The sequence below is a fragment of the Eubacterium coprostanoligenes genome (assembly GCF_900167205.1).
Classification (GTDB): Bacteria; Bacillota; Clostridia; order Oscillospirales; family Acutalibacteraceae; genus Eubacterium_R; species Eubacterium_R coprostanoligenes.
Window position 1 is genome coordinate 1 of sequence record NZ_FUWW01000003.1, and the last position, 57,671, is coordinate 57,671.

A 57,671-nucleotide genomic window follows, 5' to 3' on the forward strand; every position below is an offset into this window, starting at 1 on the left:
AGCAGATGTTATTGTTATGAGCGAGCCCATTCCGCCTTTTGGCGGAACAGAGGCAACAACGCCGTCTTTAACTTCTGTTATTTTTATATCACCAAGAATGATATTCTCTTTTTTTATTGACACTATCACGCAAATTGACTAAACAAACTAAATATGATATATTACCAATGTAGCCACTTTGTTGGAAGCCAATGGGCAGACCCTTTTTAGGGTCAACGAAGCCTATCTGTCTTACCAATTTTGTGGCTATTTTTATTTTTTAATAACAAGCTACTCCCCTTTGATATTGAAATCATAAGAGAAACATTCTATAATTTAAGCAGAAATAAATTTGAAAGCGATGATGAAAATGCAGACATACACCTATGTTTCACAAGGAAAATTTGAATTGACCGAAAAACCGAAGCCTGTGCTTATGCACGAGAGAGATGCCATTGTTAAGGTGACGCTTGCAAGCATTTGTTCAAGCGACCTGCACATCAAACACGGAAGCGTTCCTCGTGCCGTTCCCGGCATAACTGTTGGGCATGAAATGGTCGGAATCGTTGAGGAAGTCGGCAGTGCGGTGAGTACCGTTAAGCCGGGTGACCGTGTGACCGTGAATGTTGAAACCTTTTGCGGAGAGTGCTTTTTCTGCAAAAAAGGATATGTGAACAACTGCACGGACAAAAACGGCGGTTGGGCACTCGGTTGCAGAATAGACGGCGGGCAGGCTGAATATGTGCGTGTTCCGTTTGCCGACCGGGGCTTAAACAAAATCCCCGACAGCGTCACGGACAGGCAGGCTTTGTTTGTTGGTGATGTGCTTGCAACGGGATTTTGGGCAACACGAATTTCTGAAATCACAGGAGATGACACGGTGCTTATTATCGGCGCGGGACCAACGGGAATTTGTACATTGCTTTGCGTAATGTTGAAAAATCCGAAGCGTATCATCATTTGCGAAAAAGACGAAATCCGAATTAAATTCATCAACGAAAATTATCCTGATGTGCTCACGGTTTTGCCGAGCGAATGCCTGAATTTTGTTCAGGCAAACAGCGAACACGGCGGTGCGGATGTTGTGCTTGAGGTTGCAGGTGCGGACTCCACATTCCGCTTGGCGTGGGAATGTGCTCGACCAAACGCAATTGTGACAGTTGTTGCGTTATATGACAAGACACAAGCTCTCCCCCTCCCTGATATGTACGGCAAAAACCTGACCTTCAAAATCGGCGGAGTTGACGGTTGCGACTGTGAGGAAACTCTTAAACTTATCGCACAAGGGAAAATCAACACAGAGCCTCTTATCACCCACACATATCCGTTGAGCAAAATTGACGAAGCATACGACCTTTTTGAAAACAAAAAAGACGGTGTTATCAAGGTTGCCGTTGATTGCCAAAAATAATTTGCGAAAGACACACTAATTTTGTGTTAAAACAACAAAAAAGACATTAAAAAATCTATTTGTGTATAAACTGTTTATATGCTATAATATACATCTGTTCTGTTGAAACATTTTTATGAACATTTTTGGAGGACATAAAAATGAAAAGGGTACATAAAAAGAGATGAAAAAACAAACGATGAAATCATCAACATTATGGTGAATAACTGCTAATAATCAAAAAATATGTGTAAGATGAAAAAAATAATGTTCGTTTGCCACGGCAACATTTGTCGCTCGCCTATGGCAGAATTTATACTAAAGGATATGGTAAAACAAAAAGGATTGCAAAATGATTTTGTCATCTGTTCAAGTGCCACAAGCACGGAAGAGATTTGGAACGGAATCGGCAATCCTGTATATCCGCCGGCAAAAGCCGTGCTCAACAGTCACGGAATCAACCCTGACGGCAAGCGTGCCGTGCAGTTAACCAAAAGCGACTACGACAAATACGATTTGTTCATCGGTATGGACAGTGCAAATATTCGAAATATGAAGCGTATTTTAGACGGCGACCCTCAATTCAAAATCCACAAGCTTATGGAATACACCGACAGCACCGCCGATGTGTCCGACCCTTGGTACACACGAGATTTTAACAGATGCTACAATGATATCCACAAAGGTTGCGAAGCACTGCTGAATTCTTTAATATAAAACGAACTCAAAGGGAAGTATCAAAATGATAAACAAATTGCATTTGGCAATGATAGATTTATATAACGGTGACGCAAAGAGAATTCAACATTTTTGCAAAGTTCACAGCTATGCAAAACTCATTGCAGAAGCATAAATTTTGAGGTTTTTGATATATTTATCTTGAAAAAAGAAGGCATATAAAAATATGCCTCGAAGTTATTCTTATTTATCTTTATCTGAATTTCCGGAATAACCTATTTCTGATAATATCTTTCCTAATTCACCCATATAATCTTCATCACAATAAGCATATAGAGCGGTATTTCCAACTCGAATTGTTATATAATATACTCCTTTTGACTTCAAGGAATACATGGAATAGTTATTATAACCCTCATCTCGTTCAATCATATCACCACTTTGATAAGTGTGCATTTGAGAACAAGCATGGTTATATACATTAATTGCACTATTGTCATTATCAAATTCAAAGAAATCAAAACGGATTTTTTTGTTGTCGATTGTTACACTCTTTTGCAAATTTGAATCATCTTCAATATATAATGATGTCGTATCAATTGGTTCATATCCTAAATTTATAATCTCTTCATAAACTCGTTGACTTTCTACAGGTGTTTTCTCTCCAGTGTTAATTGACAATATTCCCCAAATTATTGCGAACAATATTATAATGAATGCTATGCTAAGATAAATTCCTTTGTTTCCGAGTTTTCTAAACTTTTCAAACATATATTTACCCTCATTTAAATTAATATAGACTCAGTATAGCAAATGTCAATATTTTAATCAAGTTAATAAAACATCATATTTTTCGCAAAAGTAAGAAAGACTAACTATTAAAAGTCAAGTCCAAAAAAGAAAAATATTGCGAATTGATTGACAGTAAAAAAGGCATAACGAACGCTTTTATTTCTACAATTGACAATAAATTTTAAGTAATATACAATAATGTAAAGATTGAAAATTTACACTATCGAAATGTTACTGTTGAGGCGTGTTGTAACGGTATCAGGTTTCACGCAAAGAAAAGTGAAATCGTCGAGTGATTTTTCATTAAATTTACTTTTTTGTAAGCATTTATGTACTGAATAATACTTATTTTATATTGCTTTCTTTCCATAACATACCTCGTGTTTTTTATCGAAAAACGGTGGATTTTTAGTACGATTTATAGTACAATGAGTTCACTAAATTATGAAAGGAAGATACCTATGATTAGAAAAATCATTAAGATAGATAAAGAAAAATGTAACGGTTGCGGTGCCTGTGCATCTGCCTGCCACGAGGGTGCAATAGAAATGGTAAACGGCAAAGCCGTTCTCACAAGAGAGAACTATTGCGACGGCTTGGGAGATTGCCTGCCCGCCTGTCCTGTTGACGCAATTTCGTTTGAAATGCGAGAGGCTCCGGCTTATGATGAGGCGGCGGTTAAAGCAAGTCAAAAAACAAAGCAACACGCACATTCAGGTTGTCCCGGTTCACGCTCAATGAGTATAAATCACGAAAAGAAAACGGATAATGCCGATGTCTCGATATCAAGTCAGCTTTCACAATGGCCTGTGCAGATTAAGCTTGTGCCTGTTAACGCTCCTTATTTTGACGGTGCAAATCTCCTTGTTGCCGCTGATTGCTCGGCTTATGCCTATGGCAATTTCCACAACGATTTCATCAAAAACAAGATTACCTTAATAGGTTGCCCGAAGCTTGATGATGTTGATTATGCAGATAAATTAACTGCAATTCTTGCAAATAATAATATTAAGAGCGTAACGGTTGTTAGAATGGAGGTGCCTTGCTGCGGAGGTATCGAGCACGCAGTTAAAACAGCACTTCAAAGCAGCGGAAAATTCATTCCGTGGCAGGTCGTAACAATCTCATCAGACGGAAAAATATTATCATAGGGTAACGGTAATAAGGAGGATAAATCAATGGCATTTATAAAAAATGTAAATCACGAGGAAGTATTTGCCTTGGCAAATCAAGTGACTGTTCAGCCCGGACAGGTAGTAAGCAAAACCTTGGCGCAAAACAGTGCAGTCAGCGTAACACTGTTTGCCTTTTCGCAGGGCGAGGAAATCGGCACACACGACTCAACAGGTGATGCAATGGTTACTGTTTTAGAGGGAACAGGACAGTTTACTGTTGACGGAAATGTGTATCTCTGCAACGCAGGTGAAGCTATTGTTATGCCCGCTAAAAAGCCACACGCAGTCTATGCTCCAACTGATTTCAAAATGCTTTTAACAGTAGTTTTCCCACTTGAATAGGCAATAAAATAACCGAGAGTGATTAAATCGCTCTCGGTTTTGTTGTTGTGGTATTTACGGTAAAATTTCAAGCCGATAGCCGTCGGGATCTTAGATGAAATAAATGCCCATTTCGTGATTTTCACATTGGTTTTATTATTTGTGAAAAATGCCTAAAAAACCTTTATTTTTAATGATGATTATAGTATAATCGTAATATAGATTGTACGGAGGTTTTAGCTATGGCAAATTGTATATCTGAAAAAAATGCCGAAAAAAAGTATGTTTCTAAAAAAGAGCTTGTAAATTTTCTTGCAGGTCTTTCGGGTCAAAATCTTGTTTATTCGCTGATTGGCGGCTCCTTCTTTACATATTTTATGACGGATATTGCTCTGTTTCCTGCAATAACCGTATCGGTATTGCTTATTGTTATGAAGGTGTGGGACGGTATTAACGACCCTGTTGTAGGCTCATTTATTGACCGCCATACCTTTAAAAGCGGTGAAAAGCTGCGACCGTTTTTGAAATATACGCCGCTTCCCGTCGGTGTGTTTACCGTTTTGCTGTTTCTTGTGTTCAGCACAAACGAGAATTTGCTTTGGCTTCGGGTATCGTATTTCATCATAATGTATATCTGTTGGGATTTGGCATATACCGTTCAGGATGTCAGTGTGTGGGGAATTACCGCTGCAGTATCGCCTAATTCCTCCGAGAGAGACAGATTTGTTCAGTGGTCAAGAACTATCGGCAGTATGGTTTACAGCGCCTTCAGTACCGTTATTCCTATGGCACTTGAAATGATTGCCAATGCAAAGGGAATGAGTATGTCGCTTGTTACCTTGGTGTTTGCGATTATATTCGGCTTAGGCGGCTCAATGCTCAGCTACCGCTGCTCATATGCCCGGGAAAGAATTGCCGTCAACAAGGATGAGCAGCAGGAAACTCTGCGTGAAAGCTTTCTGCTTTTGTTCAAAAACAAAATGCTTTTGCTTGTAACGCTTTCAAATCTTTTCGGCTCTTTCGGCTTCGGAATAAGCCTTGTTACATATTTCTTTAAATATGAAATTCCGTCGGATTTTCTCGGAAACGGAATTATCGGCGCGCTGGGACTTACAACTATTTACTTTATCATTACAGGCTTGCCGGGCTTTATCGGAATGTTGTTTGCCGATTGGATGAAAAAAAGACTTGGCGGATATGTTAATGTTCTTATACTTATTCAGGTGTTTAATATCGTTGCAAGAGCAATTGCATTTTTCGTTGGCTTTGAGGGAAAAAGGCTGTGGATTTCAATGATAATAATCGGCATAGGCAGTATTCCGTCGGGTGCGTCGTCAATAGCGCAAACATCAATCTTTTGCGACAGTATTGACTATATGGAGTGGAAAACAGGCAAGAGAACAGAGGGCATTACCTTTTCTATGCAAACCTCCTTTACAAAGATTTCAAGCGGCATAACATCGGGACTTGCAACCCTTGCACTTCATCTTCTCGGATATAAGGCTATTGATAATGCGACAAATTATTTAGGCACTCAAACAGCCGCCTTTGATAGCTGGATTTGGCCTCTTGTAGTTCTTACTCCTGCTGTTGCAAGCGTTTTGTTTATAATTCCGCTTCTGTTTGTTAACTATACAAAGGAAAAAAGAGCACTTGTGGAAAGTGACCTTAACGCTCGCAGAAACGGCTTGGCAGAGTCAGGGGAATCACCCTATGCTGAAAACAGGCAAAAAGACTGAAAGGATATATAATTTATTATGAAAGATTGGTACAAGGAATTAGTTGTTTATCAAATTTGGCCTCGCTCCTTCTGCGACGGAAACGGCGATGGCATAGGCGATTTGCAGGGCGTTCTCTCAAAGCTTGACTACATAAAGGATTTAGGCTGTAACTGTATATGGTTTTCTCCTCTTTATCCCTCGCCCAATGCCGACTACGGCTACGATATTGCCGACTATAAAAATATAAATCCCGAATACGGCGACCTCGACCTTTTCAAAAGAGTTTTAGACGAAGCTCACAAGAGAGAAATTAAGGTTATTATGGACCTTGTTGTTAATCATACCTCCGACGAGCATCAGTGGTTTATTAATTCAAAGGATCCAAAATCTCCGTATCACAATTATTATATTTGGCGCAAGGGAAAGAAAAACGGCAAGCGTCCGCCGAATAACTGGCTTTCTTGCTTTGAGGGCGGTGCATGGGAGCAGGACGAAAAATCGGGCGAATACTATCTTCATGTGTTTGCCAAGAAGCAGCCGGACCTTAACCACGATAACCCAAAGGTAAGGGAGGAGGTTAAGGATATTATGCGCTTTTGGCTTGATATGGGTGTTGACGGCTTCCGTGAGGATGTTATAACCTTTATATCAAAGCGACCGGGTCTGCCAAACGGCTTTCCTATTCCTGCTGCCTGCGGAATTGAGCACTATATGGATGGACCTAATATTCATCAGTATCTTCAGGAATACCGCAAGGTAACTGATATGTACGACTGCTTTACCGTTGGTGAAGCTCCTATGATGACTCCTGCAAAGGCTCTCAATTATATTGACGAACGCCATAAGGAGCTTGACTTAATGTTTCATTTTCAGCATATCGAGGCAGATTGCTTTATGGTTGATTATATTCAAACGAAGTTCGATTTGCGAAAAATGAAAAGAGCCTTTTCCGATTGGCAAAGAAAAATCAACGGCAGAGCGTGGAATACCCTTTATATCGAAAATCATGACCACCCACGCATTATATCGCGCTACGGCAGTGAAAAATACAGAACAGAGTCAGGCAAAATGCTTGCCAATATGTATATGCTTCAGCAGGGAACAGCCTTTGTTTATCAGGGGCAGGAAATAGGTATGCTCAATACCGAGCTTGATTCTCTCGACGAATACGAGGATTGCTTCGTAAAGAATAATTACAATGTTGCACGAAACAAGGTGCATCTTAACGAGGAAAAATGCTGGCAGTGGGCAGTTAAGTCAACAAGAGATAACTCAAGAACACCTGTTCAGTGGAATGCCGAGGAAAACGCAGGCTTTACAACAGGCAAGCCCTGGTTTCCCGTAAACAAAAACTATACCGAAATTAACGCCGAAAATGAAGAGAAAAATCCAAACTCAATCTTAAATCACTATAAGAAGTTAATCAGATTTAAGCGTGAAAATGAGGTGGCAATTTACGGAGATTACAAGGAGCATTACAAAAGCTCCTCAAAGCTATATGTTTATGAAAGGAATTATAAGGGCAAGCGATTGCTTGTAATTAATTCCTTTAGTGATGAACGGGTACCATTTGAAGCACCTAAGGGCTTTGATTTGGAAAAGGGAACACCTATGCTTTGTAATTACGATAATCCCACTGTTCAGGGCAACGGCTTTATGCTCCGCCCATATGAAACAAGAGTGTATTACTTTGAATAACAATAATTGAGCAATAAAAAATAGGCTTGTTCATTGTGAACAAGTCCGTAAAAAATGGACAATAGAAAAAACAGACCTCCTATGGTAGAATAAAAGGAACTACCATAGGAGGATATTTTATGCCCAGAAGTTACAGACAAATAAGTCAATATGAGAAAGAAATCATAGAGTTGTATAATCAAGGAATAACCAAATCGTTTATTATGATAAAATATCTGGACATTAAAACTCCTTTGTGGTATGTTGTGGTTCTGCAAGGGAGTGATTTTATGTCAACACTACAAGAACTATGGTATGGAAATATCAGACCTAACGAAGATAAGATTATTAGCGATGAGGAGAAAAGGTTGATTGAACTTATCGCTCGACATCACGAAACATTATCCTCTTCCCTCAAAAAATAATGACTTGAAAGTGTTTGAAAAGTATGTTGATTGCTTTACCGAATACTCTTCGCTGATTGAATGCCAGGCATTTGAAATCGGTTTCAAATTAGCAGTAAAACTGTTGAAGGAAATAGAATAGACTCACTCATTTAATTTTAGAGAGCCTAAAAAATGACAACCAAAAACAGTTATTTACAAATTCAAAATTCACTGTCAATAAAGGCTCTACAACACTCAAAAAGGCTTCACCTTACAAACGTTGGGTGAAGCCTTTGCTTTCATACAATATCACTTTATATATCAAACAGAAAACAAAAAGTTCATTCCTAATTGATGTTTTTTAATATATAATCAAAAAACTTTTACTTTCCAAAAGTATTGCTCTTAACAGCTGCTGCCTTTCCGGCCATACTGCTTGTAGAATCATACAATGATTTTGTTGGAGCAACAGGACACATCAAAACTTTACCGGTGCCACGATATACATTAACGAAGCCTTCGCCGCTAATTGCAGAACCTGTTAATGTTTTTGTAGTTCTCTCCACTGTGAAGTCAAGATTAGAAGACCAACAAACTACAAGATTTCCATCAACTTTAAGAGTATCGTTATCAAGTTCAATCTCGATTAATTCTTCCATAGGAACATTGCTTTCAAGGGCTGCTACACCTGTTCCTTGAAGACTTAGGTTGAACAATCCTTCTCCACCCATAACAGCAGAAGAAATACTTGAACGAACAACAATTTTCTGCTGTACGCTTTGATCACACGCAAGAAACATTCCGTCTTCAATAGTAACGCCTCGTCCCCATTCGCCAACATTCAAAAGAAGAATGTACTTATATGTAGGCTCTAACATTAATAGTCCTGATCCACTATACATCGGTTTAACAGTTGATTCTTTGGTAACCGAACTCTTTAGCTTTTTCAACACCAAATCGCCAACGCCTTTTACACCGCTACCGGCTTGAATAGGTCCTGCCATCCATTGCATTGAACCTGCTTGTACGGTAACTGCACTATTGTTTAGATTAACCAACACTTGACGCCTTCTTACGCCCATTTTTCCCATGAAATACTCGACTTGTGCATTTCCGATATTTACAGAAGAGTCTTTTTCATACTCAATTACGCTGAAAGCACCAAGTTGATTCACAACCTTGCGATTTGAGTTGCTCAAGTTGTTAACTTTAATTCCCATATTCTTTTACCTCTTTTTAGTATTTTCAAATTGTCATAGACTTGATAATTATTATAGTGATATAATATAATTACTCCAATAGCTCTAAATTATAATCGCTTAACAATTCATTGACTTCTATTAGATTTGAACCCTTGTTAAGACAATAGATAAATACACTGTCTCGTGGATTACGGGCATATAAGTCGGAAGAATTTGCGATTTTTAAAAGCTTTCTTGTTTCTAATACATTCAATCCCATTCCAAAAGCGAGCATAATCATTTTATCTCTGGATGGGTTATCTTTATTGCCATTAAAGATTTGATATGCGTAATTCTTATCAATATTGCTCTTTTTGATTACTTCGCTCTTTTTGAGCTTCTTATCATTTAACAGTAGCTCCAAATATTCTGCAAGTGATGAAAATACAAGCTCATCTATTTCTTCCTTGAAGTAATCGCGTATTGATTTTTTGTTCTTTAGAATTTCCAATAATTCTTCTGTTGTCTTTTTCATAAGGGCTTCCTTTATTGTGCCGGGAGACTACCACATAGCACTATAATTATGATATAATATATTTATTGTAAAATCAAGGAGTTTAGTGCGAAAAATCATATTAAGCCGATTGTTCTACATTTGGGGCACACAAAATTCCTGATAGAAATTTTTTAAAAACCTATTTGCAGTCGGAAAGGCTATGGGAAATAAAATGAATTATGAAATAATCAAAAATCTAAATGACCAAACAAAAATAGCAAAGTACGGTGAAGAGCTTTTTGTACTTAAAGAAATTCCTTTATCCGATACTGACATGTACAAGAAATTGATTAACCTTAATTGCAGCAATATAGTTAAATTCTATGATACTGTTACAATTGACGGCTGTTTCTTTGTAGTTGAAGAGTATGTAAACGGAATCACTTTAAAAGACCATATTGATACAATAGGCTGTCTTGATGATGAGCAAACAAAGTATATTGCTCTGCAAATCTGTAATGGGCTGAAAGAAATTCACAAGCTTGGTATAATACATAGGGATATTAATCCAAATAATATTATGATTACTTCTGATGGATCTGTAAAGATTATTGATTTCGGAATAAGCAGAACCGTTAAACGAAATCAAAGCTTTGATACAGAAATATTAGGAACACAAGGCTTCACAGCGCCTGAACAATTTGGGTTTCATCAAACCACGGCTAAATCAGATATTTACTCTATTGGTGTGCTAATAAACTATATGAAGACTAAACAGCTTCCGGGTGTTAAACTTACGAACGGCTGGCTAAGTGAAATTGTGTTAAAATGCACTCAAATAGATGAAATAAACAGATATGATGATATTGATGATTTAATCAAATCAATAGAGAAGAAAAATAAAGCTAACCACTTTTTTAAATCCATTCCCAGATTTAGGAAAGGGGTATGGTGGCACTATATCATTTCCATTGTGTATTACATAACATTATTTGTTTTTTTACTCTTTTCTTTATTTACCGGCATATCGGCTAAAGATAGTATCCTTACTTTCGGTTTCTTTTTCTTTGCCTTTGCTTTACCCGTACCAATACTAACGAATTACTATAATTGGACAAGTAGATTTGAGTTTATCAAAAACAAAACAAGGTTTAAAAAAATCCTAATTCAAATTGCTTTTGCCTGTTTATCTGTTGTCGTTTCTTTTATCTGTATTATAGCAGATGCAAATCCTTAAATGTTGTGCTGTGAGCACACCAAATCTCTTTTTTATTGTTGTATAATAAAATCATCAAATAAAAAGGAGGTTTGCAAATGGCAAACGAAGCTGAAGTTCAAATGGCTGTTGATCAGGCATTGAAAGACCAAAAGAAAAAGAAGAAAAAAAGAAATTAATTATCTTCGGTGTAATTATCGCTATCATCATTATTGCTGTTGCTATTGGCAGCAAGCCAAAAGATTATGATTTTGATAATCCCGTAGCACAAGTAACGGTTGATACTATTCTCAACGACTTCAACAATGACCCTGCTACTGCTTCTGAAAAATATTCAGACCAAGTAATCGCTATAACAGGTCAAGTAGGCTCAATCCAAGATAGTTATGCTTGTATCCGTTCATATGACGATGATAATTGGCTCTACAATGCTAATGTCTATATGGAAAACAATGAAGACTTGAAGAATTTTAAGGTTGGCGACACTATTACAATCGAGGGTGTATGCGACAAAACAACTATTTTCGGAGATGTTGATGTTCGCAAGTGTATAATTACTGACAAATTCGCTGTTATTCCTGATTATGACAATGCAGAAAAGGTTAATATCAATGATTTTGTAAAGGCATATAAGGATAATCAAGTTAGTGCCGATGATAAGTACAAGGGTAAGACAGTAGAGTTTACAGCTGAAGTCACTTATATAGCTGATGATTATGTTGTTGTCCAGCCATCAAACGCAGATGCATTCGACTGGGATTGCGATGTGCAGATCTGCTTTGAAGATATGGATGATTTGAAGAAGGTTTCTGAAGGAAATAAATTCACAATTGTTGGCGAATGCTGTGGTAAGGCTGATATGTATACATCAAAGATTTGTCGTGCTATTGTAATATAATAGATTATAAGCCAATCGTTTTGCTTGAATTAAACGCAACGAGCTTTATCTTAAAATAAATTTCTATAATGCAATATGTGCAATGTCTTTGCCTGAAAAATGTTAGGTGAAGCCGAGATCGGGTTCAAGTTTACCGTAAAATTCTCAAAGAAAAAATTAAAATTTTGAAATTTGACATTGCCAAATATTTTCATTAGTATTTTTGTTTGCGATACACAAACTATTTTTGCAAGCGGTTAACAAAATGATTTGCAGGGGCGCAATACGTTCGTGTACATCATTTTCGCCCTTGTAAATTAAGATAAAGAGAGGTGTATACACAATGGCAAAGAACACAGTTCCAGAGGCTAAGGACGCTCTCAACCGCTTCAAGATGGAAGCTGCTAACGAGGTTGGTGTTAACCTTAAGCAGGGCTACAACGGCGACCTTACTTCAAAGCAAGCCGGTTCTGTCGGCGGTCAGATGGTCAAGAAAATGATCAAGGCTTATGAAGAATCAATGAGATAATTGTTGATGAAGAAAAAGGCTATGAATCAAAACGGTTCATAGCCTTTTGTTTTATAATCATTTGAAATTTTACTGTTCATCTGTTGTGGAGCTATCGGCAGTTGTTGCGCCGGAAACCTCGTAATATCCACCGTGATTGGATGAACCGTAGCCGATGTATGACTTGCCCGGATTGAGTTTTACCTCATTGCCCTGTGCGTCCTTCATCCAAAGTTTGCCGTCCTTAACGCCCCATGTGATTTCAACACAAGTGCCCTCGGAGCAAACAATTCCCTTTCCGCCTGACAAGTTATAGTTACAATAAGTTTCGCTGTTGCCTGCGTGCTTATAGTTGTGCTTAACAATATACTCGGTTTCGTCAAGCAAAAAAATCAAATTTTCCCACTCAACACCCGAAGTGCCGTACTTTGAGTCAAAATCGGTTGTTGTGTACTTATGCTTTTCAGCATCATATGTGTACTTACCGAGTTTTGGACAATAGCCCTTTGACCACTTGAACGAAACTTCGTTTGCAGTATTTGATGACAAAGCCTTTGCCTCATCATTGAATTGAAGTTTTGTGAACTTGCTTTCGTTCAGTTTCAAATTAATCTTTGACTTTTGAAGCATCTCGGCAGTGTGTGCACCCATAAGACAGCCTGTGTGCTCGATTGTGCTTGTTCTGCTCTTATCTCTGTGGAAATATGAGCTTGACTCCGAAAAGCTCAAAAGGTTGATGTGGTCAACATTTTCATTCTTAAACACTTCGTCTGCGCCGACATAATTATCCTTTGAATGTGAAAGACCTGCGTGGATGAACACAGCGTTGAACAACTGTGAAAAGCGAATAAACGGCGGTCGTGCAGAGCGTGCCGGACCTACTTGCTCCGGAACTTTGTTGTAATCTGCCCAGAAAAGCAACATTCTTGTTGAGAATTCGCTTTCGCCCTCAAGAACTATATCTGCATCTGCAAGTCCCCACTGCGGTCTTACGGATGAAGTTGAATACTCGTTTTCAACAACAACGGCAACAGGTCGTTGTGTAAGAGCGCTTTCGTCATATCCTGCTTCGCCTGTGAGCGGATTTTGAGGTCCAAGAGGTGAGGTTTCGGAAACAGCTTCTGTTGCCTGTGCTTTTGTTGCAGTTGTAGCTTCATCCTGCTTGTTGCCATTGAAGAAGTAGAAATATACACCCACTGCGATTGCAACAACAAGTGCCAAAACGACAAGAACAATAGCAATAGTCTTGCCTTTTTTCTTTGGCTTTTTTTCGTCAACCTGTTCTGCCATCTCGGGAAAATAAATATTATCCTTATCATCCTGCTGTGATGATTCTGCTTCTGCATTTTCTTCAGGATATTCTTCCTCGTACTCTTCCTCATATTCAGGTTCGTCAGTCTTTTGAACATCCTCAACCGCATCATCAGAGACTTCAATATATTCGCTGTGATTCGGTTCTTCTTCAATCAAATCGGCAATTTCGTTTGCAGGTTTGAAATCATCCTCGTCATATTCCTGTTGAGGGTTTTCTGAAACAATATGAAACTCCTCTTTTGTTTGCTTTGACGAAGTTTCAGCTTTTACCTCTTTTGGCTTTTCGCTATTTTCCTCTGCTTTTTTCACAGGTTTTTCAACAACCTTTTCAGGCTCTTGAACATCATCGGAATGCAGACTGTTGAGTATATCTTCAAAGCCTTCTGAATCCAATTCTTTTTTGTGTGATTTATTGTTTTTTATCTCATTAAGTATCTCTTCTAATTCGTTATCGTTCATAAAAAGTGTTCCTTTCATAGAATAACAGATTAATTATACCACAAAAACAGCAAATATCCACAAAAATTACTAAATTGTAACACTTTGCTAATATATTATGCACGCTCAACACGCACTATTGAAAAAATGCACAAAATGATATATAATATATTTATCAATCAAAAAAGGACAAAGCTATGCCTAAAACAATTCCAATCTTAATTACAAACAGAAATATTCTTGTTAAAGAAAAAGACGAAAATAAGTTTGTGGCATTTAATATGCCTGGAATAGAAGATATACCGAACATTCCGTTTTATCATCAATTTGCAAGCAAAATTTCGGAATGTCAGTATTATTTTAAAGAATTTATGCTCAAATTATACGGCAAAAAGGTGAGCAAATATGTTTTTGCAATCATTGTGCCTGATGACACAACCGCACTTGAGCATATCTTTTTAAACGAGTTCTTTTTGCACAGCGACACATGCAAAGCTGTTGCACAAACAACTATGGGACAAACTCTTTCAAAGGCACACACAAGGTATATTTCGCTTTCTCGCTCAAATCGAAACATCATTTTGCAATATGTCAGCAACAACGAAGTGCTTGCTGAAAAACAGTACGACACAAATTCGTTTGACCCGAAGCAAATAAAAGAAGACGCAAAAAGACTGCACATCGATGTTGAATATTCGGGCGCTCCAATCTACATCAACAATTTCAATATGAATATGGATGATTTTCTCGATATGGGGCAAGTTGTAACGACCAAAGATTTCCTTGATAAAATTGCTCAAGTTGATGTTGAAAAAGCATAAAATGAACACCTCTGCAAAAAATAATGCAGAGGTGATTTTTTATGAAAAAAGGCAAAAAGCCAAGCTATGAAAATAACGATTTGGGCAACACAAAAGAAATAATTGATTTGCGAAAATTCTTCCATCCCGAGGTTGTTCAGCTTGACGACAACGGCTCGTACACAGGCATAACCAAAGAAACCTACTATGACGGAGTTTTGGAAGAACCTATACAAGACGCAGATGATTTATAAAAATATATAATATTTTTTAGCAAGTTATTATAAAGAAAGCTTCTGAATTTCGTTTTCTTGCGAAGGAAGATCTACGATGGTACCTCGACTGAGCAAAAAACGAAAAACGCAAAAATGCTGTAAGTTCGATACTTACAGCATTTTTTAAACCCTACCGTCAACACTTCGCGTTGTCATATTCCTTTTTATAAATGAAAAGCATAATTTAATTGATTACATTTTGGCGTGTTTCAGGAGGTTTATTTAATAGATACCTTGTTCCATCATAGCTTCTGCGACCTTTTCAAATCCGGCAATGTTTGCACCTGCAACAAGGTTGTAACCAAGTCCGTATTTCTCGGCAGCCTCAACAGAATGTTTGTGAATGTTAATCATAGCAGTGTGAAGTTTTTCGTCAACTTCTTCTGCTGTCCAAGAAAGGCGCTGTGAGTTTTGGCTCATTTCAAGACCTGATACACAAACACCGCCTGCGTTAACAGCCTTTGACGGAGCAACAATTATGCCATCTGTATCAATAAGAAGATTGAGTGCATCCTCTGTTGTCGGCATATTTGCAACTTCAATATAATACTTTGTTCCGTTTGCGATAATTTTCTTTGCTTCTTCCAAATCAACCTCATTTTGAGTTGCACAAGGCATTGCAACATCAACTTTTACACCCCATGGTTTTTCGCCCGGGAAGAACGGAACACCGAATTTGTCGGCATAATCCTGTGCTCTATCTCTGCCCGATGCTCTCATTTCAAGGAGGAAGTTCAACTTTTCTTCCGTAACAATACCGTCCTCGTCATAGATATATCCGTCAGGACCTGAAATTGTAACAGGCTTTGCGCCAAGCTCTGCGAGTTTTTTGCATGCGCCCCAAGCAACATTACCAAAGCCTGAAACCGCAAAAATCTTGCCCTCGATGGTGTCACCCTCATGCTTGAACACCTCTTGTGTATAATAAACGGCGCCGTAACCTGTTGCTTCAGGTCTGATAAGTGAACCGCCGTAAGAAATGCCCTTGCCTGTGATTACGCCGTTTTCGAACGCATCTGCAATACGCTTGTACTGACCAAACAAGAAGCCGATTTCTCTTGTGCCAACGCCAATATCACCCGCAGGAACATCGACATTTGGTCCGATATGTCTGTAAAGTTCTGTCATAAATGCCTGGCAGAATCTCATAATTTCGCCCTTGCTTCTGCCTCTTGGGTCAAAGTCGGAACCGCCCTTTGCGCCGCCCATAGGCAAACCCGTAAGCGAGTTTTTAAATGTTTGCTCAAATCCGAGGAAATACATAATTGATGAATTTACACTCGGATGAAAACGAAGTCCGCCTTTGTAAGGACCGATAGCCGAATTGAACTGAACACGATAACCCCTGTTGATTTGTGTTTTACCTGCGTCATCAACCCATGCAATACGGAATGTAATAAGTCTGTCCGGCTCTGCCATACGCTGAAGCAAATCATCTTCTACATACTCGGGATGCTGTTCTATAACAGCCTCAAGCGACCTAAAAACTTCCTTAACACATTGAATATACTCGGGTTTTGCGTTATCCCTGCGTTCAACGGTTGCAATTACCTTTTCAATGTAATCATTCATAGTATTTTTCTCCTGTCGTTTTGTTGAGTGAGTAATGGCTCACCCTATTTACACTTAATACTATAACACTACTACCGAAAATTTCAATATATTTCTTATAATTTTGTGAAAAGTCACAAAAATAAACCGATTTTCTCTGTGTAATACACAGTGCAAAAATCGGTTTTTCTGTATTTTTCATATATATAAAATAATATAATTTTTTGTGCAATTTTTAATTTTCAAGAAGTTTATAATGCACCGTGTCGTTTATGCTCACGCATTCATCTATACCGACTGCAATATAATCAATAAAGTTGACACCGATAGGATTTACAAGAAATTTGAATTCAGAAATAAAATTGACATCATCGCCCAATATTTTGTCACTGCCGTATCTGATAACAAAAAGTGAATTGCAATTGTGACTGATTATATTTTCAACAACACAATTTTTTGCAACAATGTCAAAAGATGAAAAGCAAAAATCACCAACACAATCGCCGTCACCGCCGACAAAAACAACTCTGTATTTTTTGTCGTTATTAATCTGAAGTTTTGCAAACGCAAGACGATTTTTGCTATTATAAAAATCTTCATTTGTTGAGGAATTTGAACGCCTCATCAAATCACTATACATCATTATGTTTACGGCAGTATTTTTGCCGATACCGTTAATCTCAACAAGTTCGTCATAATCGGCTGAAAAGATTTTTTCGATACTGCCAAATCGGTTGAAAAGTGAATATGCAATAGGTTTGACATCTTTTCTCGGAATAAGTAGTGACAGAAAAAGCTCAACGATATGAACATCACTCATGGTTTCCGCACCGTTTGTAATGTAAGCATTTCTTATTCTGCTACGATGCCCTTCACGCCCAAATTTATTCAACCTTTTCACCTCCACACAATATTTATTTTATCACATCATATGTCTATTTACAACAATTTTGAACAGTGGATTGAATTTTTTGATGTAAAACTCACAAAAATGCAGAATATTCGCTTAAAACAAAAGAAAAAGGCACTCCGTAAGGAATGCCTTGAAATTGAGAAATGATTATCTCTTTGAGAACTGTAGGAGCGTTTAGAAAACAGTCCGGTGGACTGTTTTTAGCTCCGCCACAGCAACAGCGTTGCGAGGACCCACAGGAACAAAGAGATAAGTAACTCGTGCAAAAGAAAAACAACACTTCCAAAACGGAAGTGCTGTTGTAATAATCTGCACTGATTATCTCTTTGAGAACTGTGGTGCACGACGAGCAGCCTTGAGACCCGGCTTCTTTCTTTCCTTCATACGAGGGTCACGAGTGAGGAAGCCTGCCTTCTTGAGAGCCGGACGAAGTGATTCGTCATACTGAAGAAGAGCTCTTGAAAGGCCGTGACGGATTGCGCCTGCCTGACCTGAAACACCACCACCGTTTACACGGCAAACGATGTCGAACTTCTCAGTTGTTTCTGTAAGAGCGAGAGGCTGACGAACGATAAGCTTGAGTGTGTCAAGACCAAAGTAATCGTCAATATCTCTATCGTTGATTGTGATTTTACCTGTACCTGCATATACACGTACACGAGCAACAGACTCCTTGCGTCTGCCTGTTCCATAGAAATAAGGATTTGATTCGTACATAATCTATATACCTCCCTTATAATTCGTAAGCAACAGGCTTCTGAGCCTCATGCTTGTGGTCTGCGTTCTTGTAAATTCTGCATCTTGTGAGTTGCTTTCTGCCGAGAGTTGTGTCAGGGATCATACCTTTAACAGCGAGCTGCATAGCAAAATCGCTCTTTTCCTTCATAAGAGTGCCGTACTTAACATCCTTGAGGTTTCCGATGTAACCTGAATGATGATAAAAATGCTTCTTGTTGAGTTTGTCGCCTGTAAGAACAGCCTTGTCTGTGTTAATGATGATTACGAAATCACCGCAGTCTACATTTGGCATAAAAATTGGCTTGTGCTTGCCTCTGAGGAGAGTAGCAGCTTCAGCAGCTACACGACCAAGTGGCTTATCAGCAGCATCAATTACATACCATGCGCGTTCGATTTCGTCAGCTTTTGGCATAAATGTTGACATAATCTATAATCCTCCAAATTTTTTCTAATCTTTTTGATTGCCTGCATATCTTACCACAAAGCGAAAAAATAGTCAACACCTAAATTAAAATAATTTATTGTTACTCTTGTTTTCTCTTATTTTCTCTTGTTTTCTATGCAAAATCTAATTTATTATTTATCATTTTTCACACATAATGCTCTGCATATATACATTATATATAGGCGAAAGCGTTGCAAATTCAAAAAAAATTAAAGTAATTCCTAAAAACCTATTGACATAGTAGGCATTATATGCTATTATGAGGTCACAACAAAACAAAAACGAGATTTGGCAAACGGCTTTCACCCGGGCGACAATCCCAACAAAATGAAAGAAGGACACAGATATGGCACTCTATCAGTCAGTAGCCGAAACAATCGGCAACACCCCACTCGTAAAAATCAGTAATTTTGAAAAGGCATACGGTCTTGAGGCAAATGTTTACGCAAAGCTCGAATACTTCAACCCGGCAGGCTCTGTAAAAGACAGAGTTGCAAAGGCAATCATTGATGATGCGGTTGCAACAGGCAAACTAAAGGAAGGCGCAACAATCATTGAGCCGACATCGGGCAACACAGGTATCGGAATTGCATCATACGCTGCGGCAAAAGGCTTTAAAGTAATCATCACAATGCCTGAATCAATGAGCGTTGAAAGAAGAAATTTGATGAAAGCCTACGGTGCAGAACTTGTGCTCACAGACGCATCCCTCGGTATGAAAGGCGCAATTGCAAAGGCAGAGGAATTGCAAAAAGAAACACCGAACTCAATCGTTGCAGGTCAATTTGTGAACCCTGTTAACCCAAAAGCTCACTACGAAACCACAGGTCCTGAAATTTGGAACGACCTTGACGGCAAGGTTGATATCTTCATTGCAGGTGTAGGCACAGGCGGAACTGTATCGGGCACAGGCAAATATCTCAAAGAGAAAAATCCGAATGTTCAAATCATTGCTCTTGAGCCTGAAACATCACCTGTTCTCACAACAGGCAAAGGCGGTGCTCACAAAATCCAAGGCATCGGCGCAGGCTTTGTTCCCGACACTCTTGACACAAAAATCTATGACGAAGTAATCACCGTTCCAAACGAAGCGGCGTTTGAATTCGGCGCAAAGTTCCCGTCACTCGAGGGTGCATTGGTCGGAATCAGTTCAGGTGCGGCACTTTGGGCAGCAACACAGGTTGCAAAGCGTCCTGAAAACAAAGGCAAAAACATTGTGGTTATTCTTCCCGATTCAGGCGACAGATACCTTTCAACTCCAATGCTTGCAAAATAATCCCTCCAAATACAAATACATTAAAACACGACAGCGATTTACCCGTTGCCGTGTTTTTTTACAAAATTTTATTGAAGTATATATAAATATGTTATATAATAATTTACATTACATATAAGGCAGTGACAATATGTTCAGAGAAATGAGAAGAAAAAAGCAACAGCTTTCCGCTGACGAGGTTGAAGAAATACTCAAAAAACACAACACCTGCACCCTTGCATTATCGGGCGATGACGGTTACCCTTATTCCCTGCCGATAAGCTACGCTTACATTGACGACAAAATATATTTTCACTGTGCAAAAACAGGTCACAAAATCGATGCCGTAAAATCAAATGAAAAGGTATCACTTTCTATCATAGATTCCGACGAAGTTATCGAAAAAAAATACACAAATAAATACAAATCCGTTATCGTTTTCGGCAAAGCAAGAATTATCGAAAACAAAAACGAAGTATATAAAAACTGCGTACAAATGGCAAAGGCCATCTGCCCCCATATGGACGATAACGGAATCAAGGAAGAAACCGAAAGATTCATAAACGAAACCGCAGTAGTTGAAATCACACCGGAGCACATCACGGGCAAAGAGGGACTTGAATTTTACAAACTACGCAAATAATTTTGCAAATTTATACATAATATATTATATATCACTGCACAGAGGTTAAATATGAAATATAAATTGAGAAAAGACCCTATAAACGAAATACCAAAAGGACAATTGATATTTTGGATTATAGTCAGAGTGACAATGATTATATGTGCAACATACAGTTTTGTTACAGGCAATGTGGTAATGGGATTTGAAAGCATTTTTTGTTTCATTTTTTCACATCTTTGGGATATGTTCCAGATTTTCGGTCACACAAGTTTTATTATTGAAGTGCCGCCGTTGTCGCAAACTATGCTGAATTTGATTATTTTCATCGGCATTTTGTTCGGCTCGTATTTTAAACTGTTTGACAAAATCAGTTGGTTCGACAACTTTATGCACATTTTAAGCGGGTTTGTTTGCGCTGTTTTCGGTTATGACTTTGCCGTGATAATTCAGCGTAAAAAAGGGCAATGTGCCGCAACGCTTGCCGCACTTTTCAGCATAATGTTTGCGCTGTCAATCGCAGTTGGTTGGGAGTTCTACGAATTTTTGATGGACACCCTCCACGGCACAAACCTTCAACTTGCAAAATACGGCACTGAAACCGCAAACATTGACATTTCAAAATACCACAACGAGTACGGATATTTGGGACTTGTGGACACAATGACCGATATGATGATGAATGCAATCGGCGGAATTTTTGGAATGATATTCATGGTAGTTCTGCGTAACAAAAAGAAGAAAAGCAAATGACAACAGCCGAAAAAGAACAAGAACTAAAAAGAATAATCACGGAGCACGGCAAGGTTGCTGTTGCATTTTCATCGGGTGTTGACAGCACACTTTTGCTAAAGGAGTGTGCCGACACACTCGGAGCGGAAAATGTTGTTGCAATCACGGCGTGCTCTCTTGCGTTTCCGAAAAGAGAGCAAAACGAATCAACGGAGTTTTGCAAATCGGAGGGAATAAAACAAATCCAATTCAACATCAATCCGCTTGAAATCCCAAGTTTTTGCACCAATCCGCCCGACAGGTGCTACATATGCAAAAAGGCGATTTTTACAGAGGTTTGCAGAATTGCCGATGAGCAAAAATGCAACTGTGTTTTTGAGGGTTCAAACCTTGATGACGACAACGACTACCGCCCGGGGATGAGGGCAATACAAGAATTAGGCGTTGTCAGTCCGTTGAGAAAAGCAGAACTGACCAAGGCGGAAATCAGACTTTTATCAGAAAAGCTAAAACTCAAAACAGCGAGCAAGCCATCCTTTGCCTGCCTTGCAACAAGGCTTGAATACGGCGACACAATAACGGAAGAAAAGTTGAAAATGATTGACCGTGCCGAACAATTGCTGATTGACCTCGGTATAAATCAAGTGCGTGTGAGATTGCACGGCAAAACCGCAAGAATAGAGGTTGAGCAAGAGCAAATGCAAACCGTTCTTGAAAATGCCGACAAAATCACAACAGCTTTTCAAGGCTACGGATTTGACTACACGGCACTTGACCTCAACGGCTACAAAACAGGCAATATGAACAAATCAATACAACAATAAACAAAGCGTATGTCAAAATTTTTGGCATACGCTACAGCGTGTCTAAAAAGTATTTTTGACACGCTGTAGGCTGTTGAGAAAGGTTCTGAATTTCGTTTTCTTGCGAACTTTGCTGTACGATTGTACCGCTTGTGAGCAAAAAACGAAAAACGCCAAAAATGCTGTAAGTATCGAACTTACAGCATTTTTAAAACCCCACCGTCAACACTTCGTGTTGCCACCTCCCCTTATAAATAAGATGAGGCAAATGAGTTGAATATATTTGGCGTGGTTCAGGGGCTTTATCGACAGTCTGAAAGAGTATGTCAAATTTTTTGACATACTCTTTCATTTTATTCTCCGATTAAATGCTTGTACGAAGCTGTGACAAAGCCTCTAAACAACGGGTGCGGTTTGTTTGGGCGTGACTTGAATTCCGGGTGGAACTGACACGCAACAAACCATGGATGCTCCGGAATTTCTATCATTTCAACAATATGATTATTTGGGCTTGTGCCTGCAAAAATCATACCGTGGCTGAGCAACGAATCACGGAACTTGTTGTTAACCTCATATCTGTGACGATGACGCTCCCAGATTTCATCTGCGCCGTACAACTCATACGACTTTGATTCCGGATTGAGCACACAAGGATATTTGCCGAGACGAAGCGTTCCGCCGAGGTCGGTCAGGTTTTTCTTTTCAGGAAGAAAATCAATAACAGGATACCTTGTTTCGGAATCAATTTCGGCAGAGTTTGCACCATCAAGTCCCAAGACATTTCTTGCAAATTCGATAATTGCAATCTGCATACCGAGGCAAATTCCAAGGTACGGAATGTTGTGAGTTCTTGCGTAATTGCAGGCAAGAATTTTGCCCTCGATGCCACGACTGCCAAATCCTCCCGGTACAAGAATACCGTCAACGCCCTTGAAAACTTCGTCAAGGTCAACACCGTCTGCCTCAAGGCTTTCGGAATCAATCCAATCAATATCAACCGCACTTCTTGTGGCAATTCCGCCGTGTTTGAGTGCCTCGTTTACGCTGATATACGAATCGTGAAGTTCAACATATTTGCCGACCATTGCAATTTTTACGGTTTGTTTTGGATTACGAAGTGCAAAAAGCATATCCTCCCAATCGCTCAAATCCTGATTTGGGGCGTCAATGCCGAGTTTACGCAAAACGACCTCGTCCATTTTCTGCTCCTTGAGCATCATAGGCACTGCATAGAGAATATCGCAATTGTTGTTTTCAATAACGCAATCCTCACCAACATTGCAAAACAGCGAGATTTTTCGTTTGATTTCCTCTGTAAGCGGATGTTCTGTTCTGCACACGATAATATCAGGCTGAATACCGATAGACAGCATTTCCTTAACCGAGTGTTGAGTAGGCTTGCTCTTCAACTCGTCCGAAGCGGCAAGATACGGCACAAGAGTTACATGGATGAACACGCAATTCTCTCTGCCATAATCGCACGCAAACTGACGGATAGCCTCCAAAAACGGCTGGCTCTCGATATCGCCGATTGTTCCGCCGATTTCCACAAGGCAAACATCTGCGCCCGTGTCCTCATTACGACGGATATAATTCTTGATTTCGTTGGTAATGTGGGGAATGATTTGAATTGTCTGTCCGCCGTAAACGCCCTTTCTCTCGTCCGAAATAACCTTCCAGTAAACTCTGCCCGAAGTGAGATTTGAATTTTGAGACAAGCTCTCGTCAATAAACCTCTCATAATGTCCGAGGTCAAGGTCGGTTTCGGCGCCGTCATCGGTTACAAAAACTTCGCCGTGCTGAACAGGATTCATTGTGCCCGGGTCAACATTGAGATACGGGTCGAGCTTTTGAGCCGTCACCTTCAGTCCTCTTGACTTGAGAAGTCTGCCAAGGGATGCCGCAGTTATCCCTTTGCCAAGTCCCGAAACAACACCGCCTGTGATGAATATGTATTTTGGCTTTTTCATAAATTTGTCCTCCTATAAAATTTTATAAAAAAGACGGCAATACACCCTTTGGGGGGTGTACAACCGTCATTGATTGTTGTGCGACCCCTTGTGTTATTTATCGTTACAAGTGAGTCTGATTCCGAGTTCCTTAAGCACCTTTTCATCAACAGTGGAAACCATAACGGAACAGTGCATTTCGCTGTGCTTGAGTTTGTCAAGCTGTGCAAGTGCACGCTTTGCATTGTCATCGGTAACCGCTGAAATTGCAAGTGCAATAAGAATTTCATTTATGTGCAACTGTGGATTTTTTGCTCCAAGATGATGTGTTTTTAAGTTTTCGATAGGTTTGATAACCTCCGGGTCAATCAAGGTCACATCATCCAATTGTGCAAGTGCCTTAAGTGCATTCAATATTGTGGCACTCAAGCAACCCATAATTGCCGAAGTTTTGCCCGTGATGATTGTGCCGTCAGGCAATTCAACAGCTGCCGCAGGTGCATTTGTTTTTTCGGAAAGTTCTTCCGCAAACTTAACGCATTTTCTGTCGAAAACATCAAGGTGAGCATTGGTGAGCAAAAGCTCCAATTTATATATCTCGCTGTCGTTCTTTGCGCCACGCTTTTTGTTGCGCTTTGCATTGAAGTATCTTCGGATAATTTCATTGTTTGACGCTTCGCAAACTGCGTCATTGTCAATAATGCAGTTGCCCGCCATATTAACGCCCATATCGGTAGGCGATTTGTACGGACATTTGCCGTAAATCTTGTCAAATGTTGCCTTGAGCACAGGGAAGATTTCCACATCTCGATTATAGTTAACCGTTGCTTTGCCATACGCTTCAAGATGCCACGGGTCAATCATATTGACATCGTTGAGGTCTGCCGTTGCCGCCTCATACGCAATGTTTACAGGGTGGTCAAGCGGAATATTCCAAATCGGGAAAGTTTCGAATTTTGCATATCCTGCTTTTACGCCACGCTTGTTTTCGTGATAAAGCTGTGAAAGGCAGGTTGCCATTTTTCCGCTGCCCGGACCCGGTGCGGTAATAACAACAAGTTCCCTTTGAGTTTCGATATAATCGTTTTTACCGTAGCCCTCATCCGACACAATTTTTGAAATATTGTTTGGATAACCGTCAATCAAATAATGATGATAGGTCTTTATGCCTGCATTTTTCAGTTTTTCCTCAAATGCCAAAACCTTTGGAGTTGCGGTATACTTTGTGAGGCAAACCGAACCGACAAACAAGCCCTTGCTTTCAAAAGCGTCAATGAGTCTGAACACATCAACATCATAAGTGATGCCGAGGTCGCCCCTGATTTTATTCTTTTCTATATCATCCGAGCTGATGACAACAACAACTTCTGCCTCGTCTTTAAGCTGAAGGAGCATTTGAAGTTTGCTGTCAGGCAAAAATCCCGGCAAAACTCTGCTTGCGTGATAATCGTCAAACAACTTTCCGCCGAATTCGAGATAAAGCTTTCCGCCGAATTCCGCAATTCGCTCCTTTATTCTGCTTGATTGCATAGACAAATATTTGTCGTTATCAAATCCTATTTTATACATTCCTACTATTGTCCCCTCTTATGAACATTCTAAAAAAAGAAAAGACAGATGCACAAAACACCTGTCTGTACTTACTTATTATAAAGTATGGAGAGGAACTTTTCAATAGGTTAATTAAAAAATTTTAAATTTTTTGCAAGGCGAACACATTTCGCCCCTACAATATATATATATTATTTTGTTTTACCTTTAAGGAATGGACGAAGCGGTTTGTAAATCAATGCAGAAATCGCAACGCTGATTAAACCCTTGATAAATGTGAACGGCACATTATAAATCAAAATTGCCATTTCGATGCTGTTAACCTTGAAGAGTGCCTGATAAACGCCGAGCACAGCCTCTTTTGGCATAAAGTTGTAATAGAACGGATAAACAACAAAGAGGTTTGACGGATAGCTGACAACCGCCATAATGAGTGCACCGATTACACCTCCCAAGATTGCGCTTTTCTTTGTCTTATGTTTTTGATAAATCAAACCTGCTGTGAGAGTGAAAACTGCGCCCAAAATGAAGTTTGACAATTCGCCTACATATCCGCTTCTGCTGACTGCAAGGTGAATCACATTCTTCACAAGTTCAATGAGCACGCCGGCAATCGGACCATACGCAAACGCACCGAGAAGCGCCGGTAAATCCGAAAAATCGAGCGCAATGAAGTTGACGGGACTTGGGATTTCCAAATACTGAAGTGCTGTTGCAACCGCCGCCAACACGCCGCAACCAACAATGAGATGTGTTTTGTTTGCCTTTGTTTTTTCGTTTTGATTGATGATGTATTCCTTTGACATAGTCGTTCCTTTCCTGCCCGGGATGGCATAAGAAAAACCCTAACATAAATATGTTAGGGCGAAAGACAAATCCGATACTTGCGCACTCATCACTGCGCAAATACTATTAAGATTTTATATTTCTTTCATCCGGACTTTAACCGTCGGTTTCGGATTTTCACCGAATCAACTGTCTTGCGACAGGTCGTGGACTATACCACCGGTGAGGAATTGCACCTCGCCCCGAAATATTTTGTATAACTATAATAATACCGTCTATGCAGTTTGTCAAGAAAAATTATTTTCCAAAAACTATGCCGTGTAAATCGGTGAAGTGACGGCAAGGAGTTTTTTCTCTCCGTCAACCTTGCCCCAAAGCTCGGCACGGTACCAATGATTATTCTTGAGATTAATATGAATATGTCGCTCGGACACAGCAGTTTCCATAACACAAACACCGCCGTTTGTAATGAGTTTGATTGTTTGATACTCAACTTCTTCTGCACCTGAATTTTTCTCTCTTGAATGGAGGTCGGTGAAAAAACTGAAAACACTGCTTCCCTTTTTGAGCGTTTCACCGATTGTGTAGGTCACGCCTTTTTGATGAACACGGAAGAAAAATTTTACACCCGTTGAAGCAACACTTTTGCCCATACGCAAAGCCTTTAGCGCATTGTGCTGATTAATTTCGCCGTCTATATCAAGATAAGTACAACCGAAGTGACCGCTGTTTTCGTCATTTTTCCAATCTCTGCCATAGGTGCAGGCAATGTGACAACCCTTATCAAGAAGTTCTGTCCACATAGCAAGTGCCCTGTCATTTTCGGCATTTGCGAAAGTGAACGCACCGTGCCACACTTCAATAAAATCAATGTTGCGGTGATTGCGAAGATTGAATTTCCACGCACCGTTTTCATCAAACGGATGAGATATGCCGACAACTGTGCCGTTGCCACGAAGCTCCTGTATCACACTATCGATATTGTCGGGTGTTGTGTTTGAAGTGTCAACAGCAGAATCAATACCGAGTGCAAGCAGGCTTCCGTACGGAGTTGCACACTCCATACCTTTGATTGACGGAGTGACGGAATCGTCAAGTTCCGCAAAGCCATCGGTTGTGTTTTTATCGGTAATTGCTATTAAAGCGAGGTGGTCATCAGCAGATTTTTGCAAGAGTTCGCTGACAGAAAAATTGCTCTCACCGTGATTGCTGTGGCAATGAAGTTCGCATGGTAAATAGCTCATAAAAGTCATCCTTTAAATGTTAATGTAAATATTATATCACCATATAAACAGATATTCTATTGATAAACTTCAACAAATATTATATAATATTCTTGGTGATAACTATGAAATTAAATCTCAAAAAATGGATGGCGGACTTTGACAATAACGAAAATTTGTTTGAATTGACTATCCCCGGCAGTCACGACTGCGTCACTCAATTTGTGCAATTTCCGCATCACTTTCAAACACAAAGCCAAAACATATACGAACAGCTGAACATCGGCATTCGTGCGCTTGACATCAGGGTTGAAAGCAAGGGCGAACGACTGAAAATGGTGCACGGAGTAGTCAAGGCATTTTGCACGGCAAACCGTTCCGGCGGTCAAATGGACCTTGAAAATGTGCTTGACCATTGCTACAAATTCTTGGAGGAAAATCCGAGCGAAGCCATTATTTTTCAGTTCAAAAACGACAGCAACAGTGAAAACGAAAAGTGCTTTGACAACCTCTTTTACACCTACATAAAAGGCAACGAGAGCAAGTGGTTCACCGAAAATCGTGTGCCTAACCTCGGCGAATCAAGAGGCAAAATTGTGCTCATTCGCAGATGCAAAATGAGGACGGACAACAAGGAATTCACCGATGACAACACGGGAATTGACTTTTCTCGCTGGGTCGAACAAAGAACGGCAGAACCTCACGCACTGACACTTGAAACAAAGAGCAAGGACAATGCCGTGTTCATCATTCAAGACAGATTTAAATACAAGCCTGTTGAACGCTGGAACGAGTGCCTGAAGCCGTTTTTGGACAGTATGGGCGAGTTTGACGGCAGATACGTAATTAACTACACATCAACCGCAGGCGGTTCAAAAGGTCCGAGAAAGAACTCGAAAATTATCAACGAATATTTTATGGGTTATCAGCTTGACAAATCAAAGTACTACGGCACGATTTATCTTGATTTTCCGTTCCCGGAACTTACAGAAAAAATTATTTTACACAACTACAAATAATGAAAGCCCGAAGTACGCTTCGGGGTTTCAGACTGTCGATAAAGCTCCTGAACCACGCCAATAAAATAAACTAACCGCTTAATGCCTCCTTAAACGGAGGTGGCAACACAAATTGTTGACGGCGGGACTTTAAAAAATGCTGTAAGTATCGAACTTACAGCATTTTTGGCGTTTTTCGTTTTTTGCTCAGTCGAGGTACCACCGTACATCTTCCTTCGCAAGAAAACGAAATTCAGAAACTTTCTCAACAGCCTACAGCGTGTCAAAAACACTTTTTCGACACGCTTGTTTATATTAGCCTTTAAAATATTTTACCGCAAAGATTGACAAGCCGAGAATGACAAGGATTGCACCTGTTATACGGTTGAGGGTTGTCGGTTTTGCCTTGTTTGCGAAATATGCCGCAACCTGTGCAAAAACAAGGGTGCTGACAATGCAAACAACAAGTGCAAGCATATCGGGTTTTCCGCCGATTGCAAAATGGCTCACAGAACCTGTAAGGGCGGTTGCACTCATAATGAAAACGCTTGTTCCAACCGCTGTTTTAAGCTCATAACCGAGCACGGAAGTGAGCACCAAAAGCATCATCATTCCACCGCCTGCACCGATAAATCCGCAGATGAAACCGACCATCACACCGCAAAGCGCAGAACGGATTGCCTTTTGTTTATCCGTTGCCGATTTAAGTCTTTGCTTCGGCTCAACAACAGGCTTGACAATAAACTTGACACCGAGCAAAAAGGTCATAAACACGGAGAAATTGCCCATTGTTGTCCTCGGCACAATGCTTGCAACATAACTGCCGACCATTGTGAAGCACAGCACCGAAATCATCATTATAATTCCGTTTTTAATATCGAGATTTTTATTTTTTCCATATGTATAAGCCGACACGGCACTTGCCAAAACATCGCTTGCAAGAGCAATTCCGACAGCCATATACGAGTCCATATCCAAAAAAGTTATAAGCACCGGACTGATAACCGCCGCCGCACTCATACCCGCAAAGCCTGTGCCAAGTCCTGCACCCAAGCCGGCTATGATACAAATCAAAATTTTGAGCATTTTGTCACCCCCCCAAAAGTATAAAAGGTATTATATTGCAACAAAATACAATAATCAACGAAAAAATTGTTAAAAATATTTTTATATATTGTTAATTAATACTGTACTATTCCTATATTACTGTACTATTCCTATATTGATTTATTATAAGTTATATGTTATAATTTATAGGTTAAAAACACATTAAGAGGTTGGATATGCAGAAGTATCAGCTTGAAATAAACAATATTTTTGTTGAAAAAGGAAAACTGAATATTGAAGCTACTGCAAAATTTGAAATCAATCCGCTTGCAACCGTGCCAAAAATCAGACTGCTGTTTTGCGGGCAGGGGCAGACAAGACGCTTTCCTTTGCCTGTGCAGGAGTGCACAAAAGAAGACGGCATTTGCACTGCCAAAGCACAGTACAGCTACAATCTCTACTATTTGTTCTACGAGCAGACTTTGACAGAGCCTGCTGTGCTCACCTTTGATTTGGCATACGGTGCAGACGAATACGAAGCAGTTGAATTTACAATTAAAAGTTTTGACAACGAACATTTGAAAATTGACGGCAACCATGTTGTGATTGACGACAAAATCAAATATCACAAGCAACATTTTGGATTGCAGGATTTGACAAAGCGTTCAACATACACAATCACGCTCAAAAAACCGATTGTGAAACTCCTCAATATTTACTACAAAAAATATTGGAAAATGCCTGTCAAAATGAACCGTGTCACCTTTATTTCCGGCAGACGATCGGAGCTTACAGGCAACGAAAAATTCGTGTACGACAAGCTAAATGACACCAAGGGAATTGATTTTCAATTTTTGATGTTCAGCAGTGCCAAGGGGCATTACAATATTGAAAATATCAAAAGATTTTTTGAACTGTACACCACATCACGAGTTGTGATTGTTGACGACTATTTCAGGATGCTCAACATTGTGCCGAAAAAGGACGATGTAAAACTGTTCCAGCTATGGCACGCCTGCGGTGCATTCAAGACTTTTGGTTTTACCCGAATCGGCAAAGACGGCGGTCCTCGCCAATGGGCGAAAAATCACAGAATGTACGACTACGCCGTGGTGAGTTCAAAGAACATTGCAAAGCATTATGCCGAGGGTTTTGGTATTCCTGACAATTGCGTGTTGCCAAGCGGTGTACCGAGGACGGACATTTTCTGCGACAGTGAATACAAAGCTAAAGTGCAGACGGCTTTTTACGAAAAGCACCCACAGTTGAGAGGCAAAAAAATCATCCTCTTTGCTCCGACCTTTAGGGGCAAAGGACAGATGAGTGCATATTACCCGACCGACAAATTCAACCCTAATGAGATTTGCACGGCACTCGGAGAGGACTACGCAATCATCATCAAACTTCATCCGTTTTGCAAAGAGAAGTACGAGATTGACGAAAGCCTCCGTGACCGCATAATCGACCTTTCGGAAGCAGACGAATTGAACGACCTTTTGTTCGTTACCGACCTGCTGATAACCGATTATTCCAGCGTTGTGTTTGAGGCGTCATTGCTCGACATTCCGATGCTGTTCTACGCATTCGACCTTGACGAATACATTGAAAATCGTGATTTCTACTACGATTTCAAGGAATTTATTCCGGGCAAAACGGTTGCAACTCAAGACGAGTTGATAACCGCCCTTCGCAACAAGGATTTTGAGAGCGAAAAAGTTGAAAACTTTAAGCATAAATTCTTTGACGACATTGACGGCAAATCAAGTCAAAGAGTGGCAGACAAAATAATATCTTTACTTAATTTGGAGAATTAACATATGGCGTATAAATCAAAAACCGACCCTGCCTTGCAGGCACTTCAAACAGAAAATACATCAGCGGTATTTTCTCTCAAAAGAAGCATTTTGACTCATTTTCAGGATTTCACAAAAGATTTCCAGTCAAATATGCACCACAAAGGCTATCGCCGTTTTATGGACAAGCTTATGGACAAAGAAATTCCAAAGGCTTACAGAGAGGCGGCAAAAGCTCCTGTTGACGAAAAGAAAGTTGTGTTTGTTGAGGTTAGACATCCGCAGATTACAAACAGTATGCAGGTTATGTTTGACGAACTTGCAAACAACTACGACTACAACATCCACACACACTTTTTGCTTACAAACGGCACAATCAGAGCCGATTTCAGAAAGCGTTGCCTTGATGCGGTCAAGGATATTGCAACAGCAAAATATGTGTTTATGAACGAGGCGTCAAACACAATGTCGGCAATGCCTCTCCGCCCTGAAACAAAGATTATTCAACTTTGGCACGGTTGCGGTGCATTCAAAAAATTTGGTTTTTCAACCGCAGATTTGATTTTCGGTGCGTCAAAAGACGAACAACTCAAGCACCCGTTCAACAAGAACTATTCGCTTGTAACCGTAAGTTCTCCTGAAGTTATCTGGGCGTACAACGAAGCTATGAACATTGACGAGAGCAAAGGCATTGTTCAGGCAACAGGTTCAAGCAGAACAGATATTTTCTACAACAAGGAATTCCTCAAGGAAGCCAAAGAGCATGTGTACGAGCTTGTTCCGCAGGCAAAGGACAAAAAAATCATTCTTTACGCTCCAACATTCCGTGGCAGAGTTGCAAAGGCAGAAACACCCGATATGCTCAACATCAAAATGTTTTATGAGGCACTCGGTGACGAATACGTGCTTCTCATCAAGCACCACCCTGTTGTTAAGAATCCTCCTGCCGTTCCGGAGGAATATAAGAACTTTGCAATGGATGTCGGCAACATTTTGAGCATTGAGGAACTCCTCTCAACAGCAGACATCTGCATTTCGGACTACTCATCTCTTGTATTTGAATACAGCCTTTTCGAAAAGCCTCTCATTTTCTTTGCATATGATTTGGACGAATACTTTGACTGGAGAGGCTTCTATTATGACTACTACGAGCTTGCTCCGGGTCTTATCGCAAAGACAAACTTTGAGATGATTGACTACATCAAGCACATTGATGAACGCTTTGACAAAAAAGCAATTCAGGATTTCAGATACAAATTTATGCGTTCTTGTGACGGTCACGCCACACAAAGAATCATCGACACTGTTTTTGAAAATCCCGAAGCACACAGAAAAGAGTGCAAGAATTTTGAACACTTCTACACCGTGCCAAAGGTTGAAAGCAGTAAAACTCCGTATTTCAAGCGAGTTGAAAATGTCAAAAAGCAAAAGAAGAACGCAACAAAACTCTATGACGGCGTTAAAAACAGCGAGCTCGAAAAAGGCAGTGTTATTGCACTCGACATCAAATCAAAAGAGGTCAAGACACTTGCAAAGGCAAACGGCATAAAACTTGTTAAATCGAGCAATCTTGACGAGGCAATTCCTGCCATCGCACAAAGCGAATACATCATCATTGACAAGCCGAGCACCTTGCTTGACGGCATTGAACTTCGTGAAGAAACAAAGGTTATCTACCTTCCTCCAAACGCATTTCCGCTCAAGACCTTCGGTTGCGACACAAAGGGATACAGAAGCGGACTTCGCAGAGAAATTTACGAAACCGCACCGCTGTTCAAGAGCGTTTCTGCCGTTACCGCACCAAGTGAAGCAACAGGCGAACTTTTCAAAAAAGAATTCGGCAAGGATGTCAAGGTTCTCAACATCGGTGACATAAAGACCGACATTTTCTTTGACGAAGCAAACAAGAAAAAAATCCTTGATAAGATTTACGAAACCAATCCAAAACTCAAGGGCAGAAAAATCATTGTTTACATCTCAACAAACGGTGAAGCAATTGACGATTCGGCTATGTACGAATATCTTTACAAGGATTATGTGCTCCTCAAATGCTACACAAATCTCAACAATGCAACCGAAACATTGATTTATTATTCAGACAGCATTGTTGATGTGAGCAATATGTTCAAGCCGTACGAACTTCTTTCTGTTGCAGATATTGCAATCGGCAACATCAACGCTCCTGTTTTGTCGTTTATGTCAACAGGCAAGCCTGTGTTCCTCTACACAAAGAACACCAACAAGGCACTTTCGGAAATGGAAACGCTTGTTGATGTAAAAGAAGACATCAAGCTTCCTATATACAACGACATTGAGGATGTAATAAAACAAATTTTAAATATTGAAAACTACGATTATTCGGGTTATAATCAAACCAAGGACAAGTACCTTGCAAACTGCAACGGAAAGAGCCTGGAAAATTTGCTTAATCAATTAAAATACATTAACAAACAATCTTAATTTAAGGAGATATTATTATGACATACGGTGTTATTCTTGCCGGCGGTATCGGCTCAAGAATGGGTGGCGACAAGCCAAAACAATACCTTACCGTAAAAGGCAAGCCTATCATCATATACACTATCGAGAAGTTTTTGGTAGTGCCTGAATTTGAAAAAGTTATCGTTCTTTGCCCAAAGCAGTGGGTTGAGCACACAAAGAACCTCATTGAAAAGCACATTGCGCCTGCAAAGGACAGAGTTGCTGTTATTGAGGGTGGCTCAACAAGAAACGAAACTATTATGAACGCCATCAAACTCATCGAATCGGAGGGCAACCTCAACGATGACACAATCATTGTTACTCACGATTCTGTTCGTCCTTTCGTAACACACAGAATTATTGAAGAAAACATCAAAGCTGCCAAGGAATTCGGTGCTTGCGACACAGTTGTTCCTGCAACCGACACAATTGTTGAAGCTATGGACAACGCAACAATCTCAAACATTCCTGACAGAAGCAAAATGTATCAGGGTCAAACCCCTCAATCATTCAAGGCTCTCAAGCTCAAGAATATGTACGAAAGCCTTTCTGACGAGGAAAAGGACATCCTCACAGACGCAGCCAAAATCTTTGTTATCAAGGGTGAAAAAGTTGCTCTTGTTCAGGGTGAAACATTCAATATGAAAATAACCTACCCTTATGATTTGAGGGTTGCAAAGTCTTTGTTGGAGGACGAAACCGATGATTAATACAATCTATCGCTTGGTAGCTCCAAGACGATTTGAAATTGCATTTGAGGACATCAATATGTTTGGCGAAAATGCAATTGTAAGACCTACAAATCTTTCTATCTGCAATGCCGATATGAGATATTACCTCGGCACCCGTGACGCAAAGGTGCTTGCAGAAAAGCTCCCTATGGCACTCATCCACGAGGGTATCGGAGAGGTGCTCCACGACCCGTCGGGCAAGTTCCAAACGGGCGACCTTGTTGTTATGGTGCCTAACTGCCCTACCGAAAAGGACGACTATATTGCAGAAAACTACTTGCGTTCTTCAAAATTCTGCGGTTCTTCTATGGACGGCTTTTTGCAGGAATTTGTTGAGATTTCTCCAAACAGACTTGTAAAACTTCCGCAGGACATTGACAGAAATGTTGCGGCTTTTACCGAAATTATTTCTGTATCCGTGCACGCAATCACCCGATTTGACAAAATTGCTCACGCACGCAGAGATGTCATCGGTGTTTGGGGTGACGGCAACCTCGGCTACATCACTTCATTGTTCTTGAAGTATATGTTCCCTAAATCAAAAATTGCTGTTTTCGGCACAAACAGAGAAAAACTCAACGACTTCACCTTTGCAGATGAAACACATCTTGTAAACGAAGTGCCTGACGGCTTCACAATGGATCACGCATTTGAATGTGTGGGCGGAAACGGCAGTCCTATCGCAATTGAGCAAATTATCGGACTCATCAAGCCTGAATCAACTCTTTCTATTTTGGGCGTCAGCGAATATCCTGTGCCTATCAACACAAGAATGATTCTTGAAAAAGGCATCCGTATGTTCGGCACATCAAGAAGCGGTGTTGCCGACTTCCAAAAAACAGTTGATATGTATGTTGAACACCCTGAAATCATTGACTATCTCGGCAATCTTGTAAGCAGTGTAAATGTTGTGAGAACAACGACCGACATCAAGAATGCTTTTGAAAAAGACACTCAAAAATCATTCGGCAAAACCATTATGAAATGGGAAGAATAGTGTGAAAAATCACACTATTCCGATTGTATGCCCTCAAAATTTGCCGATGGCATAATTTTGAGATGGCAAAATTTCCATTATACGCCTTCTCCGGCTACAGCAATGGCGTATGTGATTTTTAATGAACTATTTGTAGCCGGAAAGGCTATGGAAATTAATATGATATTTTTTGTACTCGTTCTTTTGCTGTTGATTTTCAACAAGATGGAAATAAGCAAGCCGGGCGAATTCAACAAAGATTATATTTCGCCCGACGGCACGCTGGCAATCAAGGGAATATTTGTTGCACTCATTTTGTTGAGCCACGGCAAGGGATATATTGAACTCGGCGGAATTTATGACGAACCGTATATTGCAATGCAAAACCATCTCAACCAAATGGTGGTGGCAATGTTTTTGTTCTACTCGGGATTCGGAATGATGGAAAGCATAAAGAAAAAGCAATTTGCCTATGTCCAATCCGTTGCAACAAAAAGGTTTCCGAACCTGCTGTTGAACTACGATTTGGCGGTTCTGCTGTTCTTTGTGCTCGGATATATAATCGACCGTCCGTACACAGCCAAACAACTTCTTATTGCATTGACCGCTTGGGAAGGAATAGGCAATTCGAGTTGGTACATTTTTGCAATACTCGTGATGTACATCGCTGTTATGATTGCGTTTTTGCCAAAGAAATTCAATCAAAGCAAAGCACTCGAAATTGTGTCTATTGTCGTTTTGACGGCACTCAGCATTGCTGTTGTGTGGGGATTGAAGAAAGTCGGAAGACCCGGTTTTTGCTACAATACAATCATCCTTTTCCCACTCGGATTTTGGTACAGCTACTTCAAGAACACAATTGAAAAGCTGTTGATGAAAAACGACATCATCTATTCGTGCACATTGGCTGTTGTTGTGATTGCATACATCCTTGCATTTATGCACAGATGGGACAGATTACTGATTTTTGAAATTTGGGCAATGCTTTTCTGCGCACTTATGATATTGCTGACTATGAAAATATCTTTGCAAAATGAGGTTCTCAAGTTCCTCGGCAAGCATATTTTCAGCATCTATATTCTTCAAAGAATACCGATGATATTCCTTGACCACTACGGTGTGTCGGATAGACATAAATACATCTTCCTCATTGCTTCGTTTGCGCTAACCATAGCAATGGCAGTTGTCTTTGACTTCGTGACAGGCAAAATATCAAGTGCCATATGGAAAAAGAAGAAATTAAACTAATAAACAATATAGCAAAAAGAGACGATTTACATCGCCTCTTTTCTATATTTATTTCCCTTGTTGTCTTGGCAAAACAACCTTGACCTTGAACAAGTCGCCGTCAATGTGGATTTCCATTCTGCCGTGCATTGCCCGGCAGAGGTTGTCTGCAATCGAGAGTCCCAAACCATTACCCTCCTCGTTGCGTGACTTATCACCACGAACAAAGCGTTCTTTCAGTTCATCCGCCGAAATGTCAAGCGGTTGAGCCGAAACATTTTTGATTTCAAACACGGCGGTGTTGTTCTGCTCGTAAACATCCGCATAAACTCTTGAGCCTTTTGCAGAATATTTGCGTGCATTTGACAACAAGTTTTCAATAACTCTGTATGTCTTTTGACCGTCTGCTATTGCCGAAAGGCTCTTTTTGTCGCCCTTGAAGATGAGTTCAAGTCCGTTGTCGGCAAATTCCTGCTGATGTTCAACGACTGCCTGGGTTGCAAGCTCTCCCAAATCAAGCTGTACCAAATTGAGCTTTACCACTCCGCTGGTAATCTTTGACGCTTCCACAAGGTCGTCAATAAGTCGCTTCAGCCTGCCACCCTTTTCGTCAAGAACACCGATGTATTCTTGCGCTTTTTCGTCTTTAATATCGCAGTGCTTCAAGAGGTCAACATAAGTGATAATTGATGTGAGCGGTGTTTTCAAATCGTGCGAAACATTTGTGATAAGTTCGCTTCTCATTCGCTCATCCCGAACAGCCTTGTCAACCGCACGGTTAAGTTCCTCGGCTGTGTATTTTTGTGCATCCACAAGCATCTTTAGGCTTTGCGGAAGTTTTTGGTAGTTAACTCTCGGCGGTCGTCTTTCGTTAAACGCCTTGATGATTTCGTCAAGGTCCATAACATATTTTACAATAAAGACAAGGCTTGCCACATTCATCCCAAACCAAACAAGGCAAAGGAGCCATCTCACTCCGCCCTCATCACAAAACCACACAAAGAACATCAACAGCAAATTGACAACACCGTAGCCGATGAGATATGCCATTAGTTGCTTTTTAAATACATCAGGACGGTATTTTAAGAACGCAATGCCTTTCTTTGCAGGCTTTGCAACAACCGTCTTAAAGAGCCATACAAGGCACTTTATCAGCATATAAACAAGTGTGTTTTTGAAAAATCCGCTGTGAGCCTTTACCTGTCTTGCCACCGATGTGAGCCACTCGCTCATAACAAGGAAAATTGCAAAAGCAAGAGCACAAACAAGAGGCATGAACATATTTGAGTTTATAACAACGGCAACCATATCCGCTAAAGTGCTGTAAATATCCGCTTCGGAAAACAGGCTTCTAGCATAAAAATAAAGTGAATTAACCAACAGGAAAAATCCGCCTGTAACAAGTCCGCCGCTTACAAGAAAATGCAAATCGTTTGGCACTTTGTCGATTTTGAAAGTTTTGTATTCACTGCCTTTTCTGCCTGCAAGCACGCAGTTCCAAACAAGGAGCAACAGCAAAAGTATGATGCAGGCAACGCTCACGGCAAAGTTTTTCATCGGATTATGATTGACTTTGTCAAAATTTTCCTGAATTTCGGAATAGTAATCATCCTTTGCCTTGCTCATATCAATTTGAAAATAAGCCTGCTTTGTGTTATTGGTGTAGAAATCATCATAATTGCAAAGCGAATAAAACCTGTTTCTGCCCAAATTGTCCTCGCCGAGCCAAAAGCCTTTATCTGCCGTTGCATTCTTTTTGAATGCGTTTACATCATCAACATTTGTGTAAACGATACCGTCTTTTGACTCAATGTAAAATTGCAAAGCATCCGAAACTTCGGTTTGAGTGAGATAAGGTCCGAGATTTTTGGTTACTTCGTTATCAAACTTTTTTTCAAGGTATTTTTGTGCCTGTTCGCTTGAATATGAGAACGGAACAGAACATGTAAACCACAAATATCTTCCTGCTGAAAGTTCTCCGGAGTATTGCTTTTCAAAGTAGAAAACATCATTTCCGAACTCATCATATTCATGTTGAATGTTATACAGCGATAATGCGTCGTCATAATCAACATCACTTTCATCATCTTCGTCATAATATTCATCATTATACGACTTTTGTAACGCTTGACTGTTTGCATCATAAAAGCTTTTTGATTCAAGGTATTTTGAAAGCATACCGTCAATGAATTCTGTTTTCTTTTTTTCAACCTGCTTTTGCATATAGTTTCGATTTGACCAAGCAAGCACAGAATTAACATCTGTTTTAAAATCATTTTCAAATCCGTTTGTATCATAAACAGTGAGGTCATTGCGTAGGCAATCGTCAATGCCAAATATATATGCCGATTTGACAACTTCAATTCCGTTGAGCATACCCACAACGATAAAAATCAACGCAAGCAAAAACGAAATGACTCTTGATGCCTTTTGAATTTTAATATTTTTCAATTTTGTATCCAAGTCCATACACCACCTTTAGATATTTAGGGTCTTTGGGGTTAATTTCGATTTTTTCTCGGATATTTCGTATATGTACGGTTACGGTTTTTTCAATGCCGAACGAAGCCTCGTTCCACACAGCCTCATAAATCTGTGAAGAAGAAAGAACAACATTCATATTCTGCATAAGATATTCAAGAATTCTGTATTCACGGGCTGTGAGGTGAACCTCCTCGCCGTCAACGGTTACACGCTTTGACTTTGTGTCGAGCACAAGACCGCCCGTGATGAGCTGACTGTCGGTTTTCACCATTGAACCGAGAGTTGAATAGCGTCTGATTTGGCTTTTCACCCTCGCCACAAGCTCAAGAGGATTGAACGGCTTTGTAACATAATCATCGGCACCGAATGAAAGTCCCGTGATTTTGTCCGTGTCCTCGCTCTTGGCAGAAAGAAGAATAATCGGAAAATTCTTGTTTTCTCTGATTTTGAGCATAGCGTTCAAGCCGTCAATCTTGGGCATCATAATATCAAGGATGAGGCAGTGCACTTCGTTATTTTCCGCAACCTTGATACATTCCTCGCCGTCAGAAGCGGTGAGAACATTGTAGCCCTCGTTTTCAAGATAAATCTTAATTGAATTTTGAATTGCGATGTCGTCATCGCATACTAAAACCGTGTACATATATTTCCCCTCCGGTGATTGTATTAAACCATACCGAATTTAATAATTGAACAAGAAAAAGTAAAGAACTGTCAAAGAATAAAATTTACTTTTTTGATTTGATGTAGTGATACTTTTTGTTTTGAGTGAAAATGAACACTGCCGACATCACGAGTGCAAAAGCCTCTGCAACCGTGATTGAGAGCCAAATTGCCTGCTTGCCAAACAACAGTGGCAAAGCAAAAATACAAACGATTTGGAACAAAAGTGTTCTCAAAAACGATATAATCGCACTGACAAGTCCGTTGTTGAGTGCCGTGAAAAATGCCGAAGCGTAAATGTTATATCCGACAATCAAGTACGAAGTTGCAAACAGTCTGAACGCCATAACCGTAAGGTCAAACAATCCCTTATCGTAGCCGACATAAATGCTTGCAATAGGTCCTGCAAGGAACACAGAAGCAACTGTGATTATGCCCGAAAAAACGAACAGGGTCAAAAGGCTTTTTCTGAATATATTTTGAAGTTCCTTATAGTTCTTTGCGCCGTAATTGTAGCCGACAATCGGTGACGAGCCAATAGAATAGCCGATGAACACCGATGTGAACAGAAAGTTGATATACATAATTGTGCCGTATGCAGCAACGCCGTCCTCGCCGTAATACTTCATAAGTTGAAGATTGTACATCATATTCACAAGGTTGACGGATACATTTGTCATAAGTTCCGATGAGCCGTTACCGCAAGTTTTGAGTAGTGCCCTACCGTCAAACTTTGTTTTGCAAAGACGGAGCGAACTTGAATTTTTGCTGAAGAAATAAATGAGCGGAGCAAAACCGCCGATGCTCTCACCCGTTACGGTTGCGACTGCTGCGCCGACAAGTCCCCATTTGAAAATGCCGACAAACAAAAAGTCCAAAATAATATTTGTAACCCCTGCAATAATTGTTATTGCAAGTCCGATTTGTGGCTTGCCTGCGGTGACCATAAAACTTTGGAACATAACCTGAAGCATAAACGGAATGGAGCTGATCGAGATAATTCTACCGTACAAAATGCAATATTCAATCATATTTTCGTCTGCACCGAGAACTTTTGCGATTTGCGGCATAAAGATTTCTGCAAGAACAAAAATAACAGAACCGAAAATAAGAGTTATATAAACAAGCATAGAAAAGACTTCGTTTGCCTTTTTCTCTTTACCCTCGCCGAGCAATTTGGACACAATGGCATTACCGCCTGTGCCGAACATAAAGCCTATTACGCCCATCATTAATAAAAACGGCATAACAAGATTAACGGCGGCAAACTGCGTTTTGCCCGCATAGTTTGACACAAAGTAGCCGTCAACAACATTGTAAATGCTTGAAAATATCATCATAACGATTGACGGAATTGTAAATTGTATCAACTTCTTAAAATTAAAATGGTCTGATATTTGAACTTTCATTTTCCCTCTCCGAATCTATTTTACTCAATGACTATACCATATATATGTAGATTTGACAACCGTGAATGTAAAAACCGCAAAAAACAAAAAATCACCCGTAGCATTTCTACCACGGGTGCAATAAATTACTTTACTTTGTTGCTTCAACAATGCCCTCTGCAAGTCCGGCAATAGATTGAATTTCCGACGGGATAATAATCTTTGTTGCCTGACCGTCAGCAGCTTTTGCAAACGCTTCAAGTGCTTTAAGTTTCAGCACAGCCTCATTGGCATTAGCCTCGTTGAGTAGCTTGATTGCCTCTGCGCTTGCCTGTTGAACAGTTGCAATAGCCTGTGCCTCACCCTCTGCTTCTCTGATTTTTGCTTCCTTGACAGCCTCTGCACGAAGAATAGCCGACTGCTTTTCTGCCTCTGCTTCAAGGATTTTTGACTCTTTATGACCTTCTGCCACAAGAATTCTTGATTGCTTTTCACCCTCTGCACGGAGAATTGCCTCACGGCGTTCACGCTCTGCCTTCATCTGCTTTTCCATAGCGTCCTGAATTTCACGAGGAGGGATAATGTTTTTAAGTTCAACTCTGTTAACCTTGATGCCCCACGGGTCGGTTGCTTCATCAAGAATTACACGAATTTTTGCATTGATTGTGTCACGGGATGTGAGGGTTGAGTCGAGTTCAAGCTCACCGATGATGTTACGGAGTGTTGTTGCCGACAGATTTTCAATAGCGGAAATCGGGCTTTCAACACCGTAGCAGTAAAGTTTTGGGTCGGTAATTTGATAGAACACAACCGTGTCAATCTGCATAGTAACATTATCTTTTGTAATTACAGGCTGTGGTTTGAAGTCAACAACCTGCTCTTTAAGCGACACAACCTTTGCAATTCTGTCGATAAACGGAACTTTCACATGAAGTCCTGTTTGCCAAGTTGTAAAGTAAGTGCCGAGTCTTTCAATAACATAAGCCTTTGATTGCGGAACAACTCTGATGTTTGCAAAAACGAGAGCCAAAAGTGCAACAACGAGCACAACGATTACTACAAATAATTTCATAAATTTTCTCCTTTAAATAATTCTATTATATGCTAATTTTTTTAACTATTAATTTTACGCCGTCGATTTTTTCAACAGCAACAAGGCTGTTTGGCGGAAGAATTTTGTCATCACAACTTCGGGCAGTCCAAACCTTGCCGTCAATTTTCACCGTTCCGGTCTGTGCAATGTTGTTGATTTCCTCAACAACCACAGCAGTCTGCCCGATGACTCGGTCTGCATTTGTCGGCTGAACCTTTGTTTTCAGCTTTTTGCGAACAAGCGGTCTTGTCACCAAAAGTGCAAGCACGCTGACCGCAATACAGATAATAACTTGAAGGTAAATCGGAGCGCCCAAAAGAGCCGCCACAAGACCTGCAACCGAGCCGATAACAAACCAAATCGACACAAGTTGAACAGTCACTGCCTCCAAAACACCGAAGCCAACTATTGCCACCGCCCAAATAATATACATCATTGAATCAGACACATCTTTCACCTCCATAATAAATTACATATGCGCTGTTCCATATGTTGTGCACATTATACCATATTTTGCGGAATTTTTCAATATGTTGTGAATAGTATGAATGAGATTTACAATCTGTTCATAATCCGATACCACGGGAATAACACAAATATTTTTAACATACAACCTATTGTGGTTAAATTTTGACACTTTACATATAAAAAAGAAGCCATCCAATACGGATGACTTCCTAAATTATGGATTAAGTTTAAACTAAAATTACTTAAGTTCAACTGTTGCGCCTGCTGCTGTGAGAGCTTCCTTAAGAGCTTCAGCGTCAGCTGTTGGCATTGCTTCCTTAACTGTTGAAGGAGCGCCGTCAACGATTTCCTTAGCTTCCTTAAGGCCAAGACCTGTTGCTTCACGAACTGCCTTGATAACCTGAATCTTGTTTGCGCCTACTTCTGTAAGAACAACATCGAATTCTGACTTAGCTTCAGCTGCTGCTGCGCCACCTTCTGCCGGAGCTGCTGCTACTGCTACTGCTGCTGCAGTTACGCCGAATGTTTCCTCGATAGTTTCTTTAAGTTCTTTGAGTTCAAGAACTGTAAGTTCTGCGATTGAATCTACAATTGCTGTAATCTTTTCTGATGCCATGATTTTTCCTCCGATATAATTAGAATTAAATTTAGTAATTATTCTGCCGGTGTTTCAGCCGGTGCTTCTGCCGGAGCTTCCTCTGCCGGAGCTTCCTCAGGAGCTGCTTCAACTGCTGATGCACCGCCCTTTTCTTCAAGTGCGTTAACTGCACGAGCGATACAAGCGATAGGTTCTACTACAACACTTGCGATAGTTGCAAGGAGAGTTTCTCTTGAAGGAAGCTTAGCAAGTGCTACAACTTCTTCGTTAGCGATGATTGCACCGTCGAGATAACCTGTCTTGATATTGAAGCTTTCATTTTCTTCTGCGTACTTGTTGAGAATACGAGCTGCTACTACATAATCATCAACAGATGTTGCAACTGCTGTTGTACCTTCTACAACAGAATCCGCAATCTCAAGTCCAACTTCTTCAGCTGCACGCTTAAGGATAGAATTCTTAACTACTGTGTAAGTAACGCCTGCTTCACGAAGCTCTTTTCTGAGCTTTGTATCGTCTTCAACGTTGATACCCTTGTAGTCAACAACTACACCTGCGCATGAACCCTTGATGCGTTCTGCAAGATCGGCAACTTGTTGCTTTTTCTTTTCAAGAACTACTGTACTTGGCATTTTAGTTTACCTCCATAATTATTTTGCCGCACAAGCGGACTTTGGAGCTATCCAACAAATATAAAAGTGCATCCCCAAATCGAGGATGCACGACATTACATAAATTTGCACGAAAGTGCTACATAATGCTCATTCCTCGGTAGGCGACAAAGCTTATGTCACAGGGACACCTACTGTCTTTGGTTGAACAGCTTGTATATTGTATCACAAGAGCTTGCTCTTGTCAACAACTTTTTTATTCTGCAGATGCTACAGAGCCAACCTTTGAAGGGTTGATTCTTACGCCGGGACCCATTGTTGAAGCTACTGCGCATGACTTAATGTATTGACCCTTTGCTGCTTCAGGCTTTGCCTTGATAATTGCGTCAAGGAGAGCATTGAAGTTTTCGAGGAGCTTGTCTGTACCGAATGATACCTTACCGATTGGGCAGTGAATGATGTTTGACTTGTCAAGACGGTATTCAATCTTACCTGCCTTTGCTTCCTGTACAGCCTTTGCTACATCCATAGTAACTGTACCTGCTTTTGGTGAAGGCATCAAGCCACGAGGGCCGAGAACCTTACCCAAACGACCAACAACGCCCATCATATCAGGAGAAGCGATACATACATCGAACTCCATCCATCCGCCTTGAATCTTCTGCATCAAGTCCATATCGCCAACGAAATCTGCACCTGCATCTTGAGCAGCCTTTGCAAGATCGCCTTTAGCGAATACTGCAACCTTAACATCCTTACCTGTACCGTTTGGCAAAACAACTGCGCCACGAACCTGCTGGTCAGCATGACGAGAGTCAACACCCAAACGAACATGTACTTCTACTGTTTCATCAAACTTAGCCTTAGCTGTTTTTTCAACGAGGTCCAAAGCTTCTTTTGATGTGTATAAATTAGCGCGGTCAATCAATTTTGCGCCGTCTGTATATTTCTTTCCGTGTTTCATTAAAAATTACCTCCAGTGGTTAATCGGATTTTTCCTCCCACATTGGGAATCAGTCTTCTACTACAATACCCATGCTGCGAGCTGTACCTGCGATCATTGACATGGCAGCTTCAAGTGATGCTGCGTTAAGGTCAGGCATCTTCTGTTCTGCAATCTTTTGAACATCAGCCTTAGAGATTGTTGCAACCTTTGTCTTGTTAGGTACGCCTGATGCCTTGTCAATACCGCATGCCTTCTTAATAAGAACTGCTGCAGGCGGAGTCTTTGTGATAAATGTGAATGTACGGTCTTCATATACAGTAATTACTACAGGAATGATAAGACCTGCGTCATTCTTTGTTCTTTCGTTAAAGTCTTTTGTAAAAGCAACAATGTTTACACCGTGCTGACCAAGAGCCGGTCCTACAGGTGGTGCCGGAGTTGCTTTACCGGCAGGAATTTGAAGTTTAATTAAACCTACTACCTTTTGAGCCATAATTATTTTCCTCCTAAAAAATGTGGTTATTGGCGGAGAAGCATATCTCCTCCCACTCATAAGATGCTATAAATAACACCCTACGGTAAATGCAGCAAAGCTGCTGATTACTAAAATCAATCTTTGACCTTTTCCAATTGGTCAAGTTCAAAATCAACTGAAGTTTCACGACCGAACATAGATACAATTGCTTGTACGCTGTTGTTGGCAGTGTCTATTGATTCAACAGTACCGGTGAAGCCCTCAAGAGGACCGTCAATAACGGTTACCATATCGCCCACTTCGTACTGAACCTCTACGCTTACCTTTTCTACGCCAAGGTTTCTAACCTCTTCTTCGGTAAGGGCAACAGGCTTGCCTTCAGGTCCTACAAAACCTGCACAACCTCTTGTGTTGCGAACAATGTACCAAGTGTCGTCTGTCATTATCATCTTTACCATAATGTATGAGGGAAAAATCTTTCTTTCGATTTCCTTCTTTGTGCCGTCGTCCTTAACTTCAACAACGGTTTCGGTAGGAATGACAATATCCTGAATCATATCAGTAAGATTAAGGTTTTCGACCTTATTCTTAAGGTCGGTTGCCACCTTGTTTTCATAACCTGAAAATGTATGAGCAACATACCATTTTGCTTCTTCCATCGTGTGCCTCCTTGATTATTCGGCAGTGGTGGCTTCTGTTGTAGCTTCGGTAAGAGCCTCGGCTGTTGTTTCGGCTGTTGTTTCCTCTGATTGGCTTGTAGTTGTCTGTGCCAACTGCTTAATGCCCTTCATACCGCTTGTAAGACCAAGGTCGATAACATAAATTACCGCACTTACAATAGCGATTACTACGATAACAACGAGGGTGTTCTTTAACACTTCCTGTGCCTTAGGCCATGAAACCTTTTTACCTTCACTGTTTACACTCTTAAAGAAACCTGCAATTGACTTGAACGGATTTTTCTTAGACTTCTGCTTATCGTTCTTTGACTTTTTAGCGTCTGTCTTCTTAGCCTTTTTATCTTCAGCCATCGTTATTCCTCCGTTACTTTGTTTCTCTGTGAAGTGTGTGCTTCTTACAGAAACGACAATACTTGTTCATCTCAAGTCTGTCAGGTGTGTTTTTCTTGTTTTTCATTGTGTTGTAATTGCGTTGTTTGCATTCAGTGCAAGCTAATGTAATCTTAACTCTCATTTTGGCACCTCCTAATTAATTTCGATAACAATCTCCCTCGTGCTGTCTGGGTTCGCAACGCTTACGAACCTGTCGAAAACAGGGCACAAAAATAAAACCCTTTTTACGAGGTACAAAGACTATACCACAAATGTCAATCAATGTCAAGGTTTTTTTGATGTGAAAGCCCCGCAAAAAACATATTTGGAACATTGTATATATAAGTGATAAAAATTTATGTTGAAATTTATTTATAATGTATTATAATATATATACAATTTTATTACAACAATTTATTCGCATACAGGGAGAATAATATGAAGGCGGTAATAATCGGTGGCGGTGCTTCGGGCATTGCGACCGCTGTCAGAATAAAACAGAATAATCCTAACCTTGATGTGACAGTGCTGGAACATCTTGATGATATATTGAAGAAAATTCACGCAACAGGCAACGGCAGATGCAACATTGCAAACAAAAACGCCGAGCACTACAACGAGGTGCTTGAATTCTTGAATTCCCTGGGTATTGTTTTGCGTGAGGACGAATGTGGCAGAATGTATCCGTATTCTCTTCAAGCCTCAACTGTTGTTGAAGTGCTCAAGAACCAATGCGACGAACTCGGCATAAATATCGTGACCGAATGTGAAATAAACAGAGTTGAGCATTTTGGTGACGGATTTTATGTTTACACAAACAAGGGTGTGTTCGACTGTGTTACCCTTGTGCTCGCTACGGGTGGCAAGGCGCAGAAAACACTCGGCTCGGACGGCAGCGGATACGATTACGCAAAGGCTCTCGGTCATTCAATCACCGAGCTTTCCCCTGCTCTTGTTCAGCTCAAATCATCAAACAAGAATTGCCGTTCGCTCAAAGGCACAAGAACAAAATGTCTTGTTAAAATCGAAACCGACGGTGAGATTTTGGGTGAAGAATACGGCGAATTATTGTTTACGGACTACGGTCTTTCGGGAATCGTTGTGATGAACCTTTCAACCCTCATCAACGACAAAAGGCTTCAATCCGGACAGGACAAAGCTGTTGCAATCATCGACTTTGTTCCCGAAATGAGCGAAGAACAGCTTGTGGCTCACTGCGAAAAATTCCATTCCTTTGACGGAATACTACCGTTGAAACTTGCAACAATAATTGAAAAGCAATCAGGCGGTGACATCCAAAGAGCCGCAAGGTGCATCAAAAATCAGCGAATAATCATCACAGGCACAAAGGGATACGAATTTGCCCAAATCACGAAGGGCGGAGTTCCAAACAGCGAGTTGACAGACGAAAACGAATCAACGCTTGTGCCTTTCCTTTACATAGTAGGTGAACTGACCGACAATCAATTTGAATGTGGCGGTTTCAACCTTACATACGCATTATACAGCGGACTGAACGCTGCAAACAGTATTACAAAAAGATTGACATTGAATAACTATGATAAGAATTAACGAAATAAAATTGTCGCTTGACGATGACGAGGCTCTCCTCAAATCAAAAGCGGCAAAGACCTTAAAAATAAATGAAAAATACATCACAAATCTGACGATATTCAAAAAGAGCGTTGACGCTCGACGCAAGGATGATGTTCATTTCACATACAGCGTTGATGTGACAATATCGCTTGACGAAGAGCAGATTGTTGCAAAGTGCAAATCGAACAAGGCTATGATAGTTAAGCCTTACAAATACGAATTGCCTGCAAACAACAGAGGCTCACAATTCCGTCCGATTGTTGTCGGCTTCGGTCCGGCAGGAATGTTGGCAGGGCTTATACTTGCACAGGCAGGAGCACAGCCGATTATCCTCGAAAGAGGCAAGGACATTGACGCAAGACAGCGTGATGTAAACGAATTTTGGACAAAGCGCAAGCTCGATGAAGAAAGCAATGTTCAGTTCGGTGAGGGCGGAGCAGGCACTTTTTCTGACGGCAAGCTCACAACGGGAATCAAAAGCCCGTTCATCCGCAAGGTACTTGACGAACTTTATGAAGCAGGTGCTCCCGAGGAAATTCTATATTCCTCAAAGCCACACATCGGCACTGACAGGCTTGCAATAGTTGTAAAAAACATCCGCAAGAAGATTGAACAACTCGGCGGAGAGGTTAAACTCGAATGCAGACTTGACAAACTCCACACAGCAAACGGAGCGGTTCAGGGTGTGTCATATATCTGCCACGGAGAACGCTTTGACATTGAAACCGACAGCGTAATTATGGCAATCGGTCACAGCGCAAGAGATACCGTTGAAATGCTGTACAACCTCGGAGTTGAGATTATCCAAAAGCCGTTTTCGGTCGGTGCAAGAATCGAGCATCCGCAAAGCCTCATCAACAAGGCTCAATACGGCAAATTCGCAGGACATCCGAAATTGGGTGCAGCCGACTACAAACTTGCCTGCCACGGACTTCACGAGCGTGGCGCATACACATTTTGTATGTGTCCGGGCGGTACTGTTGTTGCAGCCGCAAGCGAAAAAGAGGGCGTTATCGTGAACGGTATGAGTTCGCTTGCCCGTGACGGAGAAAACGCAAACTCCGCACTTTTGGTTGGAATCGAGCCAAAAGACTTTCCGTCTGACCATCCGCTTGCAGGAATATATTATCAAAGAGAAATTGAGCACAAAGCATTTGAACTTGCGGGCGGAGATTACAGAGCACCGGCACAGCTTCTCGGCGACTTCCTTGCAGGCAAAGAAAGCAAACAGCTTGGTGATGTTCAGCCTACTTGCCCTACGGGAGTTACGCTCACAAACATTGAAGAATGTTTGCCACAGAAAGTTTCGGCAACAATGAAAGACGCAATAGTGCAAATGGACAACAAGCTCCACGGCTTCAACCTTTATGATGCAGTGCTCACAGCACCCGAAACAAGAAGTTCAAGCAGTGTCCGTATTTTGCGTGACGAATTTTTGGAATGCAACATTCAGGGCGTTTATCCGTGCGGAGAGGGTGCTGGATACGCAGGAGGCATTGTTTCTGCCGCTGTTGACGGAATCAAATGTGCCGAGGCGGTGCTCAAAGACGAGCATTACAAAATAAGTTGACTAAAAACAATATAAATAGTATAATATAAGACATCAAAAATTGGAGGACATTTCAATGTTAAATTCTGAAAAAACACTTGACCAAATCGTTGCTCTTTGCAAAGGCAGAGGCTTTGTATATCCGGGCAGTGAAATCTACGGCGGACTTGCAAACACTTGGGACTACGGTCCGTTGGGTGTTGAACTCAAAACAAACATCAAGGACGCTTGGAGGAAGAAGTTTATCCAAGAGAACAAATACAATGTAGGTCTTGATTCCGCAATTTTGATGAACCCACAGACATGGGTTGCTTCAGGACACTTGGGCGGTTTCTCTGACCCGCTTATGGACTGCTGTGAATGTAAAACCCGTCACAGAGCAGACCAAATCATTGAGGACTTTGACGGCACAAATGTTGCAGGCTGGTCAAACGAAGAACTCAGCAACTACATCAAGGAAAAGAACATTCCTTGTCCAAACTGCGGTGCTCACAACTTCACCGACATTCGTCAGTTCAACCTTATGTTCAAGACTTTCCAGGGTGTAACAGAGGACAGCAAGGACGAAATCTATCTCCGTCCCGAAACCGCACAGGGTATCTTTGTTAACTTTGCAAACATCCAAAGAACAACAAGAAGAAAAGTTCCTTTCGGTGTTGCTCAAATCGGTAAGTCATTCAGAAACGAAATTACTCCGGGCAAGTTCATCTTCCGTGTTCGTGAATTTGAGCAAATGGAACTTGAATTCTTCTGCAAGCCGGGTACAGACCTTGAGTGGTTTGAATACTGGAGAGGTTTCTGCAGAGATTGGCTCTACTCACTCAACATCAAGCCTGAAAACCTCAGACTTCGTGACCACGACCCTGAAGAACTTTGCTTCTACTCAAAGGCAACAACCGACTTTGAATACAACTTCCCATTCGGTTGGGGCGAGCTTTGGGGCGTAGCAGACAGAACAGACTACGACCTCACACAGCACATCAAGACTTCGGGCAAGAATCTTGAATACTTTGACGGCACAACAAACGAGAGATACATTCCGTATGTTATCGAGCCGTCACTCGGTGTTGAAAGACTCTTCCTTGCAGTTCTTTGCGAAGCATATGACGAAGAAATGCTTGACGAGGAAAAGAACGACAAGAGAATCGTTATGCACTTCCATCCGGCTCTTGCACCGTACAAGTGCGCAGTTCTTCCTCTTTCAAAGAAGCTCAACGAGCAGGCTGAAGAAGTGTTCCAAAACCTTTCAAAGAAGTTTATGGTTGACTATGATGACGCAGGCTCAATCGGCAAGAGATACCGCAGACAGGACGAAATCGGTACTCCGTTCTGCATCACATACGACTTTGACTCTGTTGAGGACGGTTGCGTAACAGTTCGTGACAGAGATACAATGGAGCAGGTTAGACTTCCTATTTCAGAACTCGAAGCATTCATTGAAGAAAAAATCGCATTCTGACAAACATAACAAAAAGGCTACTTTGGTATTCACACCAAAATAGCCTTTTTTATTTTCGATTAGCTTGTCAACTTTGTTCCGAGCAGTTCATCCATACTGACATCAAAAAGGCTTGCCAAATCAGTCAACTTTTTCAAATCGGGCATAGCCGTGCCGTTCTCCCATTTGGAAATATTCTGACGGGATGCATTCATTTTCTCCGCAAGGTATTCCTGTGAAAACTCCTTTTGTTTTCTAAACGCTCTCAAATTCTCATCAAATTTTATATAAGCTACCTCCTTTGCTAACCTAATGATAGCAAAAATCAACCGTTTTAGCAATCAAAAAACGGTTCCATAATGTAAACTTACGGTTGCGAAAAACAAAACGCATTCAGTTTTATCCGAATGCGTTTCAATTTCAAATTATTTTACAACTTCAACATCACTTGCAAGAACAAATTTATCGCTGTCCTTGGTGTAGGTAACTTTAACCTTGTCGCCCTTGTTAATGAGAAGAACATCCATACAATCGGTCACGGTGATGTAATAATACTTGCCCTTAACCTGCAAGTAGTAAACCGTGTTGCCGTCATTTACAGAAGTTTTGATGTCCTTAACTTCGCCTGTAACAGTGAGTTTTTGTTCTTCCTGCGGTTGTTCGGTTGTTGAATCCGCCGAAGCATTATCACCGTCAACCACAGTATTTGACGAGGAGTCATCAACCTTGTAATCATCGGCATTTGCGTCTTGGTCAACTTTATTCTTATCTTTAAGAGCCGAAATATAGTTTTCAACCGCCGCATTAAGTGCGTTTGAATGTGACTTTTCATTATCAAGAAGTCCTGTACCTACGATAGTTTTGTCATCAAGGTTTACAAGCGCATAGCCCTTAACCGTGTAGCCGTCACCATAAAGCGACATAAAGTAGGTTGGCTGACCCTCAATATCAAGAAGAATCGGGAATGTAGCCTGATAACGATATTGCTGAACCATATCAACAGCAGAAGCCTGTGCCGAACTTTCCTGAGCACCGCCGTTTTTGTAATATCTGAGTTCTTTTGTGCGCTGATTGCAAAGGATGAAGCCGAAGTTTGATGTGTCTGCCTCAGCAGATGTAACGCCTGTGTAAACCCACACATCATCGTCCATAGCAATAACTCCGCTGCCGTCCGATGTAACATTTACATCATTTTGGAAAATAATTGAGTTCCAGAAGCCGTGTGAAAGCTTGCCGTGATAGTTATATTGCTGAATAACAAGATTTTCGTTGTAAACAACATCAATCCAGTTGAGAGAGTCATCCGTGCGGATTTGACCCATACTGTAGTATTCGCTTTCGCCTGTGAGTGCATCGGTTACGATTGCGCCCTTTACATCGGTACCGCCGAAAAGACCGATTGTTTTGTCAAGTACCGGAGTAATCCAATAAGGGTGTGCCTCATCGTCAATTTCAAAATTAGGGGTGTCAAGAAGTGCGGTTGGATACTGAAATCTCAAATGACGGATAAGTTTTTCATTAAAAAGTTCCGTTGGAGAATACTTGATACCGCTGCCGAATTTTTCAACGCAGTTAACAACAGTTACATTTTGGCTGACAAGGTCTGTGAGCATATATGCCGGCAAACCGTTCTTTGTGTTGTTGAACCACTTGAAAACATTGGCATATTCAAGATATGCAACTCTGACAGGATGATTTTTGTAATTGATTTGAGTCGACACATTGGAAACAACATATTGGCTCTTGTATTCCGAAAGTGAGCCAAGCTGTTGGTCTGCAAGAACCTTTGATGTGAGAGCATCAAGACGAGGAACATCGGTGTAATTAATATCCTTGAAGTCCTCGGAAAAACTGCTTTCCTTAACATCGACAAGTTCGCTGTAGCTCTTTGCACGGAAAAGTGTGCAGCCCACAAGCCAGCCGACCGCCATAACAACAAGCATCATAGCAACCAACACAATCGGAAAAATCGAGCGTTTTTTGCAATATTCACGGCGTTCTACTTTTTTGTTTGCACCGCAAAGAAGATAAAACGAAGCGCAGAAAATTGCAATGATTATAAACCAAAATGTGTAAAAATCTGTTGATTTGAAATTCATTGCAGGAATCATCATATAATAAACGCCTGCACCCGCAACCAAGGTAATAAGAAGTGAAATCAAAAATTTAAGACCTACTTTTGGCGGCTTAACAACCACTTCGACCTCGTTGCTTGATGGCCATTTGAATTTTGATTTGAAACTGTCGATTACTTCGTCAGCGTCATAATCCATATTTGGAATTTTATCACTCATAAAAAATCTCCTTTAAAAATAGTATAAATATTATACTATATACGCACTGCATAATCAAGCAAACAATTTTTGAACAAAGCGAGGGTGTTGCTCAATTCAAAAACAGCTTCCCCTGCAAGCAAGGAAAGCTGTAATAAACTTGATATTTAATTATCTTCTGTCGCCACGACGATTATCTCTTCTTGACTTGCGAGGAGCTTCTTCAATATCATTTTCAGGTGTCATACCCTCAAGTTCAATCAAAGCATCTCTTCTTGAAAGATTGATTCTGCCCTGGTCGTCAATCTCAATGCACTTAACGATGATTGAATCGCCAACATTAACAACATCCTCAACCTTTTCTGTTCTCTTAACATCAAGACGAGAAATGTGAACAAGACCTTCCTTGCCCGGAGCAATCTCAACAAATGCACCGAAGTTCATAATTCTTGTAACAACACCATTGTAGAAAGCGCCAACTTCAGGATCGGTTGCGATAAGCTTAACAACGCCTACTGCACCCTCGCACTTTTCTGCGTCAACACCTGAAATGAATACTCTGCCGTCTTCTTCAATGTTAATCTTAACTTCATATTCAGCCTGAATTTCCTGAATAACCTTGCCGCCCTTGCCGATTACATCGCCAATCTTGTCAGGGTCGATTTGAAGTGTGTACATCTTTGGAGCGTACTTTGAAAGTTCCTTACGAGGCTCGCTGATAACAGGGAGCATAATTTCGTCAAGAATGTAATTTCTTGCCTTGTGTGTCTTTGCAAAAGCTTCCTTGATGATTTCAGGAGTAAGACCGTGTACCTTAAGGTCCATCTGAATTGCAGTGATACCCTTCTTTGTACCTGCAACCTTGAAGTCCATATCGCCATAGAAGTCCTCAAGACCCTGAATGTCAACCATTGTCATAAAGTCGCCGTAAACGCCCTCATCGCCTGTGATAAGACCGCAAGAAATACCTGCTACAGGAGCTTTAATCGGAACACCTGCTGCCATAAGAGCAAGAGTTGAACCACAGATTGAACCCTGTGATGTTGAACCGTTTGAAGAAAGAACTTCTGATACAACACGGATAGCATATGGGAACTCATCAACAGACGGAAGAACAGGAACAAGTGCCTTTTCTGCAAGAGCACCGTGACCGATTTCTCTTCTGCCAGGGCCTCTTGACGGCTTTGTTTCGCCAACTGAATATGATGGGAAATTGTAGTGGTGGATATATCTCTTTTCTGTTTGCTCATCAAGACCGTCAAGGATTTGTGCATCATTCATAGGACCGAGTGTTGCAACTGAAAGTACCTGTGTTTGACCTCTTGTGAACATACCTGAACCGTGAACTCTTGAAAGAAGGTCGATTTCGGCATTAAGAGGACGAATCTCGTCAATACCTCTGCCGTCAACTCTCTTGTGTTCATCCTTGAGCCAAGCACGAACAACATGCTTTTGAACAAGATACATAATCTCGTCAATCTTGCCCTCGTTGCCCTCAAAGAGCTCGTCAAACTTCTCGTGAACTGCATCATAAATAGGAAGAAGAGCCTCATCACGAACATTTTTGTCGTCTGTGTCAAGTGCTTTCTTAACATCCTCAATGCAGAAGTCCTCGATTTGAGCAAGGATTTCAGGATCAGGATCTGATGATTCGTAAGCGAACTTTGGCTTGCCGATTTCATCAACAATACCCTGAATGAAATTAACAATCTTCTTATTTTCTTCGTGACCTGCCATAATAGCGTCAAACATTTGCTCATCGCTGATTTCGTTACCGCCTGCTTCAATCATAGCGATAAGGTCTGCTGTTGAAGCAACTGTAAGAACAAGGTCGCTCTTTGCTCTGTCATCAAGACCCGGGTTGATGACGATTTGACCGTCAACAAGACCGACATTTACGCCTGAAATAGGACCGTCCCATGGAATATCCGAAATTGCGATTGCAGCAGATACACCGATCATAGCTGTGATTTCAGGTGAGCAGTCAGGGTCAACAGACATAACTGTTGCAACAACCGAACAGTCGTTTCTCAAATCCTTTGGGAACAAAGGACGGATAGGACGGTCGATGCAACGAGATGTGAGGATAGCTTTTTCGGAAGCTCTGCCCTCTCTTCTTTGGAATGAGCCCGGAATACGGCCAACCGAATACATTTTTTCTTCGTAGTCTACGCTGAGTGGGAAGAAATCAACGCCCTCTCTCGGCTTTGCCGAAGCTGTTACATTACACAAAACCTCTGTTTCGCCATAGCGAGCAAGGATTGATGCGTTTGCAAGGCCTGCCATCTTACCTGTTTCAAGGGTAAGTTTTCTGCCGGCAAGCTCTGTTTCCCATACTTTAAAATTCTTGAAAAACATACTTTTACCTCTCTAAATTAATATTTTTATTATATATCAAAAGGAGGGCAATAGTAATAAACTCAAGGCATAAATCTGTGCAATTACGCCCTCAATTTACTACTATTGTTTGCTCCTCCTTTGGAATCAAAAACAAACAGGCAAGCGATGCCAAACAGGTATCACTTGCCAACGGATTATTAGTCCTCGTTTTCAGCCATGTTACGCTCAAGAGTGTTACGGATGCCGAGCTTTGCGATAAGTGCACGGTATTCGTTAATATCCTTCTTGTAGATGTAAGCAAGAAGGTTTCTTCTGTGACCTACCATCTTGAGAAGGCCTCTGCGTGAGTGATGGTCCTTCTTGTGAACCTTGAGGTGCTCTGTGAGTTCGTTGATTCTCTTTGTGAGAACAGCAACCTGAACCTGTGCAGAACCTGTGTCACCCTCGTGAGTAGCGTATTCAGCCATAATAGCTTGCTTTTCTGCCTGTGTCATAATTAAAATCACCTTTCATAATAATATTTGCATTGCGAAAAACACAGTAGTGGGCTCGGTGTATGTCGTATCCGACTTGCCCCCAGAACCGAGTCATCCGCATTAAGCAAAAAGATTATATCACACAAAATCGGATTTGTAAAGAATTATTTTTATCCTTATCAATTCCGAAATTTTGAGTTTAATACTTTTATTCGGTTATAATTCCAAACAATTCTTTAATTCTGTCATCCTGCTCGGTGAGGTACAAATATCCGAAAAGTGCCTCAACACCTGTTGCGATGTGGTATTCACCCTGACTTGCGGATTTTGGATTATGCCCCACCTTGGCATTTCTGCCACGCTTATACACTGCGGTTTCCTGCTCGGTGAGAACATCCTTGATTTTGTCATAAGCCAATGTTTGAGCCTTTGCCGACACAAATTTTACGCTTTCCTTGTGCAAATCATTTACGGGACGGTTTGCATCAAGCACCAAGGTTTCACGCACAAGCATTTCATAAATGCAGTCGCCGATAAACGCAAGGTTAAGCGGACTGAGTTCGTTTGGATGTGCTTCTTTATCTGTAAATCTCATTACGGAATATACTCGAATTCAATGTCATAAAGGCTGACAATGTCGCCCTCTTGAATCCCTTTCTCTCTTAATGCGTCAAACACGCCACTCTTTTCAAGCACTCTTTGCATATACTGAAGTGCCTCGTAGTCGGTGACATCAATACCCTTGAGAACTCTCGGGAACCACTTCGCCTCAACAAGGTAGTAGCCCTCGTCCTCTTGAGTAATCTTGAAGCTGTTGTCATCCTCCGGAATGAGTGACTCAAGCGGAATTTCCTCAACATCGTATTCCTTAATCGGAGGAAGCTCCTTGAGCATATTCCAAGTGACATTCATCAATTCTTTTGTGCCCTCCATAATCGGCGCACAAATAGAATAGTATTCATAGCCTTTATCGTTGACATATTTTTTGAACTCTTCAATCTGTTCAGGCTCTGCCATATCAATCTTGTTGCCCGCAACAATCATAGGACGCTCCGCAAGGTCGGGATTGAATTTTTTGAGTTCCTCGTTGATTTTTTCAAAATCATCAATCGGATTTCTGCCCTCACTGCCACTGACATCAACAATGTGAATGAGCATTCTGCAACGCTCAACATG

General features: G+C 40.8%; 56 protein-coding genes, 1 riboswitch and 1 other annotated feature (1 of these 58 running past the window's edge). Of the genes, 25 read left to right on the top strand and 31 right to left on the bottom strand.

Annotated features, from left to right (window positions below; translation table 11 throughout):
• Positions 1-349: 349 nt before the first annotated feature.
• Positions 350-1,390, top strand: a complete 1,041-nt coding sequence (locus B5D29_RS01540) for an alcohol dehydrogenase (RefSeq protein ID WP_078767820.1) — start codon at positions 350-352, stop codon at positions 1,388-1,390.
• Positions 1,391-1,624: 234 nt separating this feature from the next.
• On the top strand, positions 1,625-2,086 hold the full coding sequence (locus B5D29_RS01545) for a low molecular weight protein-tyrosine-phosphatase (protein WP_078767821.1): 462 nt from the start codon (positions 1,625-1,627) through the stop codon (positions 2,084-2,086).
• A 204-nt stretch (positions 2,087-2,290) separates the two neighbouring features.
• On the opposite strand, the gene B5D29_RS01555 is transcribed toward B5D29_RS01545, so the two are convergent.
• On the bottom strand, positions 2,291-2,818 hold the full coding sequence (locus B5D29_RS01555; RefSeq protein WP_078767822.1) for a hypothetical protein: 528 nt from the start codon (positions 2,816-2,818) through the stop codon (positions 2,291-2,293).
• A 482-nt stretch (positions 2,819-3,300) separates the two neighbouring features.
• On the opposite strand from B5D29_RS01555, the gene B5D29_RS01560 reads away from it, so the two are divergent.
• The 5 genes from B5D29_RS01560 to B5D29_RS01580 all read left to right on the top strand — a co-directional run bounded on the left by B5D29_RS01560 (position 3,301) and on the right by B5D29_RS01580 (position 8,158).
• A complete protein-coding gene (locus B5D29_RS01560; RefSeq protein WP_078767823.1) occupies positions 3,301-3,990 on the top strand; it encodes a 4Fe-4S dicluster domain-containing protein in 690 nt (229 codons plus the stop codon).
• A gap of 27 nt (positions 3,991-4,017) precedes the next feature.
• The gene (locus B5D29_RS01565; protein WP_078767824.1) at positions 4,018-4,356 is read left to right on the top strand and encodes a cupin domain-containing protein; all 339 of its coding nucleotides are present in this window, start codon (positions 4,018-4,020) and stop codon (positions 4,354-4,356) included.
• A 221-nt stretch (positions 4,357-4,577) separates the two neighbouring features.
• Positions 4,578-6,074: an MFS transporter gene (locus B5D29_RS01570; protein ID WP_078767825.1), complete on the top strand. Its 1,497-nt coding sequence runs from the start codon at positions 4,578-4,580 to the stop codon at positions 6,072-6,074.
• 18 nt (positions 6,075-6,092) lie between these two features.
• Complete coding sequence (locus B5D29_RS01575; protein ID WP_078767826.1) at positions 6,093-7,754, top strand: alpha-glucosidase; 1,662 nt, start codon at positions 6,093-6,095, stop codon at positions 7,752-7,754.
• A gap of 119 nt (positions 7,755-7,873) precedes the next feature.
• Positions 7,874-8,158 carry a hypothetical protein gene (locus B5D29_RS01580; RefSeq protein ID WP_078767827.1) on the top strand — a complete coding sequence of 95 codons (285 nt, stop codon included), beginning with the start codon at positions 7,874-7,876 and terminating at the stop codon, positions 8,156-8,158.
• Between the two features lie 344 nt (positions 8,159-8,502).
• Here B5D29_RS01580 and B5D29_RS01585 read toward each other — a convergent pair whose 3' ends face one another.
• Together B5D29_RS01585 and B5D29_RS01590 are read right to left on the bottom strand one after the other, a co-directional pair.
• Entirely contained in the window at positions 8,503-9,339 is an 837-nt protein-coding gene (locus tag B5D29_RS01585; protein WP_341465254.1) for an AIM24 family protein, read from the bottom strand.
• A 70-nt stretch (positions 9,340-9,409) separates the two neighbouring features.
• Positions 9,410-9,835, bottom strand: a complete 426-nt coding sequence (locus tag B5D29_RS01590) for a hypothetical protein (protein WP_078767828.1) — start codon at positions 9,833-9,835, stop codon at positions 9,410-9,412.
• A gap of 181 nt (positions 9,836-10,016) precedes the next feature.
• Here B5D29_RS01590 and B5D29_RS01595 point away from each other — a divergent pair, with 181 nt between their 5' ends.
• The 3 genes from B5D29_RS01595 to B5D29_RS01605 all read left to right on the top strand — a co-directional run bounded on the left by B5D29_RS01595 (position 10,017) and on the right by B5D29_RS01605 (position 12,418).
• The gene (locus B5D29_RS01595) at positions 10,017-11,033 is read left to right on the top strand and encodes a serine/threonine-protein kinase (protein ID WP_078767829.1); all 1,017 of its coding nucleotides are present in this window, start codon (positions 10,017-10,019) and stop codon (positions 11,031-11,033) included.
• A 160-nt stretch (positions 11,034-11,193) separates the two neighbouring features.
• Positions 11,194-11,910, top strand: a complete 717-nt coding sequence (locus tag B5D29_RS01600) for an OB-fold protein (protein ID WP_423240861.1) — start codon at positions 11,194-11,196, stop codon at positions 11,908-11,910.
• A gap of 322 nt (positions 11,911-12,232) precedes the next feature.
• Positions 12,233-12,418, top strand: coding sequence for an alpha/beta-type small acid-soluble spore protein (locus B5D29_RS01605; RefSeq protein WP_078767830.1), 186 nt, complete (start codon positions 12,233-12,235; stop codon positions 12,416-12,418).
• A gap of 69 nt (positions 12,419-12,487) precedes the next feature.
• Here B5D29_RS01605 and B5D29_RS01610 read toward each other — a convergent pair whose 3' ends face one another.
• On the bottom strand, positions 12,488-14,170 hold the full coding sequence (locus B5D29_RS01610) for a DUF3048 domain-containing protein (RefSeq protein WP_159443372.1): 1,683 nt from the start codon (positions 14,168-14,170) through the stop codon (positions 12,488-12,490).
• 176 nt (positions 14,171-14,346) lie between these two features.
• Between B5D29_RS01610 and B5D29_RS01615 the strand changes: the two genes are divergently transcribed.
• Complete coding sequence (locus B5D29_RS01615; RefSeq protein ID WP_078767832.1) at positions 14,347-14,970, top strand: hypothetical protein; 624 nt, start codon at positions 14,347-14,349, stop codon at positions 14,968-14,970.
• A 41-nt stretch (positions 14,971-15,011) separates the two neighbouring features.
• A complete protein-coding gene (locus B5D29_RS01620) occupies positions 15,012-15,203 on the top strand; it encodes a hypothetical protein (protein ID WP_078767833.1) in 192 nt (63 codons plus the stop codon).
• 243 nt (positions 15,204-15,446) lie between these two features.
• Here B5D29_RS01620 and gdhA read toward each other — a convergent pair whose 3' ends face one another.
• The 4 genes from gdhA to rplM all read right to left on the bottom strand — a co-directional run bounded on the left by gdhA (position 15,447) and on the right by rplM (position 18,850).
• Positions 15,447-16,796, bottom strand: a complete 1,350-nt coding sequence (gene gdhA, locus B5D29_RS01625; protein ID WP_078767834.1) for an NADP-specific glutamate dehydrogenase — start codon at positions 16,794-16,796, stop codon at positions 15,447-15,449.
• Between the two features lie 214 nt (positions 16,797-17,010).
• Positions 17,011-17,667, bottom strand: coding sequence for a helix-hairpin-helix domain-containing protein (locus B5D29_RS01630; protein ID WP_078767835.1), 657 nt, complete (start codon positions 17,665-17,667; stop codon positions 17,011-17,013).
• A gap of 339 nt (positions 17,668-18,006) precedes the next feature.
• Positions 18,007-18,405, bottom strand: a complete 399-nt coding sequence (rpsI, locus tag B5D29_RS01635) for a 30S ribosomal protein S9 (RefSeq protein WP_078767836.1) — start codon at positions 18,403-18,405, stop codon at positions 18,007-18,009.
• Between the two features lie 16 nt (positions 18,406-18,421).
• Positions 18,422-18,850: a 50S ribosomal protein L13 gene (gene rplM, locus B5D29_RS01640; RefSeq protein WP_078767837.1), complete on the bottom strand. Its 429-nt coding sequence runs from the start codon at positions 18,848-18,850 to the stop codon at positions 18,422-18,424.
• Positions 18,851-19,217: 367 nt separating this feature from the next.
• Here rplM and cysK point away from each other — a divergent pair, with 367 nt between their 5' ends.
• From cysK to larE, 4 genes are all read left to right on the top strand, one after another.
• The gene (cysK, locus tag B5D29_RS01645; protein ID WP_078767838.1) at positions 19,218-20,147 is read left to right on the top strand and encodes a cysteine synthase A; all 930 of its coding nucleotides are present in this window, start codon (positions 19,218-19,220) and stop codon (positions 20,145-20,147) included.
• Positions 20,148-20,277: 130 nt separating this feature from the next.
• Positions 20,278-20,769, top strand: a complete 492-nt coding sequence (locus tag B5D29_RS01650; protein WP_078767839.1) for a pyridoxamine 5'-phosphate oxidase family protein — start codon at positions 20,278-20,280, stop codon at positions 20,767-20,769.
• A gap of 51 nt (positions 20,770-20,820) precedes the next feature.
• The gene (locus B5D29_RS01655; RefSeq protein WP_078767840.1) at positions 20,821-21,501 is read left to right on the top strand and encodes a DUF2238 domain-containing protein; all 681 of its coding nucleotides are present in this window, start codon (positions 20,821-20,823) and stop codon (positions 21,499-21,501) included.
• Positions 21,498-22,304 carry an ATP-dependent sacrificial sulfur transferase LarE gene (gene larE / locus B5D29_RS01660; protein WP_078767841.1) on the top strand — a complete coding sequence of 269 codons (807 nt, stop codon included), beginning with the start codon at positions 21,498-21,500 and terminating at the stop codon, positions 22,302-22,304. The genes B5D29_RS01655 and larE overlap by 4 nt, the downstream gene beginning before the upstream one ends.
• 332 nt (positions 22,305-22,636) lie before the next feature.
• Here larE and B5D29_RS01665 read toward each other — a convergent pair whose 3' ends face one another.
• The 4 genes from B5D29_RS01665 to B5D29_RS01680 all read right to left on the bottom strand — a co-directional run bounded on the left by B5D29_RS01665 (position 22,637) and on the right by B5D29_RS01680 (position 27,813).
• Positions 22,637-24,253, bottom strand: coding sequence for a CTP synthase (locus B5D29_RS01665; protein WP_078767842.1), 1,617 nt, complete (start codon positions 24,251-24,253; stop codon positions 22,637-22,639).
• Between the two features lie 93 nt (positions 24,254-24,346).
• On the bottom strand, positions 24,347-25,801 hold the full coding sequence (locus tag B5D29_RS01670) for a DUF1846 domain-containing protein (protein ID WP_078767843.1): 1,455 nt from the start codon (positions 25,799-25,801) through the stop codon (positions 24,347-24,349).
• A 173-nt stretch (positions 25,802-25,974) separates the two neighbouring features.
• On the bottom strand, positions 25,975-26,589 hold the full coding sequence (locus tag B5D29_RS01675; protein WP_078767844.1) for an ECF transporter S component: 615 nt from the start codon (positions 26,587-26,589) through the stop codon (positions 25,975-25,977).
• Positions 26,590-26,702: 113 nt separating this feature from the next.
• Positions 26,703-26,823: riboswitch (FMN riboswitch) on the bottom strand.
• A gap of 57 nt (positions 26,824-26,880) precedes the next feature.
• Positions 26,881-27,813, bottom strand: a complete 933-nt coding sequence (locus B5D29_RS01680) for a CehA/McbA family metallohydrolase (RefSeq protein WP_078767845.1) — start codon at positions 27,811-27,813, stop codon at positions 26,881-26,883.
• Between the two features lie 104 nt (positions 27,814-27,917).
• Here B5D29_RS01680 and B5D29_RS01685 point away from each other — a divergent pair, with 104 nt between their 5' ends.
• Entirely contained in the window at positions 27,918-28,811 is an 894-nt protein-coding gene (locus B5D29_RS01685; RefSeq protein WP_078767846.1) for a phosphatidylinositol-specific phospholipase C domain-containing protein, read from the top strand.
• Positions 28,812-29,105: 294 nt separating this feature from the next.
• On the opposite strand, the gene B5D29_RS01690 is transcribed toward B5D29_RS01685, so the two are convergent.
• The gene (locus B5D29_RS01690; protein WP_078767847.1) at positions 29,106-29,876 is read right to left on the bottom strand and encodes a sulfite exporter TauE/SafE family protein; all 771 of its coding nucleotides are present in this window, start codon (positions 29,874-29,876) and stop codon (positions 29,106-29,108) included.
• A gap of 197 nt (positions 29,877-30,073) precedes the next feature.
• Here B5D29_RS01690 and B5D29_RS01695 point away from each other — a divergent pair, with 197 nt between their 5' ends.
• The 5 genes from B5D29_RS01695 to B5D29_RS01715 all read left to right on the top strand — a co-directional run bounded on the left by B5D29_RS01695 (position 30,074) and on the right by B5D29_RS01715 (position 37,066).
• Positions 30,074-31,651, top strand: a complete 1,578-nt coding sequence (locus B5D29_RS01695) for a CDP-glycerol glycerophosphotransferase family protein (RefSeq protein ID WP_078767848.1) — start codon at positions 30,074-30,076, stop codon at positions 31,649-31,651.
• Positions 31,652-31,654: 3 nt separating this feature from the next.
• Positions 31,655-34,090 carry a CDP-glycerol glycerophosphotransferase family protein gene (locus tag B5D29_RS08555; protein WP_143406709.1) on the top strand — a complete coding sequence of 812 codons (2,436 nt, stop codon included), beginning with the start codon at positions 31,655-31,657 and terminating at the stop codon, positions 34,088-34,090.
• A 17-nt stretch (positions 34,091-34,107) separates the two neighbouring features.
• Positions 34,108-34,821, top strand: coding sequence for a 2-C-methyl-D-erythritol 4-phosphate cytidylyltransferase (gene ispD / locus B5D29_RS01705; RefSeq protein WP_078767849.1), 714 nt, complete (start codon positions 34,108-34,110; stop codon positions 34,819-34,821).
• Positions 34,814-35,839: an alcohol dehydrogenase catalytic domain-containing protein gene (locus tag B5D29_RS01710; protein WP_078767850.1), complete on the top strand. Its 1,026-nt coding sequence runs from the start codon at positions 34,814-34,816 to the stop codon at positions 35,837-35,839. Before ispD ends, B5D29_RS01710 begins: the two co-directional genes overlap by 8 nt.
• A 147-nt stretch (positions 35,840-35,986) precedes the next feature.
• Complete coding sequence (locus B5D29_RS01715; protein WP_143406710.1) at positions 35,987-37,066, top strand: acyltransferase family protein; 1,080 nt, start codon at positions 35,987-35,989, stop codon at positions 37,064-37,066.
• Positions 37,067-37,114: 48 nt separating this feature from the next.
• Here B5D29_RS01715 and B5D29_RS01720 read toward each other — a convergent pair whose 3' ends face one another.
• The 12 genes from B5D29_RS01720 to rpmG all read right to left on the bottom strand — a co-directional run bounded on the left by B5D29_RS01720 (position 37,115) and on the right by rpmG (position 46,965).
• Positions 37,115-39,496, bottom strand: a complete 2,382-nt coding sequence (locus B5D29_RS01720) for a sensor histidine kinase (RefSeq protein ID WP_159443373.1) — start codon at positions 39,494-39,496, stop codon at positions 37,115-37,117.
• Positions 39,483-40,172 carry a response regulator transcription factor gene (locus B5D29_RS01725; RefSeq protein WP_078767853.1) on the bottom strand — a complete coding sequence of 230 codons (690 nt, stop codon included), beginning with the start codon at positions 40,170-40,172 and terminating at the stop codon, positions 39,483-39,485. The genes B5D29_RS01720 and B5D29_RS01725 overlap by 14 nt, the downstream gene beginning before the upstream one ends.
• Before the next feature lie 85 nt (positions 40,173-40,257).
• The gene (locus tag B5D29_RS01730) at positions 40,258-41,601 is read right to left on the bottom strand and encodes an MATE family efflux transporter (protein WP_078767854.1); all 1,344 of its coding nucleotides are present in this window, start codon (positions 41,599-41,601) and stop codon (positions 40,258-40,260) included.
• Between the two features lie 130 nt (positions 41,602-41,731).
• The gene (locus B5D29_RS01735) at positions 41,732-42,652 is read right to left on the bottom strand and encodes an SPFH domain-containing protein (RefSeq protein WP_078767855.1); all 921 of its coding nucleotides are present in this window, start codon (positions 42,650-42,652) and stop codon (positions 41,732-41,734) included.
• A 25-nt stretch (positions 42,653-42,677) separates the two neighbouring features.
• Positions 42,678-43,121 (bottom strand): NfeD family protein, encoded by a 444-nt coding sequence (locus B5D29_RS01740; RefSeq protein WP_242941718.1) that lies wholly within the window; start codon positions 43,119-43,121, stop codon positions 42,678-42,680.
• 258 nt (positions 43,122-43,379) lie between these two features.
• The gene (gene rplL / locus B5D29_RS01745; protein ID WP_078767856.1) at positions 43,380-43,757 is read right to left on the bottom strand and encodes a 50S ribosomal protein L7/L12; all 378 of its coding nucleotides are present in this window, start codon (positions 43,755-43,757) and stop codon (positions 43,380-43,382) included.
• A 38-nt stretch (positions 43,758-43,795) separates the two neighbouring features.
• Positions 43,796-44,371, bottom strand: coding sequence for a 50S ribosomal protein L10 (gene rplJ / locus B5D29_RS01750; RefSeq protein WP_078767857.1), 576 nt, complete (start codon positions 44,369-44,371; stop codon positions 43,796-43,798).
• A gap of 51 nt (positions 44,372-44,422) precedes the next feature.
• Positions 44,423-44,572, bottom strand: a sequence feature (ribosomal protein L10 leader region).
• 34 nt (positions 44,573-44,606) lie between these two features.
• Positions 44,607-45,314 carry a 50S ribosomal protein L1 gene (rplA, locus tag B5D29_RS01755; protein WP_078767858.1) on the bottom strand — a complete coding sequence of 236 codons (708 nt, stop codon included), beginning with the start codon at positions 45,312-45,314 and terminating at the stop codon, positions 44,607-44,609.
• Between the two features lie 49 nt (positions 45,315-45,363).
• Entirely contained in the window at positions 45,364-45,789 is a 426-nt protein-coding gene (rplK, locus tag B5D29_RS01760) for a 50S ribosomal protein L11 (RefSeq protein WP_078767859.1), read from the bottom strand.
• Positions 45,790-45,905: 116 nt separating this feature from the next.
• Entirely contained in the window at positions 45,906-46,430 is a 525-nt protein-coding gene (nusG, locus tag B5D29_RS01765) for a transcription termination/antitermination protein NusG (RefSeq protein WP_078767860.1), read from the bottom strand.
• Between the two features lie 15 nt (positions 46,431-46,445).
• Positions 46,446-46,802, bottom strand: a complete 357-nt coding sequence (gene secE, locus B5D29_RS01770; protein WP_078767861.1) for a preprotein translocase subunit SecE — start codon at positions 46,800-46,802, stop codon at positions 46,446-46,448.
• A gap of 13 nt (positions 46,803-46,815) precedes the next feature.
• Positions 46,816-46,965: a 50S ribosomal protein L33 gene (gene rpmG / locus B5D29_RS01775; protein ID WP_022194415.1), complete on the bottom strand. Its 150-nt coding sequence runs from the start codon at positions 46,963-46,965 to the stop codon at positions 46,816-46,818.
• 296 nt (positions 46,966-47,261) lie between these two features.
• Here rpmG and B5D29_RS01780 point away from each other — a divergent pair, with 296 nt between their 5' ends.
• Genes B5D29_RS01780 through B5D29_RS01790 form a run of 3 tightly spaced genes read left to right on the top strand, consistent with a single transcriptional unit; the run spans position 47,262 to position 51,427 of the window.
• Complete coding sequence (locus B5D29_RS01780) at positions 47,262-48,395, top strand: aminoacetone oxidase family FAD-binding enzyme (protein ID WP_078767862.1); 1,134 nt, start codon at positions 47,262-47,264, stop codon at positions 48,393-48,395.
• On the top strand, positions 48,382-49,989 hold the full coding sequence (locus B5D29_RS01785; RefSeq protein WP_078767863.1) for an NAD(P)/FAD-dependent oxidoreductase: 1,608 nt from the start codon (positions 48,382-48,384) through the stop codon (positions 49,987-49,989). The genes B5D29_RS01780 and B5D29_RS01785 overlap by 14 nt, the downstream gene beginning before the upstream one ends.
• Positions 49,990-50,044: 55 nt before the next feature.
• Positions 50,045-51,427, top strand: coding sequence for a glycine--tRNA ligase (locus tag B5D29_RS01790; RefSeq protein WP_078767864.1), 1,383 nt, complete (start codon positions 50,045-50,047; stop codon positions 51,425-51,427).
• A gap of 59 nt (positions 51,428-51,486) precedes the next feature.
• Here the strand turns inward: B5D29_RS01790 and B5D29_RS01795 are convergent, their stop codons facing one another.
• From B5D29_RS01795 to obgE, 6 genes are all read right to left on the bottom strand, one after another.
• Entirely contained in the window at positions 51,487-51,675 is a 189-nt protein-coding gene (locus B5D29_RS01795) for a helix-turn-helix domain-containing protein (protein ID WP_159443374.1), read from the bottom strand.
• 156 nt (positions 51,676-51,831) lie between these two features.
• Entirely contained in the window at positions 51,832-53,700 is a 1,869-nt protein-coding gene (locus tag B5D29_RS01800) for a hypothetical protein (RefSeq protein ID WP_078767866.1), read from the bottom strand.
• A 150-nt stretch (positions 53,701-53,850) separates the two neighbouring features.
• A complete protein-coding gene (locus B5D29_RS01805) occupies positions 53,851-56,037 on the bottom strand; it encodes a polyribonucleotide nucleotidyltransferase (RefSeq protein ID WP_078767867.1) in 2,187 nt (728 codons plus the stop codon).
• 179 nt (positions 56,038-56,216) lie between these two features.
• Positions 56,217-56,513, bottom strand: a complete 297-nt coding sequence (gene rpsO / locus B5D29_RS01810) for a 30S ribosomal protein S15 (protein WP_078767868.1) — start codon at positions 56,511-56,513, stop codon at positions 56,217-56,219.
• Between the two features lie 190 nt (positions 56,514-56,703).
• Positions 56,704-57,090, bottom strand: a complete 387-nt coding sequence (locus B5D29_RS01815; RefSeq protein WP_078767869.1) for a Mini-ribonuclease 3 — start codon at positions 57,088-57,090, stop codon at positions 56,704-56,706.
• Positions 57,090-57,671, bottom strand: partial view of a GTPase ObgE gene (gene obgE, locus B5D29_RS01820; protein WP_078767870.1) — the 3' portion only. 693 nt of this gene lie beyond the right edge of the window; the window shows 582 of its 1,275 coding nt (coding positions 694-1,275); the start codon falls outside the window, past its right edge; its stop codon occupies positions 57,090-57,092. The genes B5D29_RS01815 and obgE overlap by 1 nt, the downstream gene beginning before the upstream one ends.

Coding starts and splice junctions, on each gene's coding strand:
- B5D29_RS01785 (WP_078767863.1), top strand. CDS start 48,382: ATGATAAGAATTAACGAAATAAAATTGTCGCTTGACGATGACGAGGCT.
- gdhA (WP_078767834.1), bottom strand. CDS start 16,796: ATGAATGATTACATTGAAAAGGTAATTGCAACCGTTGAACGCAGGGAT.
- B5D29_RS01560 (WP_078767823.1), top strand. CDS start 3,301: ATGATTAGAAAAATCATTAAGATAGATAAAGAAAAATGTAACGGTTGC.
- B5D29_RS01570 (WP_078767825.1), top strand. CDS start 4,578: ATGGCAAATTGTATATCTGAAAAAAATGCCGAAAAAAAGTATGTTTCT.
- rplJ (WP_078767857.1), bottom strand. CDS start 44,371: ATGCCAAGTACAGTAGTTCTTGAAAAGAAAAAGCAACAAGTTGCCGAT.
- B5D29_RS01695 (WP_078767848.1), top strand. CDS start 30,074: ATGCAGAAGTATCAGCTTGAAATAAACAATATTTTTGTTGAAAAAGGA.
- B5D29_RS01710 (WP_078767850.1), top strand. CDS start 34,814: ATGATTAATACAATCTATCGCTTGGTAGCTCCAAGACGATTTGAAATT.
- B5D29_RS01815 (WP_078767869.1), bottom strand. CDS start 57,090: ATGAGATTTACAGATAAAGAAGCACATCCAAACGAACTCAGTCCGCTT.
- B5D29_RS01585 (WP_341465254.1), bottom strand. CDS start 9,339: ATGGGAATTAAAGTTAACAACTTGAGCAACTCAAATCGCAAGGTTGTG.
- B5D29_RS01715 (WP_143406710.1), top strand. CDS start 35,987: ATGGAAATTAATATGATATTTTTTGTACTCGTTCTTTTGCTGTTGATT.
- B5D29_RS01665 (WP_078767842.1), bottom strand. CDS start 24,253: ATGAAAAAGCCAAAATACATATTCATCACAGGCGGTGTTGTTTCGGGA.
- B5D29_RS01805 (WP_078767867.1), bottom strand. CDS start 56,037: ATGTTTTTCAAGAATTTTAAAGTATGGGAAACAGAGCTTGCCGGCAGA.
- B5D29_RS01680 (WP_078767845.1), bottom strand. CDS start 27,813: ATGAGCTATTTACCATGCGAACTTCATTGCCACAGCAATCACGGTGAG.
- B5D29_RS01615 (WP_078767832.1), top strand. CDS start 14,347: ATGCCTAAAACAATTCCAATCTTAATTACAAACAGAAATATTCTTGTT.
- rplK (WP_078767859.1), bottom strand. CDS start 45,789: ATGGCTCAAAAGGTAGTAGGTTTAATTAAACTTCAAATTCCTGCCGGT.
- B5D29_RS01725 (WP_078767853.1), bottom strand. CDS start 40,172: ATGTACACGGTTTTAGTATGCGATGACGACATCGCAATTCAAAATTCA.
- B5D29_RS01800 (WP_078767866.1), bottom strand. CDS start 53,700: ATGAGTGATAAAATTCCAAATATGGATTATGACGCTGACGAAGTAATC.
- rplL (WP_078767856.1), bottom strand. CDS start 43,757: ATGGCATCAGAAAAGATTACAGCAATTGTAGATTCAATCGCAGAACTT.
- ispD (WP_078767849.1), top strand. CDS start 34,108: ATGACATACGGTGTTATTCTTGCCGGCGGTATCGGCTCAAGAATGGGT.
- B5D29_RS01675 (WP_078767844.1), bottom strand. CDS start 26,589: ATGTCAAAGGAATACATCATCAATCAAAACGAAAAAACAAAGGCAAAC.
- B5D29_RS01620 (WP_078767833.1), top strand. CDS start 15,012: ATGAAAAAAGGCAAAAAGCCAAGCTATGAAAATAACGATTTGGGCAAC.
- B5D29_RS01610 (WP_159443372.1), bottom strand. CDS start 14,170: ATGAACGATAACGAATTAGAAGAGATACTTAATGAGATAAAAAACAAT.
- B5D29_RS01540 (WP_078767820.1), top strand. CDS start 350: ATGCAGACATACACCTATGTTTCACAAGGAAAATTTGAATTGACCGAA.
- B5D29_RS01605 (WP_078767830.1), top strand. CDS start 12,233: ATGGCAAAGAACACAGTTCCAGAGGCTAAGGACGCTCTCAACCGCTTC.
- rplA (WP_078767858.1), bottom strand. CDS start 45,314: ATGAAACACGGAAAGAAATATACAGACGGCGCAAAATTGATTGACCGC.
- B5D29_RS01655 (WP_078767840.1), top strand. CDS start 20,821: ATGAAATATAAATTGAGAAAAGACCCTATAAACGAAATACCAAAAGGA.
- secE (WP_078767861.1), bottom strand. CDS start 46,802: ATGGCTGAAGATAAAAAGGCTAAGAAGACAGACGCTAAAAAGTCAAAG.
- rpmG (WP_022194415.1), bottom strand. CDS start 46,965: ATGAGAGTTAAGATTACATTAGCTTGCACTGAATGCAAACAACGCAAT.
- B5D29_RS01580 (WP_078767827.1), top strand. CDS start 7,874: ATGCCCAGAAGTTACAGACAAATAAGTCAATATGAGAAAGAAATCATA.
- B5D29_RS01545 (WP_078767821.1), top strand. CDS start 1,625: ATGAAAAAAATAATGTTCGTTTGCCACGGCAACATTTGTCGCTCGCCT.
- rpsO (WP_078767868.1), bottom strand. CDS start 56,513: ATGACACAGGCAGAAAAGCAAGCTATTATGGCTGAATACGCTACTCAC.
- cysK (WP_078767838.1), top strand. CDS start 19,218: ATGGCACTCTATCAGTCAGTAGCCGAAACAATCGGCAACACCCCACTC.
- B5D29_RS08555 (WP_143406709.1), top strand. CDS start 31,655: ATGGCGTATAAATCAAAAACCGACCCTGCCTTGCAGGCACTTCAAACA.
- B5D29_RS01650 (WP_078767839.1), top strand. CDS start 20,278: ATGTTCAGAGAAATGAGAAGAAAAAAGCAACAGCTTTCCGCTGACGAG.
- B5D29_RS01735 (WP_078767855.1), bottom strand. CDS start 42,652: ATGAAATTATTTGTAGTAATCGTTGTGCTCGTTGTTGCACTTTTGGCT.
- B5D29_RS01575 (WP_078767826.1), top strand. CDS start 6,093: ATGAAAGATTGGTACAAGGAATTAGTTGTTTATCAAATTTGGCCTCGC.
- B5D29_RS01685 (WP_078767846.1), top strand. CDS start 27,918: ATGAAATTAAATCTCAAAAAATGGATGGCGGACTTTGACAATAACGAA.
- rplM (WP_078767837.1), bottom strand. CDS start 18,850: ATGTCAACATTTATGCCAAAAGCTGACGAAATCGAACGCGCATGGTAT.
- B5D29_RS01670 (WP_078767843.1), bottom strand. CDS start 25,801: ATGTATAAAATAGGATTTGATAACGACAAATATTTGTCTATGCAATCA.
- B5D29_RS01790 (WP_078767864.1), top strand. CDS start 50,045: ATGTTAAATTCTGAAAAAACACTTGACCAAATCGTTGCTCTTTGCAAA.
- B5D29_RS01590 (WP_078767828.1), bottom strand. CDS start 9,835: ATGAAAAAGACAACAGAAGAATTATTGGAAATTCTAAAGAACAAAAAA.
- B5D29_RS01780 (WP_078767862.1), top strand. CDS start 47,262: ATGAAGGCGGTAATAATCGGTGGCGGTGCTTCGGGCATTGCGACCGCT.
- B5D29_RS01730 (WP_078767854.1), bottom strand. CDS start 41,601: ATGAAAGTTCAAATATCAGACCATTTTAATTTTAAGAAGTTGATACAA.
- nusG (WP_078767860.1), bottom strand. CDS start 46,430: ATGGAAGAAGCAAAATGGTATGTTGCTCATACATTTTCAGGTTATGAA.
- larE (WP_078767841.1), top strand. CDS start 21,498: ATGACAACAGCCGAAAAAGAACAAGAACTAAAAAGAATAATCACGGAG.
- B5D29_RS01690 (WP_078767847.1), bottom strand. CDS start 29,876: ATGCTCAAAATTTTGATTTGTATCATAGCCGGCTTGGGTGCAGGACTT.
- B5D29_RS01555 (WP_078767822.1), bottom strand. CDS start 2,818: ATGTTTGAAAAGTTTAGAAAACTCGGAAACAAAGGAATTTATCTTAGC.
- B5D29_RS01595 (WP_078767829.1), top strand. CDS start 10,017: ATGGGAAATAAAATGAATTATGAAATAATCAAAAATCTAAATGACCAA.
- rpsI (WP_078767836.1), bottom strand. CDS start 18,405: ATGTACGAATCAAATCCTTATTTCTATGGAACAGGCAGACGCAAGGAG.
- B5D29_RS01565 (WP_078767824.1), top strand. CDS start 4,018: ATGGCATTTATAAAAAATGTAAATCACGAGGAAGTATTTGCCTTGGCA.